At 62.0% G+C, this 55,803-nt stretch carries 55 protein-coding genes, 1 tRNA gene and 1 pseudogene (2 of these 57 cut by a window edge); 29 read left to right on the top strand and 28 right to left on the bottom strand.

All coding sequences use genetic code 11. The annotated features are described in order from the left end of the window. The 4 genes from HX898_RS09870 to HX898_RS09855 all read right to left on the bottom strand — a co-directional run. A protein-coding gene (locus HX898_RS09870; protein WP_180194556.1) for an adenylate/guanylate cyclase domain-containing protein crosses the window boundary here: on the bottom strand, window positions 1-943 show its 5' portion. Its footprint begins 929 nt before the window's first position; only the first 943 of its 1,872 coding nucleotides appear in the window; it begins with the start codon at window positions 941-943; its stop codon lies off the left edge, out of view. Window positions 944-1,417: 474 nt separating this feature from the next. Beyond that, window positions 1,418-1,494 (bottom strand) — tRNA-Arg (locus HX898_RS09865). Window positions 1,495-1,616: 122 nt separating this feature from the next. After that, window positions 1,617-3,137 carry a HAMP domain-containing sensor histidine kinase gene (locus tag HX898_RS09860; RefSeq protein WP_180194555.1) on the bottom strand — a complete coding sequence of 507 codons (1,521 nt, stop codon included), beginning with the start codon at window positions 3,135-3,137 and terminating at the stop codon, window positions 1,617-1,619. 218 nt (window positions 3,138-3,355) lie between these two features. After that, the gene (locus HX898_RS09855; protein ID WP_138332341.1) at window positions 3,356-5,353 is read right to left on the bottom strand and encodes a methyl-accepting chemotaxis protein; all 1,998 of its coding nucleotides are present in this window, start codon (window positions 5,351-5,353) and stop codon (window positions 3,356-3,358) included. A gap of 420 nt (window positions 5,354-5,773) precedes the next feature. On the opposite strand from HX898_RS09855, the gene rpmH reads away from it, so the two are divergent. The 8 genes from rpmH (at window position 5,774) to HX898_RS09815 (ending at window position 11,359) form a co-directional block, all read left to right on the top strand. Next, window positions 5,774-5,908: a 50S ribosomal protein L34 gene (gene rpmH, locus HX898_RS09850; protein WP_003545006.1), complete on the top strand. Its 135-nt coding sequence runs from the start codon at window positions 5,774-5,776 to the stop codon at window positions 5,906-5,908. A 20-nt stretch (window positions 5,909-5,928) separates the two neighbouring features. Next, complete coding sequence (rnpA, locus tag HX898_RS09845; RefSeq protein WP_029873867.1) at window positions 5,929-6,330, top strand: ribonuclease P protein component; 402 nt, start codon at window positions 5,929-5,931, stop codon at window positions 6,328-6,330. Next, window positions 6,330-8,123 carry a membrane protein insertase YidC gene (gene yidC / locus HX898_RS09840; RefSeq protein ID WP_138332339.1) on the top strand — a complete coding sequence of 598 codons (1,794 nt, stop codon included), beginning with the start codon at window positions 6,330-6,332 and terminating at the stop codon, window positions 8,121-8,123. The genes rnpA and yidC overlap by 1 nt, the downstream gene beginning before the upstream one ends. A 153-nt stretch (window positions 8,124-8,276) precedes the next feature. Further along, the gene (gene yihA / locus HX898_RS09835) at window positions 8,277-8,930 is read left to right on the top strand and encodes a ribosome biogenesis GTP-binding protein YihA/YsxC (protein ID WP_062939810.1); all 654 of its coding nucleotides are present in this window, start codon (window positions 8,277-8,279) and stop codon (window positions 8,928-8,930) included. A gap of 267 nt (window positions 8,931-9,197) precedes the next feature. Next, entirely contained in the window at window positions 9,198-9,407 is a 210-nt protein-coding gene (locus HX898_RS09830) for a cold-shock protein (protein ID WP_003545000.1), read from the top strand. A 132-nt stretch (window positions 9,408-9,539) separates the two neighbouring features. Beyond that, window positions 9,540-9,764: a hypothetical protein gene (locus HX898_RS09825; protein ID WP_024323875.1), complete on the top strand. Its 225-nt coding sequence runs from the start codon at window positions 9,540-9,542 to the stop codon at window positions 9,762-9,764. A gap of 121 nt (window positions 9,765-9,885) precedes the next feature. After that, window positions 9,886-10,161, top strand: a complete 276-nt coding sequence (locus tag HX898_RS09820) for a hypothetical protein (protein WP_003556110.1) — start codon at window positions 9,886-9,888, stop codon at window positions 10,159-10,161. A 121-nt stretch (window positions 10,162-10,282) separates the two neighbouring features. Next, window positions 10,283-11,359 carry a histidine kinase dimerization/phosphoacceptor domain -containing protein gene (locus HX898_RS09815; RefSeq protein WP_138388318.1) on the top strand — a complete coding sequence of 359 codons (1,077 nt, stop codon included), beginning with the start codon at window positions 10,283-10,285 and terminating at the stop codon, window positions 11,357-11,359. A gap of 272 nt (window positions 11,360-11,631) precedes the next feature. Here the strand turns inward: HX898_RS09815 and HX898_RS09810 are convergent, their stop codons facing one another. From HX898_RS09810 to HX898_RS09800, 3 genes are all read right to left on the bottom strand, one after another. Then, window positions 11,632-12,186, bottom strand: a complete 555-nt coding sequence (locus HX898_RS09810) for a fasciclin domain-containing protein (protein ID WP_171599809.1) — start codon at window positions 12,184-12,186, stop codon at window positions 11,632-11,634. 137 nt (window positions 12,187-12,323) lie between these two features. Further along, entirely contained in the window at window positions 12,324-13,043 is a 720-nt protein-coding gene (locus HX898_RS09805; protein WP_131719561.1) for an anti-sigma factor, read from the bottom strand. After that, complete coding sequence (locus HX898_RS09800) at window positions 13,040-13,579, bottom strand: sigma-70 family RNA polymerase sigma factor (protein ID WP_138332336.1); 540 nt, start codon at window positions 13,577-13,579, stop codon at window positions 13,040-13,042. The genes HX898_RS09805 and HX898_RS09800 overlap by 4 nt, the downstream gene beginning before the upstream one ends. Before the next feature lie 143 nt (window positions 13,580-13,722). Between HX898_RS09800 and argB the strand changes: the two genes are divergently transcribed. Together argB and HX898_RS09790 are read left to right on the top strand one after the other, a co-directional pair. Then, window positions 13,723-14,610, top strand: a complete 888-nt coding sequence (gene argB, locus HX898_RS09795) for an acetylglutamate kinase (protein WP_011650234.1) — start codon at window positions 13,723-13,725, stop codon at window positions 14,608-14,610. 69 nt (window positions 14,611-14,679) lie between these two features. Then, window positions 14,680-15,828: an alpha-hydroxy acid oxidase gene (locus HX898_RS09790; protein WP_130700798.1), complete on the top strand. Its 1,149-nt coding sequence runs from the start codon at window positions 14,680-14,682 to the stop codon at window positions 15,826-15,828. A gap of 170 nt (window positions 15,829-15,998) precedes the next feature. Here HX898_RS09790 and HX898_RS09785 read toward each other — a convergent pair whose 3' ends face one another. Together HX898_RS09785 and HX898_RS09780 are read right to left on the bottom strand one after the other, a co-directional pair. Next, a complete protein-coding gene (locus HX898_RS09785; protein WP_180194554.1) occupies window positions 15,999-16,769 on the bottom strand; it encodes an isocitrate lyase/phosphoenolpyruvate mutase family protein in 771 nt (256 codons plus the stop codon). Beyond that, window positions 16,766-17,839, bottom strand: coding sequence for a trifunctional transcriptional activator/DNA repair protein Ada/methylated-DNA--[protein]-cysteine S-methyltransferase (locus tag HX898_RS09780; RefSeq protein ID WP_180194553.1), 1,074 nt, complete (start codon window positions 17,837-17,839; stop codon window positions 16,766-16,768). The genes HX898_RS09785 and HX898_RS09780 overlap by 4 nt, the downstream gene beginning before the upstream one ends. A 102-nt stretch (window positions 17,840-17,941) precedes the next feature. Here HX898_RS09780 and HX898_RS09775 point away from each other — a divergent pair, with 102 nt between their 5' ends. Next, window positions 17,942-18,649, top strand: a complete 708-nt coding sequence (locus HX898_RS09775) for a pyrimidine 5'-nucleotidase (RefSeq protein ID WP_180194552.1) — start codon at window positions 17,942-17,944, stop codon at window positions 18,647-18,649. Between the two features lie 169 nt (window positions 18,650-18,818). After that, the gene (locus HX898_RS09770; RefSeq protein WP_180194551.1) at window positions 18,819-19,451 is read left to right on the top strand and encodes an EF-hand domain-containing protein; all 633 of its coding nucleotides are present in this window, start codon (window positions 18,819-18,821) and stop codon (window positions 19,449-19,451) included. A 74-nt stretch (window positions 19,452-19,525) separates the two neighbouring features. Here the strand turns inward: HX898_RS09770 and HX898_RS09765 are convergent, their stop codons facing one another. Beyond that, window positions 19,526-20,392: an LOG family protein gene (locus HX898_RS09765; RefSeq protein WP_062943830.1), complete on the bottom strand. Its 867-nt coding sequence runs from the start codon at window positions 20,390-20,392 to the stop codon at window positions 19,526-19,528. Window positions 20,393-20,585: 193 nt separating this feature from the next. Between HX898_RS09765 and dapD the strand changes: the two genes are divergently transcribed. The 3 genes from dapD to HX898_RS09750 all read left to right on the top strand — a co-directional run bounded on the left by dapD (window position 20,586) and on the right by HX898_RS09750 (window position 23,324). Continuing rightward, entirely contained in the window at window positions 20,586-21,446 is an 861-nt protein-coding gene (dapD, locus tag HX898_RS09760; RefSeq protein WP_003544968.1) for a 2,3,4,5-tetrahydropyridine-2,6-dicarboxylate N-succinyltransferase, read from the top strand. Between the two features lie 101 nt (window positions 21,447-21,547). Beyond that, entirely contained in the window at window positions 21,548-22,741 is a 1,194-nt protein-coding gene (gene dapE / locus HX898_RS09755; protein WP_180194550.1) for a succinyl-diaminopimelate desuccinylase, read from the top strand. After that, window positions 22,728-23,324, top strand: a complete 597-nt coding sequence (locus HX898_RS09750) for a hypothetical protein (protein ID WP_171599815.1) — start codon at window positions 22,728-22,730, stop codon at window positions 23,322-23,324. Before dapE ends, HX898_RS09750 begins: the two co-directional genes overlap by 14 nt. 6 nt (window positions 23,325-23,330) lie before the next feature. On the opposite strand, the gene truA is transcribed toward HX898_RS09750, so the two are convergent. The 6 genes from truA to HX898_RS09720 all read right to left on the bottom strand — a co-directional run bounded on the left by truA (window position 23,331) and on the right by HX898_RS09720 (window position 27,970). After that, on the bottom strand, window positions 23,331-24,149 hold the full coding sequence (gene truA, locus HX898_RS09745; protein ID WP_180194549.1) for a tRNA pseudouridine(38-40) synthase TruA: 819 nt from the start codon (window positions 24,147-24,149) through the stop codon (window positions 23,331-23,333). Then, window positions 24,149-25,084, bottom strand: a complete 936-nt coding sequence (gene fmt / locus HX898_RS09740; RefSeq protein ID WP_130742524.1) for a methionyl-tRNA formyltransferase — start codon at window positions 25,082-25,084, stop codon at window positions 24,149-24,151. The genes truA and fmt overlap by 1 nt, the downstream gene beginning before the upstream one ends. Before the next feature lie 20 nt (window positions 25,085-25,104). Beyond that, window positions 25,105-25,527, bottom strand: coding sequence for a type II toxin-antitoxin system VapC family toxin (locus HX898_RS09735; protein ID WP_180194548.1), 423 nt, complete (start codon window positions 25,525-25,527; stop codon window positions 25,105-25,107). After that, window positions 25,524-25,808: a hypothetical protein gene (locus HX898_RS09730; protein ID WP_062943809.1), complete on the bottom strand. Its 285-nt coding sequence runs from the start codon at window positions 25,806-25,808 to the stop codon at window positions 25,524-25,526. The genes HX898_RS09735 and HX898_RS09730 overlap by 4 nt, the downstream gene beginning before the upstream one ends. A gap of 64 nt (window positions 25,809-25,872) precedes the next feature. After that, a complete protein-coding gene (def, locus tag HX898_RS09725) occupies window positions 25,873-26,388 on the bottom strand; it encodes a peptide deformylase (protein ID WP_180194547.1) in 516 nt (171 codons plus the stop codon). Between the two features lie 97 nt (window positions 26,389-26,485). Continuing rightward, on the bottom strand, window positions 26,486-27,970 hold the full coding sequence (locus tag HX898_RS09720) for a globin-coupled sensor protein (RefSeq protein WP_180194546.1): 1,485 nt from the start codon (window positions 27,968-27,970) through the stop codon (window positions 26,486-26,488). A 206-nt stretch (window positions 27,971-28,176) separates the two neighbouring features. Here HX898_RS09720 and HX898_RS09715 point away from each other — a divergent pair, with 206 nt between their 5' ends. The 3 genes from HX898_RS09715 to HX898_RS09705 all read left to right on the top strand — a co-directional run bounded on the left by HX898_RS09715 (window position 28,177) and on the right by HX898_RS09705 (window position 32,988). Beyond that, entirely contained in the window at window positions 28,177-29,403 is a 1,227-nt protein-coding gene (locus HX898_RS09715; protein ID WP_138332321.1) for a DNA recombination protein RmuC, read from the top strand. A 104-nt stretch (window positions 29,404-29,507) separates the two neighbouring features. Beyond that, window positions 29,508-30,407 (top strand): ribokinase, encoded by a 900-nt coding sequence (locus HX898_RS09710; RefSeq protein WP_171599820.1) that lies wholly within the window; start codon window positions 29,508-29,510, stop codon window positions 30,405-30,407. 244 nt (window positions 30,408-30,651) lie between these two features. After that, window positions 30,652-32,988 carry a methyl-accepting chemotaxis protein gene (locus HX898_RS09705; protein ID WP_180194545.1) on the top strand — a complete coding sequence of 779 codons (2,337 nt, stop codon included), beginning with the start codon at window positions 30,652-30,654 and terminating at the stop codon, window positions 32,986-32,988. An 88-nt stretch (window positions 32,989-33,076) separates the two neighbouring features. Here HX898_RS09705 and ptsN read toward each other — a convergent pair whose 3' ends face one another. From ptsN to lptC, 7 genes are all read right to left on the bottom strand, one after another. Beyond that, the gene (ptsN, locus tag HX898_RS09700; protein WP_017995882.1) at window positions 33,077-33,541 is read right to left on the bottom strand and encodes a PTS IIA-like nitrogen regulatory protein PtsN; all 465 of its coding nucleotides are present in this window, start codon (window positions 33,539-33,541) and stop codon (window positions 33,077-33,079) included. 70 nt (window positions 33,542-33,611) lie between these two features. Further along, window positions 33,612-34,187 (bottom strand): ribosome-associated translation inhibitor RaiA, encoded by a 576-nt coding sequence (gene raiA, locus HX898_RS09695; protein WP_011650214.1) that lies wholly within the window; start codon window positions 34,185-34,187, stop codon window positions 33,612-33,614. Between the two features lie 292 nt (window positions 34,188-34,479). Then, on the bottom strand, window positions 34,480-35,403 hold the full coding sequence (locus HX898_RS09690; RefSeq protein ID WP_180194544.1) for an EamA family transporter: 924 nt from the start codon (window positions 35,401-35,403) through the stop codon (window positions 34,480-34,482). A 130-nt stretch (window positions 35,404-35,533) separates the two neighbouring features. Continuing rightward, the gene (gene rpoN, locus HX898_RS09685; RefSeq protein WP_138388334.1) at window positions 35,534-37,093 is read right to left on the bottom strand and encodes an RNA polymerase factor sigma-54; all 1,560 of its coding nucleotides are present in this window, start codon (window positions 37,091-37,093) and stop codon (window positions 35,534-35,536) included. Window positions 37,094-37,266: 173 nt separating this feature from the next. Then, the gene (gene lptB, locus HX898_RS09680) at window positions 37,267-38,043 is read right to left on the bottom strand and encodes an LPS export ABC transporter ATP-binding protein (protein ID WP_003556077.1); all 777 of its coding nucleotides are present in this window, start codon (window positions 38,041-38,043) and stop codon (window positions 37,267-37,269) included. A gap of 40 nt (window positions 38,044-38,083) precedes the next feature. Continuing rightward, a complete protein-coding gene (locus HX898_RS09675) occupies window positions 38,084-38,722 on the bottom strand; it encodes an LptA/OstA family protein (RefSeq protein ID WP_180194543.1) in 639 nt (212 codons plus the stop codon). 15 nt (window positions 38,723-38,737) lie between these two features. After that, window positions 38,738-39,403 carry an LPS export ABC transporter periplasmic protein LptC gene (gene lptC / locus HX898_RS09670; RefSeq protein WP_012755803.1) on the bottom strand — a complete coding sequence of 222 codons (666 nt, stop codon included), beginning with the start codon at window positions 39,401-39,403 and terminating at the stop codon, window positions 38,738-38,740. A 225-nt stretch (window positions 39,404-39,628) separates the two neighbouring features. Here lptC and sppA point away from each other — a divergent pair, with 225 nt between their 5' ends. The 3 genes from sppA (at window position 39,629) to HX898_RS09655 (ending at window position 41,402) form a co-directional block, all read left to right on the top strand. Next, entirely contained in the window at window positions 39,629-40,579 is a 951-nt protein-coding gene (gene sppA / locus HX898_RS09665) for a signal peptide peptidase SppA (RefSeq protein ID WP_003544935.1), read from the top strand. 29 nt (window positions 40,580-40,608) lie between these two features. Continuing rightward, window positions 40,609-40,908: an integration host factor subunit beta gene (locus tag HX898_RS09660; RefSeq protein ID WP_062943815.1), complete on the top strand. Its 300-nt coding sequence runs from the start codon at window positions 40,609-40,611 to the stop codon at window positions 40,906-40,908. A 161-nt stretch (window positions 40,909-41,069) separates the two neighbouring features. Next, window positions 41,070-41,402, top strand: coding sequence for a LapA family protein (locus HX898_RS09655; protein ID WP_180194542.1), 333 nt, complete (start codon window positions 41,070-41,072; stop codon window positions 41,400-41,402). Between the two features lie 38 nt (window positions 41,403-41,440). Here the strand turns inward: HX898_RS09655 and HX898_RS09650 are convergent, their stop codons facing one another. Together HX898_RS09650 and HX898_RS09645 are read right to left on the bottom strand one after the other, a co-directional pair. Further along, complete coding sequence (locus tag HX898_RS09650; RefSeq protein WP_180194541.1) at window positions 41,441-41,875, bottom strand: GNAT family N-acetyltransferase; 435 nt, start codon at window positions 41,873-41,875, stop codon at window positions 41,441-41,443. A 36-nt stretch (window positions 41,876-41,911) separates the two neighbouring features. After that, entirely contained in the window at window positions 41,912-42,367 is a 456-nt protein-coding gene (locus HX898_RS09645) for a carbon monoxide dehydrogenase subunit G (protein ID WP_180194540.1), read from the bottom strand. A gap of 114 nt (window positions 42,368-42,481) precedes the next feature. On the opposite strand from HX898_RS09645, the gene HX898_RS09640 reads away from it, so the two are divergent. From HX898_RS09640 to HX898_RS09610, 7 genes are all read left to right on the top strand, one after another. Beyond that, a complete protein-coding gene (locus tag HX898_RS09640) occupies window positions 42,482-43,072 on the top strand; it encodes an NUDIX hydrolase (RefSeq protein ID WP_180194539.1) in 591 nt (196 codons plus the stop codon). Window positions 43,073-43,257: 185 nt separating this feature from the next. Next, window positions 43,258-44,355, top strand: a complete 1,098-nt coding sequence (locus HX898_RS09635; protein WP_138388337.1) for a class I SAM-dependent methyltransferase — start codon at window positions 43,258-43,260, stop codon at window positions 44,353-44,355. Further along, window positions 44,352-45,212 (top strand): RNA methyltransferase, encoded by an 861-nt coding sequence (locus HX898_RS09630; protein WP_180194538.1) that lies wholly within the window; start codon window positions 44,352-44,354, stop codon window positions 45,210-45,212. The genes HX898_RS09635 and HX898_RS09630 overlap by 4 nt, the downstream gene beginning before the upstream one ends. Continuing rightward, window positions 45,209-45,712, top strand: coding sequence for a signal peptidase II (gene lspA, locus HX898_RS09625; RefSeq protein WP_138332308.1), 504 nt, complete (start codon window positions 45,209-45,211; stop codon window positions 45,710-45,712). The genes HX898_RS09630 and lspA overlap by 4 nt, the downstream gene beginning before the upstream one ends. A 55-nt stretch (window positions 45,713-45,767) precedes the next feature. Next, complete coding sequence (locus tag HX898_RS09620) at window positions 45,768-48,050, top strand: ATP-binding protein (protein WP_180194537.1); 2,283 nt, start codon at window positions 45,768-45,770, stop codon at window positions 48,048-48,050. Window positions 48,051-48,158: 108 nt separating this feature from the next. Next, on the top strand, window positions 48,159-49,037 hold the full coding sequence (locus tag HX898_RS09615; protein ID WP_017958720.1) for a GNAT family N-acetyltransferase: 879 nt from the start codon (window positions 48,159-48,161) through the stop codon (window positions 49,035-49,037). 183 nt (window positions 49,038-49,220) lie between these two features. Further along, window positions 49,221-49,853 (top strand): VOC family protein, encoded by a 633-nt coding sequence (locus HX898_RS09610; protein WP_171599827.1) that lies wholly within the window; start codon window positions 49,221-49,223, stop codon window positions 49,851-49,853. 31 nt (window positions 49,854-49,884) lie between these two features. Here the strand turns inward: HX898_RS09610 and HX898_RS09605 are convergent, their stop codons facing one another. From HX898_RS09605 to HX898_RS09595, 3 genes are all read right to left on the bottom strand, one after another. Next, window positions 49,885-50,274: a type II toxin-antitoxin system VapC family toxin gene (locus HX898_RS09605; protein ID WP_138332305.1), complete on the bottom strand. Its 390-nt coding sequence runs from the start codon at window positions 50,272-50,274 to the stop codon at window positions 49,885-49,887. Next, window positions 50,271-50,513, bottom strand: coding sequence for a type II toxin-antitoxin system prevent-host-death family antitoxin (locus tag HX898_RS09600; protein ID WP_062943825.1), 243 nt, complete (start codon window positions 50,511-50,513; stop codon window positions 50,271-50,273). The genes HX898_RS09605 and HX898_RS09600 overlap by 4 nt, the downstream gene beginning before the upstream one ends. A gap of 219 nt (window positions 50,514-50,732) precedes the next feature. Further along, on the bottom strand, window positions 50,733-53,015 hold the full coding sequence (locus HX898_RS09595; protein WP_180194536.1) for an NADP-dependent malic enzyme: 2,283 nt from the start codon (window positions 53,013-53,015) through the stop codon (window positions 50,733-50,735). A gap of 113 nt (window positions 53,016-53,128) precedes the next feature. Here HX898_RS09595 and mutS point away from each other — a divergent pair. Further along, window positions 53,129-55,803, top strand: a pseudogene (mutS, locus tag HX898_RS09590) (DNA mismatch repair protein MutS); it runs 57 nt beyond the window's last position.

The raw sequence follows: 55,803 nt of genomic DNA, 5'->3' as shown, positions 1-55,803 counted from the left end.
CATCAATGAGCTGCGCCGAAACGCGGAGCTGGTCGCCTTCCCGGCGCGCGCTGCCTTCAACCACGTAATCAACGCCAAGCTTTGCCGCGAGCTTACGCACATCCGTCTCCTGACTGCGCACGGCATAGGTGGAATCGCGGGCGATGACCTGAAGCTCGGGATTACGAGCGAGCGCCGTGGTCACGTCCTCGGTCAGTCCGTCCGCAAAGTAAGGCTGGTTGCCGCTGCCGCTCATGGTTGCGAACGGCATGACGGCAATCGAGGGCCTGGGGTCTGCACGGGCCTGGTCCAGAGAGAGTGCAGCCGGGATGCCGCTCACCATCGCTGCCAGCGGAAGAGGTGAAATCTGGGTGCCGATGAGAATGAGAGCGATGGCAGCAACGCCATAAGACCAGCGCGCCGCGCTGCAGCGCAGGACATGTGGCACCTGCCGCCAGATCGACCAGGAAGAGCCCACCCGCCTTACGCGGTACACTTCAAGCAGCTCGGGAATATTCTTGGCGCGCCTGCGGCCGACTCGGGCGAACAGATCGCCGCGGTTGCGCTCGGCGGCCATCACCACAGCGCCGCTGACGAATATCTGGCCGGGTTCGGTCATGGCCTCAAGCCGGGCCGCGACGTTCACCCCATCCCCATAGACATCACCATTATCCTCGATGACATCACCGAGGTTGATGCCGATACGCAGCTTGAAAGGCCCGTCGTCAAAACCTTGCTGGATGGCAAGTGCCGCATCAACGGCCGCGTTGACGCTCGGGAACATCGCAAGGAAGCCGTCACCCGTCGTTTTGAAGGTGGTTCCGCCATGGCCGGCGACAGTCGGGTCGATCAGATGGTCAAAAACGGTGCGCAGCTCTGCATAGGTGGAAGACTCGTCCTCGGCCATCAGCCGGCTATAGCCGACGATATCAGCGGCCATGATTGCCGCGAGCTTGCGTTGCATTTCAGTCTCCCAACGGAGTGGCTTGGCACACGGCCGTCACTGCTAACAATTGGTGTGCAGCGATCATTCAGACTAGTCCTGCAATTCGGGAAGCGGTAATCAATACAGCTCATAAATGCGTGAATATTGAGACGGTCCGTCAATTGGCGGTCCGCCGGCCTCTACTTCGTCTGGAGCCGTCCCGTCGCCTCACCGATGAGGGCGAGCGCGATCACGCGAAGGCCGCGCTGGAGCGAGCGTTCGCGGCGTTGCGTCCTGACACGCGCGGGACTGAGGAGAAGATCGACGCGTCGCCCGCCTCATGCGGAAGAAGGCAACGCAAGGGCCGATACCTTTCCGCCGCGCCTACCTTCGCTCCGTTATCGATCAGGTCGAAGTCGATGGAAACCGCATCTTCGGAAGGCGGGACGTTCTGGAACGTCTGGTGATGAGCGGAGAGGCTGCGGCTGGAGCGCCCAGTTTTGTATGGAAAAATGGCGCACCCGAAGAGATTCGAACTCCTGACCCCCAGATTCGTAGTCTGGTGCTCTATCCAGCTGAGCTACGGGTGCGTGCAAAATGCGGCGGTGCCGCTTGCGTGGCGATCCTCTAAAACGTCCGTCGGGACAATGCAAGGGCATTTCTGAAAAAATCGCGTCTTTGTCTGCCCGAAGCTACGCCTTACGAAACCCCGTCACTTTTCAATATGCGTCCGGCTGCGGTAATCCTCCAGCGAAACCGGGCGATCGGGGATCTCGATGCGGAACTGGGTGCCGACCGTCGGTTTTTCCACCAGCGCGATCGTGCCGCCATGGGCGAGCACCAGCTCGCGGGCGATGGTGAGGCCAAGGCCGGTGCCGCCGGAGCGGGCGGAACCGCGGAAGGCGGCAAAAAGGTTCTGGCGCGCCTTCAGCGGCATGCCGGGGCCGGTATCATCCACCGTGATGCTGACGACGCTGCCGACGCGCTGGGCGGAAACGGTGATGCGCCTCAGGGAGCCTGGGCCGCCCTCGCCCGGCGACGTCAGCGCCTGCAGCGCATTGCGGCAGAGATTGTGGATGACGCGGAAAAGCTGCTCGCCATCGGCATCGACCTTGAGATCGGCGCCGATCTGCTCGACGAATTCGATGCCGCTCTGCGGATCGATCGCCAATATGTCCTTGACCTCCTGGGTCAGTTCCAAAAGCAGGATATGGCGGCGGCGCGGCGCCGATTCGCTCGCCTTGCCGTAGGACAGCACCTCGGTGGTATAACCGACGGCGCGGTCGATGGTGCGCAGCAGTTTCGGGGCAAAGCTTTTCACCATCGGATCATCGACATCGACCAGCCGGTCCGACATCAGCTGCGCAGACGCCAGGATATTGCGCATGTCGTGATTGATCTTGGAGACGGCGAGGCCGAGAGCGGCCAGGTTCTTCTGCTGCTTCAGCGTCTTCTGCAGCTCCATCTGCATCGAGGTGAGATTGCGGCCGGCGACCGCCAGTTCGTCGCGGCCGCCATCGCCGATATAGATATGGGCCGGGTTGTCAGGATCGGAGGAGAATTGCTGCATGCTGCCGGTCAGCCGGCGGATCGGGCCGATGAGGATGCGGTTGATCGCAAAGAAGATCAGCGTCGCCGTGAACAGCGAGATCAGCACCGACAGCAAGAGGACGTTGCGGGAATAGACGAACATCGCCCTGCGCAGCGGCCTGTCCTTCATCACCACCTCGACGCCGGTGTTGGTTTCGCCGACGGGGCCATAGACGCGGATTATCCTGCTGCCGCCGAAGACCAGCGTATCGAGTGCGTCGCGTATCGCCGTTACCGGCGGCACGTCAGTGAGATCATAGGCTTCATCGACGGAGGCCGGCATGTCGGTCGTCGCCAGCAGCCGCGAGGTGCCGTCCTTGCGCAGCACGATCGCCTTGGTGCCGGTCGCCTCCAGCGTCTCCTTCTGCAGCGCGCGCGGCAGCTCGACCGGCTGCAGCCCATCGATGACGATGGCGGCGGCAGCGGCGGTGTTCAGCCTGTCCTGCAGCCAGCGCACGCGCATGCTGGCGACCGAGGGAAAGAAGATCAGGATTTCGGCCAGCATGATAAAGAAGACGGTGAGCCAGAGCAGCTTGCCGGAGAGGCCGCCGAACATACGGGCAGGCGGGCACGGCGCCCTTACGGCCTCGCCGGCCGCCGGGTTTTCCGCCGAAGGATTGTCGGCCTGGTCTCTCATCGGCATTCTCGTCTCGCCCGATCGGCAGCACCCAGGCCGCCCTTACCGTTGAGCTCTATATTAGACCAAGATGCTCCGCTTTCAAATCTTTGCGAGCAGCGTCATGTCGTCACAAAGAAACGCCGCCCGGAGGCGGCGTTAGAGTGGCGTGACTCGAGTCTTTTATTTTACGCAATTCCGGACAGAAAATCGCTTTCACACTTTTCCTGGAATTGCTCTGAGGATCAAAACTCTTCCCAGCTCTGCTCGGCTGCGGCCGCATTGCCGCCGAAGGCGCGGGCGACCTTGGCAATCGCCCGGCGGGCGGGCGAGGCAACCGGTCTTTGCGGCTCGTGGCGGACGAGCGCCACGGGTGCCGGCGCATCATCCGGCAGTTTGAAGCGGGCAATGAGGCGCACCAGTCCACCAGCTTCGGCCGACAGCCTATGCGTGGCGGCGGAGGTCTCTTCCACCATTGCCGCATTCTGCTGTGTCACCTGGTCCATCTGGTTGACGGCGGTATTGACTTCCTTGAGGCCGGTCGACTGTTCGGTCGCAGCCGTCGCGATCGAATGGATATGATCGTTGATGGCAATGACGCGGGTGCCGATTTCGGCCAGCGCCTCGCCGGTCGCCTGGACCAGCTTGACGCCAACCTGCACCTCGTTGCCCGATTTGGTGATCAGCGCCTTGATGTCCTTGGCAGCCGTTGCCGAACGCTGGGCGAGTTCGCGCACTTCCTGCGCGACCACCGCGAAGCCCTTTCCGGCATCGCCGGCGCGTGCCGCCTCGACGCCGGCATTCAGCGCCAAGAGGTTGGTCTGGAAGGCGATCTCATCGATGACGTTGATGATCTGGCTGATTTCGCGCGAGGCCTGCTCGATCCGGCCCATGGCCTCGACGGCATTGCCCACGACGACACCGGAGCGGCCGGCATTCTCCTTGGCTTCGGACACCATGATGGTGGCTTCATGCGCCCGCTCGGTGGAATTCTGGACGACGGCGGTGATCTCGTCGAGTGCTGCCGAGGTCTCTTCGAGGGCGGCTGCCTGCTGCTCGGTGCGCTTCGACAGGTCGTCGCTGGCATTGCGCAGCTCGGCGGTGTTGCCGTTCATCGCTTCCGTCGTCTCGCGCACTTCGCGCATCGTCGCCTGCAGGGTGACAAAGGTATTGTTGACGTTCTGCTGCAGCTCGGCGAAGGCGCCCTGGAAGTTGCCGCTCATCGTCTGGGTGAGGTCGCCTTCGGCAAGGCTTGCGATGACGCGGCGGGTCTCACCGATGCCGGCATCGACGCTCGACAGCAGCATGTTGATGTTGCCGGCGAACTGATTGAGGTTATCGTCCTCGTAGTCCTTGCTGATGCGGTGGCCGAAATCGCCGGCTGCTGCCGCTGCCACGACGACAGACATGCTCGACTGCAGGTCGTCGCTCTTGGCGCGCATCGCCGCCTCCTGGGCGTTCAGGCGCTTGACGGCAAGGCCGTTCGCCTTGAAGACCGCTACCGCTGCGGCCATCTCGCCGATTTCATCCGGACGGCCGGCAAAGGGGACCTCGGCGTCGAAATTGCCGTCGGCAACTTCCTTGATCGCATGGGTGACGCGCTTGATCGGGCGGCTGAGATGGCTGGTGCCGATATAGAAGCCCATGCCGACGCCGACCGCGATGCCGATGCCGGTGATGCTGAGCACAAGCATCAGCACCCAGGAGCGGAAGCTCTCGATCTCGGCGTTGACGGTCTCCAGCGCTGCCTTGTCGATGGCGACGACGGCATCGATTTCCGCCTGGAACGCCTTGCGGTTGGCGCGGTTGGCGTCATTGTTGCCTTGTTGGCCGGCGGCTTCGGGGCCGACTTCCGTGCCGAGGCGGGCCGTTTCCGTGCGGAAGGTGCGGAATTCCGCGGCGCGCGCGACAAGCTTGGCAAAATCGTCCTTTTCATCCTCGGGAACGAGCGGCGCCCAGCCCGAGATGACCTTGTCGATCTCGTCGAGGCCGGCCAGCAAGCCCTTGGCGAAGTTCGGCGTATCCTTGATCGTTTTGGCGGCATAGATACCGCGCGATTCCATGACCACGGCGGTGACGAAACGATTGAGGCGTTCGCCGGCATAGGCGCGGCTGGCGGCCTGCTCGTAAGCCGTCAGGTTGCGACTGTATTCGTGCATGGCGGACAATGCCGTCGCACCGATCAGAAGTGCGACCGCGCCCATCACGCAAACCAGCAGATTAATTTTGCCCCGGATCTTCAATGCAATGCTCCTAGCTACGCCACTGCCTGGAAAGCAAATTCCCAGTCGATACGTTGAATATCGGCGAAATTTATTAAAGTTAGATTTCTAATATTTACGATTATGGCTTCGGAATTGATCCATGCCGAATACGGTCGGGCGGCGTAAACGCCTGAAAACCGGGGCGATCGATCTGCCGCGGCGCAAAATTACAACCACTCAGGGCAGGCCTCATTTCTTAACACCAGAGTGCGAAATTACTTTCGGGACCGGCAGCGCAGAGCGAAATTATCCGGCATAATTGACTTTTACAGGCTTCATCCTTATAAGCCCGCGCACGTTCGGTCACTCAAGCCTTTCATGGCCCCGCCCGTTCGAAAAACAACGCTCCTTGCATTATGCAAATTCAAGAAGGGCCGCACTCCGCGGTGTTTAAAATAAATGAAGCGTACCTACCAACCATCCAAGCTTGTTCGCAAGCGTCGCCACGGTTTCCGTGCCCGCATGTCCACGAAGGGTGGCCGCAAGGTCATCGCAGCCCGCCGCGCGCAGGGCCGCAATCGTCTGTCGGCGTAAGCCGGGTTGCCCGGTAAGAGATGGCGGGCGAATTGACGATCAGTGAGAAGAAACACACTGTCGGGCGGCTGAAGAGCCGCCCGCAGTTTCTTGCCGCGCGCGAGGGCGAAAAACGCCGGGGCGGCTTCTTCCTTCTCGAAGTCCTCGACCGGAAGGAACCCGACAGCCAGGCACGCGTCGGTTTTACAGTCACCAAAAAACATGGCAACGCGGTCGAACGGAACCGTATGCGCCGCCGCCTGAAAGAGGCGGTGCGGCTTCATGCGGGGTTTGCAATGCAGCCCGGACACGACTATGTGGTTGTCGCGCGCAGGGACGTGCTTGACGCGTCCTTCCAGGAATTGGCCGCGGAACTGAAATCCCGCGTGGAAACCAGGCCGAAACACCGGCGCTCCGGAGACGGACGCCCCAGGAACGTATGATGGAAAACAACCGCAATTATTTCATTGCGATCGCTCTCTCGGTGCTGATCGTCCTCGGCTGGCAGTTTCTCTATATGAACCCGCGCATCGAGGCCCAGCGCAAGGCGCAGGAAGCTCAGAAGGCGCAGCAGCAGACCGAGCAGGTGCAGCAGCCCGCAGCAGGCGGTCAGGCACCGGCCCAGACGAGCGGCGCTGCCCCTTCCGGCCAGGCGGCTGCGACGGCGACGCTCGAGCAGGCGTTGGCAAAGACCCCGCGCGTCGTCATCGATACGCCGGCACTTTCCGGCTCGATCAACCTTGCCGGCGCCCGTCTCGACGATCTGAAGCTCAAGGGCTATCACGAGACCGTCGACGACTCGAGCCCGATCATCACGCTGTTCAGCCCGGCGGAAACCAAGGACGGCTATTTCACCGAACTCGGCTATATCGGCAGCGACGCGACGGGCAGCGTTCCGGGTCCCTCGACGCTCTGGACCGCACCTGAGGGCGCCAAGCTCACCGAAAAGACGCCGGTGACGCTTTCCTATACCAATGACAAGGGCCTGACCTTCACCCGCACCATTTCCGTCGACGAACGCTACATGTTCACCGTCGCCGACAAGATCGAAAACACAGGCCAGGCGCCCGCTGCGCTGTCTTCCTACGGCCGCGTGACGCGCTACAACAAGCCGACGACGCCGTCCGTCTACGTCCTTCATGAAGGCTTCATCGGCGTGATCGGCGATGACGGCCTGATCGAAACCAAATATAGCGCCGTCGAGAAGGAAGCCGTGGCACCGGCGAAATCCACCGGCGGCTGGCTTGGCATCACCGACAAATATTGGGCGGCGACAATCGTTCCGCCGCAGAGTGCCGCCTATGAGGCGCATTTCTCCTATTTCGCCGATGGCCAGCCGCGCTATCAGGCCGACTACAAGGACGATGCCTTCACCGTTGCGCCGGGCCAATCGATCGAGCTGAAGAACCTCGTCTTCGCCGGCGCCAAGGAAGTGCCTGTTATCGACGGTTATGAGGCCAGCTATTCGATCCCGAAGTTCGACCGGCTGATCGACTGGGGCTGGTTCTATTTCATCACCAAGCCGATGTTCAAGCTGATGGACTTCTTCTTCCGCTACTTCGGCAATTTCGGCGTGGCGATCCTGTGCACCACCATCGTCGTCAAGGCTCTGTTCTTCCCGCTCGCCAGCAAGCAGTACGCTTCGATGGCGAACATGAAGCGCATGCAGCCGAAGATGGAGGAACTGAAGGCGAAATTCGCCGACGACCGCATGGGGCTGCAGCAGGCAACGATGCAGCTCTACAAGGAAGAAAAGATCAACCCGATCGCCGGCTGCTGGCCGGTGGCGCTTCAGATCCCGATCTTCTTCTCGCTCTACAAGGTGATCTACATCACCATCGAAATGCGGCACGCACCCTTCTTCGGCTGGATCAAGGACCTTTCGGCGCCCGATCCGACGACAATCGTCAATCTGTTCGGCCTGCTGCCTTTCGAGGGGCCGACGCTGCTGCACCTCGGCGTCTGGCCGCTGATCATGGGCGTCACCATGTTCGTGCAGATGCGCATGAACCCGACGCCGCCCGATCCGACGCAGGCGATGATCTTCAACTGGATGCCGCTGGTGTTCATGTTCATGCTGGCAAGCTTCCCGGCCGGCCTGGTCATCTACTGGGCCTGGAACAACACGCTCTCGGTGGCGCAGCAGGGGCTGATCATGAAGCGCCACGGCGTCAAGGTCGAACTCTTCGACAATCTGAAGGGTCTGTTCCGACGAAAAGAAGCGCCGTCGAAATGACGCTTGCCAAGCCCCGCTCCGGCGGGGCTTTTCATTTCCGGGTGGCGGACGAAGGACACAAGGCATGCCGCGCAGGCGCCTGAAAAGCTTGACATCCGCCCGCAAAACCATGAAGCCCGGTAAAAGACCCAACCCAGAGATTGCAGAGCCCGCATGCCCGAAACCGAAAAGCCGCTCTTCGGCCACCCATGGATCTTCATCCGCGGCGTGCCGTCCCTGAACTTCCTGCCGCCGGAAGGGCCGCTGGAAGTGGCCTTTGCCGGTCGCTCTAATGTCGGTAAATCCTCGCTGATCAATGCGCTGGTCGGCCAGAAGGGCCTGGCGCGCACCTCGAACACGCCGGGACGCACGCAGGAACTCAATTATTTCGTGCCGGACGGTTATTCCGGCGAAGGCCAAGACCTGCCGCCGACGGCGATCGTCGACATGCCGGGTTATGGTTATGCGCAGGCACCGAAGGAGCAGGTCGACAAGTGGACCAAGCTCGTCTTCGATTATCTGCGCGGCCGCGCGACGCTGAAGCGCGTCTATGTGCTGATCGACAGCCGCCACGGCATCAAGAAGAACGACGACGATGTGCTTGATCTGCTCGACAAGGCCGCCGTCTCCTACCAGATCGTGCTGACCAAGACCGACAAGATCAAGGCGGCTGGCGTGCCGAAGCTCATTGCCGAAACGGCGGAAAAGATCCGCAAGCGCCCGGCCGCCTATCCCGGCGTGCTGTCCACCTCGTCCGAAAAGGGCGACGGGCTGGACGAACTGCGCCAGGCGATCGCCGAAACCGTCGGCATCGCCCGCTGGAAGTAGAGGGCGTAAGCGGCCCGGACGCGGCGACCTGTCTGGTGTAAAGGCCTCCGCAACACCTCAAAGTTGAATATGTTTCCAATTGAAAACTAAAGGTTGACGATGCAAGCTCGATGAGCTAGACAGCGATCATCGAATTTTGCTTGCTGGCTTGGTTATCGCGCGATTGGCACCGCGCTCTGAACGAACTTCCTTTCAAAAATCGCTATCACCATCCGCATCGCCTTGGCGTTGCGGTTCTTCAATATTGCTATGAAAGGGTTCATCATCATGGCCACTGGCACCGTTAAATGGTTCAATTCCACCAAAGGCTTCGGCTTCATTCAGCCTGATAATGGCGGCGACGACGCCTTCGTTCACATCTCCGCCGTCGAGCGCGCCGGAATGCGCGAACTCGTCGAAGGCCAGAAGATCGGCTTCGACCTCGAGCGTGACAACAAGTCGGGCAAGATGTCCGCTTGCAATCTCCAGAACGCTTAAATCGGTATCGCTTCCCTTTGACCACGGATGTACTGGCACTGCCGGAAGCACGTTATCCATCCAAGGCCAGGCAATTTGCCTGGCCTTTTTTGTTTTCGCTCGCGCGTCGAGCCCATCCGTATCGGAGCCAACATGACAGAGACATACAGCAAATCTCGACAGCGGGCGGAGATTGCCTTCGGCAACGTCCAGACCCAGTTCTTCGCGAAGAACCAGGCGGCCGAAGAGCTCGAATCCGACGCCCAATCGCAACAGGCAAAGACGTTGCGGCTTCGGGAGGCCCGGCTTGCCAGGGAACAGAGTGACCGGGTGTCGGCAACCTCTGCCCTCGTTGCGAAACGCGCCAGGGCCCGCTGAGATCACAACCCGATCGCCAAGCCTCGAGATTTAAAACGCGTCTGAATCGACGGGCTTGCAGATCGCTCGCTGCAGCATGGGCGAAGGCGTGCTGACATTCACTCGCATCAAGGAAGCATCAATGGCAGAGACTCCGCAGGAACTTCAGTCGATCAATACTGCCTGGCAGATCGCCATTCAGGAAATTCTGCGCATGGTGATCAGAGACATGTATCACGGCGGCGGCGAGGCTTCGTTCAAGACGCATATCAAGCGTATCGAAGAAGCGGCCGTCGACAGTATTTACACGGATTTGCGGCTGCGCGGGACTGATGAATGGACGGAAGTGCTGGTCAAGGAAAGGGCGAGCAATTTCGTTACGACCCTGCTGACGTCATTTACCTATGACCGGGCTTAAATCACCCTGTGGCAGGAAATCGATGGACGTGCCGCCGATCAACGCTTGCGTCCCAGCAGTTTTTAAAGCAACCCTAGTTCTCCTGCTGTGCGGGAAAAGCCGCGTCCAAGAGTAATATTTGATGACCGATAGCAAAGACCAGCCGATTTCGCCGGAAGGCGTCGGCAACTTGCCCCATCTTGCCGAAGCCCTTGATGACGACCGGTTTCGACACTTTCTCGATCATGTGCCATTCGCGGTGGCTGTCTCAGAACTCGGTGGCGACGAGCCGCTGGTTTATGTCAATCTCGAATTCGAACGGCTGACGGCGCTTGAGGCAACCGAGGTCCAGGGAAAACCCTGGCCGGAAATTAAATTGAACTCCACCGCCGTCTCCGGAGAGGTGCCGCTCACAGCCGCGGTGACCTCTGCGGAAGAGTATGTTGGTGCCTTCTCGCTCGCCGCCGAACCCGAGAGCACCGTCATTATCGATGTTTGGTCGAATACGATCGTCGACGATGATGACACCCCACTCTTCCGATTGGTGGCCTTTGCTGCCCGCAATGAGGCGACGGCCGCTGAGAGCTTCAGCGAACTGCTGACGGAGAAAGATGTCCTTCTGCGGGAACTACAGCATCGCGTGAAGAACAATCTTCAGATGATCACGGCGCTCATCCGAATGGAGGCGCGCAATGCTCAACAGAATGAGGAAAGCGAAAGGTTTGCACGGCTTGCCGGGCGGATTGAAGCCTTGGCCCTGCTCTATCGCTCGCTGTCAGACGAAGAGAAAGGCGCCACAGTCGATCTTGGTACCTATGTCAGCCAGATTGCCGCCTCGGTGATGGCGGCCCATGCCGTGGAAGGGATCCGGCTGGACATGAAGGTCGATACCTGGCCGGTTTCGGTCGATGTCGCCATGCCGGCCGGCCTCGTCATCAACGAACTCCTCACCAATACGCTGAAGCATGCCTTCTTGGGGCGCGATGGCGGCGAAATCACGCTCCGCTGTGTCGTCAGCGATACCGGGTGCAGGATCACCGTTGCTGATAACGGGGTCGGTCTTCCCCAGGATGTGACCTGGCCGCAGCCGGGAAAGCTGAGCGCGATGATCGTACAGTCGCTGAAACAGAATGCCCGCGCCGAGGTTGAAGTAAGCTCATCCCCTGACACCGGCATGAGTGTTTCCCTCGTCTTCCCGAGAGCTGAAGTGGCCCAATAGAGCGCCGCGCGTCTTTTCAGACGCGCTAGGGACGCTCTATCACTTTGAATCTGCGCGTAATCCTTTCCGAAAATCGATTCCGATTTTCGGGGTTATGCGCTAGCCACCTCATCAATTGTGTTTGGGGCGCCCTTAGAGCGGTTCAGCTTTTTATGGAAGCGCAGAACCGCTCTAACCTTTTGTTTTTGCGCAATTCCGGACGGAAAACCGCTCTGCACTTTTCCTGGAATTGCTCTAGGAGCGCCCCAATGCATCTGCCGATACGAGCGGGCCTACATCTTCGGCAGCAGCACCTTGTCGACGACGTGGATGACGCCGTTCGACTGTTTGACGTCGGCGATCGTCACATGGGAAACGCCGCCGTTTTCATCGGTCAAGGTGATCTTGCCCATGTTTTCCTTGGCTTTCAGCACGCAGCCGCCGACGGTCTTGATGTCGTGCTCGCCTCCGTCATCCTTGATCATCTTGGCGACGGTCTTGGCCATCGCATCGGCGGCAACGACGTGGCAGGTCAGAACCTTGGTCAGCGTTGCCTTGTTTTCCGGCTTCAGCAGTGTATCGACGGTGCCCTTCGGCAGGGCGGCGAAAGCTTCGTTGGTCGGCGCAAAGACGGTGAAGGGGCCTTTGCCCTCGAGCGTGCTGACCAGGCCGGCTGCCTTGACGGCTGCGACCAGCGTCGTGTGATCCTTGGAGTTCACGGCGTTCTCGATGATGTTCTTGCTATCGAACATCGCCGCACCGCCGACCGTCGGGTTTTTCGCGGCGGCAAAGGCGACAGCGGACATGGCGGCGGCGAGCGCGAAGCCGCGCAATACGGACTTGATCATGATTTTCTCCTCACCGGATACAGTCCGCCGGCTTTATGCCTGAGCGTCGTCCGGACATTTCGAACTACGGAGGGCCGCGCCGAAGAGTTTCAGACAGGAGAAATGATTTATGACCGACACGATCATGACCGGTGCGATTAGGGTCGGCGCAGGGGGCCGCTTGCGATCACCGGACCGGTTGCCTGGCCGGTCGGCGAACCGCCGAAGGGTTCGAGACTGACGGCAAGCGTTGCGCCATCGGCTATCATGCTGCGCAGTTCGGCGGGAATGACAAGTTCACCGCTTTCGCCCGGCTGGAAGACGCCGAGCGATCTCGTCATGCCGCTGCCCGGGACCAGCCAAAGTTCCAGCGACTTCTCCTCCGGCTTGCCGGCGGCGACCGGCACGATCTTCAGCCGGCCGCTCTGAAGCTCGTAGGAGGCAAGAAGATTGATGGTGCTGTTCTGGCCCGAAAGCGAGGCCACCAGGGGTGCAGGCCCCTGCGGCTCCGGCACCACGCCGGAGGCGAAGATGACGGCGCTGACGGCGACGACGATGCAGGCAAAGCTCAGCGAGCGCCAGAAAACGGCTGAATTCCAGAGCCCCTGCGAAAAGGATGGGGGCTTTTGGCCATCGCCGAACAGCCGCGCCTCGATCTGCTTGAAGGTTTCCCGGTTCGGAGCAACGCCTTCATACTCGTCGTTGAAGGAAGAGAGGTTGGTTTCCCAGCGGCTGACGATCGCAGCGAAGGGGCGGTCGTGGCGCATGCGCTCTTCCACCACCCGGCGATCCTGCAACGACAGGACGCCAAGCACATATTCGCCGGCGAGAACCTCGTCGCGGGAGCGGTCTCCCTTGCTTTTGTCGGGCGATGTCATCGTTCCATGCACTCTCTCAGTTTCAAGAGGCTGCGTCTGAGCCAGGTCCGCATCGTGTTCAGCGGGACACCAAACTGATCGGCCAGTTCCTGATAGCTCAGCCCTTCGACATAAGCCCGTTTCACCGCGACCGCACGATCAGCTTCCAACTCTTCCATGCAGGTGTCAATCCGCCTTCCTTCATCCTTGGTCACCGTCTGCATTTCCGGGTCGGGTCCGGCATCGGCAAGATCGTAGACCGTGTCCAATTCGTCGGCGACGGGCTTGCGCGCCCGCAGCGCATCGATCGACCGATTGCGGGCGATCGCCGCCAGCCATGCCGAGGACGAACCCGAGGCGACGGAGAAGCTGCGAGCGCGTTGCCAGATGCTGATATAGACTTCCTGCAGAGCTTCTTCGGCTTCCGTGCGATCCTTCAAGATACGCAGGCAGATCGAAAAAAGTTTCGGTGCGGTCTGATTGTAGAGGGCCACGAAAGCCCTGCGATCGCCGAGTGCGACGCGGCCGATCAAGTCTGCGATCTCATCGCCTTGCATGCCGTTCCTCATCTCAAGCTTGCGTGCGCCAGACGGTAACGGCGTCCGGCTCCGCGACAGATACGAAAAACTATTGCCCTCTGGATTATTCCCTCTGTCAGAAACTTGCGATAAAAGGCCGCGAACAATTCTGCGGGGTTCCCATGAACGAAACCGAAAGCGAAATGCAGGCACGGCTTCTGGCCAAGGCACTGCCCTTCATGCAGCGTTACGAGAACAAGACGATTGTCGTGAAATATGGCGGCCACGCCATGGGCAATCCCGAGCTCGGCAAGGCCTTTGCCAGCGACATCGCGCTGTTGAAGCAATCGGGCGTCAACCCGATCGTCGTTCATGGCGGCGGCCCGCAAATCGGCGCCATGCTGAGCAAGATGGGCATCGAATCGAAATTCGAGGGCGGCCTTCGCGTCACCGACCAGAAAACGGTCGAGATCGTCGAGATGGTGCTCGCCGGCTCGATCAACAAGGAAATCGTCGCGCTCATCAACCAGACCGGCGAATGGGCGATCGGCCTTTGCGGCAAGGACGGCAACATGGTCTTCGCCGAAAAGGCGCGCAAGACCGTGAAGGATCCGGATTCGAACATCGAGCGCGTGCTCGATCTCGGTTTCGTCGGCGAAGTGGTCGAGGTCGACCGGACGCTGCTCGATCTGCTCGCCCGCTCCGAGATGATCCCGGTCATCGCCCCCGTCGCGCCTGGCCGTGACGGCGCCACCTACAATATCAACGCCGATACCTTTGCCGGCGCCATTGCCGGCGCGCTGAACGCCACTCGACTGCTGTTCCTGACCGATGTGCCCGGCGTGCTCGACAAGAACGGCCAGCTCATCAAGGAGCTTTCGGTCGCCGAAGCACATGCGCTGATCGCCGATGGCACGATCTCGGGCGGCATGATCCCCAAGGTCGAGACCTGCATCGATGCGATCAAGGCCGGCGTGCAGGGCGTCGTTATCCTGAACGGCAAGACCGCCCATTCCGTGCTGCTCGAGATCTTCACCGAGCACGGCGTCGGAACGCTGATCGTTCCCTGAACCAGGCTGCGCCCTTCACTTGCGAAGAGCGGATCTTCCTGACGCGGAAACAGGGTATCGAGGAAACAAATGCGCCTGACAGACTGCTATAATTTTCACGATTTCCGGCGCATGGCTAAACGGCGTCTTCCCGGACCGATATTCGACTATATCGACGGCGGTGCCGATGACGAGGTGACGTACCGGCGCAATACCGCGGCCTTCGAGGCCTGCGATCTGGTGCCCGACGTTTTGCGCGGTGTGGCCGATGTCGACATGTCGGTGACCGTCATGGGCCAGAAGCTCGCAATGCCGGTCTATTGCTCACCGACGGCGCTGCAGCGGCTTTTTCACCACCAGGGAGAGCGGGCGGTCGCGGCGGCGGCGGCAAAACATGGGACGATGTTCGGCGTCTCCTCGCTCGGCACGATCAGCCTGGAGGAAGCGAGACAGATCAGCAATGGGCCGCAGGTCTATCAGTTCTATTTCCACAAGGACCGCGGCCTCAACCGCGAGATGATGGCGCGAGCGAAAAATGCCGGCGTGCAGGCGATGATGCTGACGGTCGACAGCATCACCGGCGGCAACCGCGAGCGCGACAAACGCACCGGCTTTGCCATTCCCTTCAAGCTCAATCTTGCCGGCATGACCCAGTTCGCGATCAAGCCTTCCTGGGCGATCGACTGGCTGACGCACGAGCGCTTCCGGCTGCCGCAGCTCGAAAACCACGTCAAGATGGATGGCGGCACGCTGTCGATCAGCCGATACTTCACCGAGATGCTGGACCCCTCGATGTCCTGGGACGACGTGGCGGAGATGGTGCGCGAATGGGGCGGGCCATTCTGCCTGAAGGGCATCATGTCGGTCGAGGACGCCAAGCGCGCGGCCGAGATCGGCTGCAGCGGCATCGTGCTTTCCAATCACGGCGGGCGCCAGCTCGACGGCTCGCGCAGCGCATTCGACCAGTTGGCCGAGATCGTCGACGCCGTGGGCGACCGGATCGACGTGATGATGGATGGCGGCGTGCAGCGGGGAACGCATGTTCTTAAAGCATTGTCGCTGGGGGCGAAGGCCGTGGGGCTCGGGCGCTACTATCTCTTCCCGCTTGCCGCTGCCGGACAGCCCGGCGTCGAACGGGCGCTGGAGACGATGCGCACCGAGATCGAGCGCGGCATGAAGCTGATGGGCTGCACCTCGGTCAGCCAGCTCAGCCGGCGGAATCTGCGCTTCCGTTCCTGAGCGGAACGGGATTTCATTCCGGGCCGCAGCTTTCGCACTAAAGCGCGTCGCGATCTTTCGGATTCGCTCGTCGCGCTTTAGCTCTTTGTTTTTACGCATGCCGTTGTCGCAAAACCGCTGCACACTTTTGCGCGACATGCTTTAGATCTGCGGCCCTCGGGCATTCGACGTCAGAGCGGGCTATAAATCGCCGCCGCCTCCTGTTTCAACTTTTCCATCATTGATCGGTAAGGCCCCGGACCATAGCTGACACGGCCGACGCCGAGCTTTGCCAACGCCTTCACATCAGGAGCGCCCGTCCGCATCATGATGTTGACGGGCAGTGGCGATGCCGCGCAGATCTTCTCGATCAAGGCGGGATCGATCAGGCCCGGCACGAAGAAGCCGCTGCCGCCGGCGGCCGCATAGGCCCTGCCGCGCTCGATCGCCTCGTCCACCAGCCCCGCATGTTTGGAAAGATCACTCTCGGCCAGAAAAAGATCGGTGCGGGCGTTGATGAAGAAGGGAATGCCCTTGCCTTCCGCCATGGCGCGAATGGCGCGGATGCGGGCCGCCTGCCTCTCGGCCGGATAAAGCCCGCCACCGCCGACCACCTGATCCTCGAAATTGATGCCGATCGCGCCGGCCTCCACCAGTTTCGCCACATTGGCCGCAGCCCCCTCAGGCTCGGCCGAATAGGCGCCTTCGAAATCGACCGAGAGCGGCAGGTCGATGACCGAGGTGATGGATTTCGCGGTCTCGACCAGCACCGACATCGGCAGCTTCTCGCCGTCGGCATAACCATGGGCAGCGGCGACCGACCAGCTTCCCGTCGCAAGCGCCTTGGCGCCGGCATCGGCAACCGCCTTCGCTGTCCCGGCGTCCCAAATATTGTAAAGAACAACCGGGTCGCCCTTGCGGTGCAATGCGCCGAATGCCTTGGCCTTTTCACTCTGGTTCATGCTGTCTCCTCCATCTTTGCTTGCGTGCTGGTCTTCTCTTCATGCCGCAGCAGCCATTGCTTGCGCCAGAGCCCGCCGCCATAGCCGGTCAGCGAACCATCCGCGCCGAGAATGCGATGGCAAGGCACGATGATGGCAAGCTGGTTGGCGCCATTGGCGCGGCCGACGGCCCGCACGACTTCCGGCCTTTCCATTTCCCTTGCGAGATCGCCATAGGCGCGCGTCTGGCCGACAGGAATCTCCATGAGCTTTGCCCAGACATGTTTTTCGAAGGGTGTGCCGCCGAGCGCCAACGGCGTCTTGAAGACGGCGAGCCGCCCTTCGAAATAATCCCGGATCTCCGCCGCGATCTGATCGATCGCCGGCGTGCGGCCGATCGCGACCGACGAGCGGACACGCCTCTGCAGTGCCTCAAGTTCGGTCGGCAGCGCCTTACGGTCGTGGAATTCGAGAAGATGCAGATGCGTCTGGTCGGCAACGGCCACCATCGGCCCGAGCGGCGTCTCGAACCAGTCGGCAAAGAGCAGTTCGCGGTTCTGCGACAGTGACGGCGCCTTGCCGACCAGCCGCTGGAAAGCCGTCCGGAAACCACTTGGGGAGTCATATCCCGCATCGAGCTGCGCATCGATGACGCGCGCGCCGTCGGCCAGCTGCCGGGCCGCCTCGCCCAGCCTGATATAGCGGACGATATCGTGGAAGGTCATACCGAGCCCGCGTTTGAAGGCGCGGCGCACGGTCGAAGGATCGTGGCCGCGGCGCACAAGCTCATCCTCGGTCCAGCGCAGCTGCGGCTCGCGGTCCAATACGGCAAGCAGTTCGTCGACGATCGGCTCCCTGCCAGGCTGCTCCAGCGGCCTGCAGCGTTGGCACGGGCGGAAGCCGGAATGCATGCAGGCGGCGATCGTATCGAAAAAGAGCGTATTTTCCCGCTTCGGCTTACGCGCCGGGCAGGTCAGACGGCAGAAGATGCCGGTTGTCTTGACGCAGACATAGGCCTGGCCCTCATAATCGGCACTGCGCGCGATCAGGGCATCATAGAGCGTATCATCATCGGGGCGTTCGAAAAGCATGACCGCTTTCTAGCATCCCGTGCCTGCGTCGTCCGCCGAAAATCGGGCGTCTATTCTTTCTTGTCGATTTCCTTGGCGGATAAGCCGTGCCATAAGACCGCCATGACCAAGATCGACCGCACGCCTGATAAAGCCGATTTCGAGCACGTCACAGACTGGGTCTTCGACCTCGACAACACGCTCTATCCGCATCATGTCAATCTCTTCGCGCAGATCGACAAGAACATGACCGCCTATGTCGCGGCACTCTTGCAGATGGAGCGGGAAGAGGCGCGCAAGCTGCAGAAGCAATATTACCTCGACCATGGCACGACGCTGCAGGGCCTGATGATCCATCACGGCATCGACCCGAACGACTTTCTCGAAAAGGCGCATGCGATCGACTACACGGCGCTGACGCCGCAGCCGGAACTCGGCGAGGCGATCAAGGCGCTGCCGGGGCGCAAGTTCATCTTCACCAATGGCAGCGTCAAGCATGCCGAAATGACGGCGGAGGCGCTCGGCATTCTCGAACATTTCGACGACATCTTCGATATCGTCGCGGCCGACTACGTGCCGAAGCCGGCGCAGGCGACCTACGACAAGTTCACGGCGCTGAAGCGCGTCGAAACCACCAAGGCGGCCATGTTCGAGGATCTGCCGCGCAATCTGACGGTGCCGAAGGCGCTCGGGATGCAGACCGTGCTGCTCGTGCCGCGCAATCTGGAAGAGACAGTGGTCGAATGGTGGGAAAAGACCAGCGGCGAAGAGGATCATATCGATTTCGTCACCGACGACCTCGCCGCTTTTCTCGGCAAGATTACCGGCTGACAGCCAGTCTTTATTTGATGCATGTCGTTTCCCAAAACCGCCGCACACTTTTGGGCGACATGCATTAGATTACGAAGTTTTCACTTAGCTTACCGATGTTTAACTGGGTCTTCCGGGGCTGCGGCCATATCTTCTTTCGTGAGGGGACACCTTACGAAAGGCAAACACGATGTACCGCAACAAGCTGATACTGGCAGCGCTTTCCTCCACCCTCATTTTCGGCGCAGCCGCCGGAGCAGTTTTTGCCGCACCGGGTGATGGGCCGCGCCAGCATGCCGGCATGGGCCGCCCGGGTCCAGGCTCCGCTGCCTTCCGCGAAATCACCTATGTCCGCATGCTCAAGCAATTCGATACGAACAAGGATGGACAGATCTCCAAGGACGAGGCGACCGCCGGCCTCGACAAGATCTTCGCCGCGATCGATACCAACAAGGATGGCTCGCTGACCCCGGGCGAAATCCGTGAGTACCGGAAAACGCAGATGCAGGCGATGCGAGATCAGCGCAAGCAGGAGGCCGGCGAAAACAAGGATGCGAATGCCGCAGCCGCGACGCCAGACAATAACGACCAGGGACGGCCGCCGCGCGAAGGTCACGATGGTCGTGACGGACATCGCTGGATGCGCCATGGCGGCAACATCATGCGTGCCTCGCTGATGATGCAGCGGATCGATACCGATCAGAACGGCCAGATTTCCAAACAGGAAGCCACAGCCGCCTTCGACAAGCTGTTTGCGCGGATGGACCGCAACAAGGATGGCGTCATCTCGATCGATGACATGCCGGACCGGCCGTTGCTCTAGAACAGGATGGCGACTTCCCCTGCCTTTCCCCGCCTCGGCGGGGAGAGGCTCTGCGGCCTATTCCTCCGAAGCGCCTATTCGCGGTGTTCGTAGAAATTCTGGACGATCTTCCATGCCTCTTCTGCCGTATCGACGAAGCTGATCAGCTTGACGTCGTCGGGCGCGATCGTCCCGAATTCCGCCAATGCGTCGAAATTGATGATGCTCCGCCAGAACGCCTCCCCGAAGAGGATCAGCGGCAGGCGCTCCATGCGGCCGGTCTGGATCAGCGTCAGGCATTCGAAGAATTCGTCGAGCGTGCCGAAGCCGCCCGGGAAGACCGCGATCGCCTTGGCGCGCACCATGAAATGCATCTTGCGGATGGCGAAATAGTGGAAGTTGAAGCTGAGCTCCGGCGTCACGTAGGCGTTCGGCGCCTGCTCGTGCGGCAGCACGATGTTGAGGCCGATCGAAGGGGCGCCCTCGTCGGCTGCGCCGCGATTGCCGGCCTCCATCACGCCGGGGCCGCCGCCGGTAACGATGACATATTCGTGGAAATTGAAGGTAGCCGAATATTTCGAGCAGAGCCGGGCGAATTTTCGCGCCTCGTCATAATAGACGGAAGCGGCCTCCAGGTTGACGCGCTGGATGTCGTTGCGGGCTGCCCAGGCGCTCTGGCCGGGGGCGGGAATGCGGGCGCCGCCGAACATGACGACGGTCGACTTGATGCCGCGTTCGGTCAGCATCATCTCCGGCTTCATCAGTTCCAGCTGCAGGCGGATCGGCCGCAGCTCCTCACGGCAGAGGAAATCCTCGTCGACATAGGCAAGGCGATAGGCAGGCGACATCGTCTGCGGCGTTTTCGGCACGGCTTCGGCGCGCTGCCTGTCGGTCGAGCTGCTCTTCAGCGGGTCCCATACGCCATCCTTGCGCCGCGAACCGCCGTTTCGTCCCTTCGCCATGTCGAAATGCCTTTCAGTATTGCCGGCCACGAAGCCGGATATGTCGCTATAACGCCTTGAATCCAGATATGATCTTGTCGGAAAAATCATTCCGTTCTACGGCTTCATGCTGTAGAGCAGGATACATCCCTGCCAACCGCATTCCGGAGACCCCGCCGTCTCCACGATAAAGATCGAAGTTTAAGGAATTCTCATGAGCGCCACCGACCTCGCATCCCTCGAAAAGATCATCGAAGCCGCCTTCGACAATCGCGACAATGTGAACACGTCGACGAAGGGCGAGGTTCGCGATGCGGTCGAAGCAGCGCTCGATCTGCTCGATGCCGGCAAGGCCCGTGTCGCCGAACGCTCCGCCGACGGCGCCTGGTCGGTCAATCAGTGGCTGAAGAAGGCCGTGCTCTTGTCCTTCCGCCTCAACGACATGGACGTGGTGAAGGGCGGCTCGGGCAACTCGACCTGGTGGGACAAGGTTCCTTCGAAGTTCGAAAACTGGGGCGAGAACCACTTCCGCGCCGCCGGCTTCCGCGCCGTGCCGAACTGCGTCGTGCGCCGCTCGGCTTACATCGCCCCGAACGCCATCCTGATGCCTTCCTTCGTCAATCTCGGCGCCTATGTCGGTGAAGGCACCATGGTCGATACCTGGGCAACGGTCGGCTCCTGCGCGCAGATCGGCAAACATGTGCATCTCTCCGGCGGCGTCGGCATTGGCGGCGTGTTGGAGCCGATGCAGGCGGGCCCGACGATCATCGAGGACAATTGCTTCATCGGCGCCCGTTCCGAGGTGGTCGAAGGCTGCATCATCCGCGAAGGCTCGGTGCTCGGCATGGGCGTCTTTATCGGCAAGTCGACCAAGATCGTCGACCGCGCCACCGGCGAGGTGACCTACGGCGAAGTGCCGCCCTATTCCGTCGTCGTCGCCGGCTCGATGCCGTCGGGCAATGCGACGATGGGCAACGGCCAGCCGGCGCCGCATCTCTACTGCGCCGTCATCGTCAAGCGCGTCGATGAAAAGACCCGCTCGAAGACCGGCATCAACGAGCTGCTCAGAGATTGATGACACCGGGACGTTGATCCGGTAAACAGACGGCGTCTTTTTACGCGAGGCGGCCCCGCCTTGCCATGTCTTTGCCATTCCCGCCGGATAGTTCGACCGCCATGACCGCTACCGACCCCGTCGCCAATCTTCAGACGCTGATTCGCTGCCCGTCCGTGACGCCCGCCGAAGGCGGCGCACTGTCGGCGCTGGAGGCGATGCTTGCGCCGCTCGGCTTTTCTGTCGACAGGGTGAAGGCGAGCGAAGCCGGAACACCCGACATCGAAAACCTCTATGCCCGCCTCGGCAAGGATGGCCCGCATCTGATGTTTGCCGGCCATACCGATGTCGTGCCGGTCGGCGACGAAGCCGCCTGGACGCATCCGCCGTTTGAGGCCCAGATTTCGAAGGGCGAGCTTTTCGGCCGCGGCGCCGTCGACATGAAGGGCGGCATCGCCTGTTTCGTCGCCGCCGTCGCCCGCCATATCGAGAAAAACGGGCCACCGGCCGGCTCGATCTCCTTCCTCATCACCGGCGACGAAGAAGGTCCGGCGATCAACGGTACGATCAAGCTGCTGCAATGGGCGGCCGAGCGCGGCGAGCGCTGGGATGCCTGCCTTGTCGGAGAGCCGACCAATCCGGACAGGCTCGGCGACATGATCAAGATCGGCCGGCGCGGCTCGCTGTCGGGTAAAATCACCGTTCACGGCGTGCAGGGCCATGCCGCCTATCCGCATCTTGCCGACAATCCGGTGCGCGGCATGCTGCAGCTGACCCAGGCGCTGATGGACCCGCCGTTTGACGGCGGCACCGACGATTTCCAGCCGTCGAACCTCGAAGTGACCACGGTCGATGTCGGCAATCCGGCGACCAACGTCATTCCGGCCAAGGCATCGGCAAGCTTCAACATCCGCTTCAACGACAGCTGGACGGTCGAAACGCTGCGTGCCGAAATCCTGCGCCGTCTCGATGCCGCCGCCCGGGATGGCGCCTTGCGGCCGGGCCGCCAACCGGTGGCCTATGATATCGTCTGGGCCGATCGGCCGAGCCATGTCTTCCTGACGCGCAACAATGCGCTGATCGCCTCGCTGTCTTCAGCCGTCGAAAGCATTTCCGGCCAGTCGCCGCGGCTTTCGACCACCGGCGGCACATCGGATGCGCGCTTCATCAAGGATTATTGCCCGGTCGTCGAGTTCGGCCTCGTCGGCCAAACGATGCACATGGTCGACGAGCGCGTCGCTGTCGCCGATCTGGAGACGCTGACGGCAATCTACGAAACCTTCATCGCCCGCTGGATCGCCAATGCCGGGCTTTAGGGAAGTTCAATATTACCTGGCCGGCCTCTGGCTGCTGATCCGGCTGGATCCGCGCGGCTTCCGCTACCTTGATATGTCCGAGCGCGGCGTCAACCGTTCGTTCTGGGCGATGCTCTGGTGCCTGCCGCCGATGGGTATTTCCTGGCTCTGGTGGCGACAGGCCTTCCTGCGGGCGATGCCGCCGGAAGCCGATGTCGATTTTCCCTTCTATATCAGGCTCGGCCTCGTCGAGGTCGCCAACTGGTTCGTGCCGCTGGTCTTTGCCGGGTTGCTGCTGCTTGCCGTCCGCATGGGCGAGCGTTTCGCCCCGGTCGTCGTCAGCGTCAACTGGCTCGGCGTGCCGCTTTCCTATATCAACGGGCTGCTGCTGGCGCTGGTGTTCTTCCTGCCCGGCTCCGTCGGCCTCGTCTCGCTGCTGCTGCTCGCCTTCATGCTGGCGCAGGTCTTCGTGCTGGCGCGCATTCTCCGGATGATCTGCCACGGTCATGCGCTGATGGTCGGGGCGCTGACACTGGTGCTGCTCGTGCCATCGATGATCCTTTCGGAATATCTGCAGCACTTCCTCGGCATCTATCCCGTCTGAGTAAACTTACGAGGGATCGTCAGCATCCCCGTCATTGGCATCGGTATCGGTAACCGGCCTTCGGCGGTCGGGGATCACGTCGGGATAATCCACCTGCATGAAATAGAGTCCGTCCGGCGGCGCCACCGGGCCGCAGGCCTTGCGGTCGCGCGCCTTAAGCGTCGCCTCGACATCATCAGGCGTCCATTTGCCTTCGCCGGCGAGCTTCAGCGTGCCGGCGAAGGAACGGATCTGGTTGTGGAGAAAACTCTGCGCCGTGGCGCGGATCTCGATCAGCTCGCCATTGCGCGTCACATCCAGCCGGTCGAGGGTACGCACCGGACTGTTTGCCTGGCAATGGGCGGCGCGGAAGGTGGAGAAATCGTGCTTGCCGACCAGCCTCTGGGCGGCAGCATGCATGACCTCGTGGTCGAGCACCTTCGGCACCCACCAGGCCTTGCCGGCTTCGAGCGCCAGCGGCGCCCGGCGGCTGACGATGCGATAGAGGTAATGGCGCCGCAGCGCCGAAAAACGCGCATCGAAGAACTCGGCAGCCACCCCGACGTCGAGAATGGAGACGCGCTCGCCGGCAAGCCTCAGATGCGCGTTCAACGCATTCTGCAGCTGGTAGGGCGACCACTCCTTCGAAAGATCGGCATGGATCACCTGCCCCATGGCGTGGACGCCGGAATCGGTACGGCCGGCGCCGCGCACCAAGACCGTCTCACCGGTCAGCGAAAGCACCGCCGCCTCGATCGCGCCCTGCACCGAGTGGCCATTTTCCTGCCGCTGCCAGCCGACATAGGGGCCGCCGTCATATTCGACGATCATGCGGAAACGCGGCATCAGGAAAGCCTCGTGCCCGCCGCAAGCGGCGTGCCCCTGAGGAAATCGGCGGCCGCCAGCGGCTTGCCGCCGGCCTTCTGCAGCCTGGTCAGCCGCACCGCGCCCGAGCCGCAGGCGACCACGAGATCATCGGTCAGCAATTGCCCGGCAGCACCCTGCCCCTCAGCCAGTTCGGACGCCAGCACCTTCACCCGCTCCGGCTTGCCGCCGATCTCAAGCTCGAACCAGGCACCCGGAAACGGCGCCAGGCCGCGGATGTGATTGTGCACGTCGCTGGCATCCCTGGAAAAATCGATGCGCGTCTCGGCCTTGTCGATCTTGGCGGCATAGAGCACGCCGTCTTCCGGCTGCGGCGTCAGCGGCAGGTCGTTCATTTCGAGTTTCACCATGGCCTCCGCCATCGCCTTGGCGCCGACCAGCATCAGCCGGTCGTGCAGTTCGCCAGCCGTCATGTTCGGGCCGATCTCGACCTCGCGGGTGAGTGCCACGGCGCCGGTATCCAGACCCTTGTCCATCTTCATCACCATCATGCCGGTCTTTGCGTCGCCGGCCATGATCGCCCGCTGGATCGGTGCCGCACCCCGCCAGCGCGGCAGCAGCGAGGCATGACCGTTGTAGCAGCCATCCCTGGTGCCGTTCAAAATCGCTTCCGGCAGCAACAGTCCGTAGGCAACGACGACGCCGACATCGGCATTCAGGCCACGAAACCTTTCACGCTCCTCGGGGTCCTTGAAATTGACCGGGGTGAAGACCGGCAGGCCGAGCAGTTCGGCCGCCTGATGCACCGGCGATTTCTGCAGATCGAGGCCGCGCCGCCCTCCCGGCCGTGGCGGCTGCGTATAGACCGCTACGATCCTGTGGCCGGCATCGACGAGCAGGCGCAGGGTCGGAACCGAGAACTCCGGGGTTCCCATGAAGATGATGCGAAGAGACATTTTATCTCGCCAATTGAGGATCAACCGTCTTCAAACGGGTTTACGAGCTTGAGATCAAGCCCTTCGAAATCTCTGGTGTTGCGGGTCGCAAGCGTCGCGCCGTTTGCAAGGCAGATGGCGGCAATCATGGCATCCTGGACCGAAATCGGCCGCCCCATGTTTTCGCGTTTCGCCCGCAAGCGACCGGTTGCCATGGCCGTTTCCAAATCCCAGCCGGCGATACGATCGCGAAACTGGCCTTTCACCAAATTCTCGATCGCGCGAAAGAAGCGGTCCGATCCTGTCTTCAAGAAAACCCTTTCGGCTCCGTAAATCTGCTCCATCAAGCCAACCGTGCAAAGCCAGATTCTCGCGCCATCCTGCCGCAACATCCAGGCCTTCACCTTTTCATTCGGCACTGGCCTGGCGAACTCGGAAATCACATTCGTATCGAGAACGATCATTCGAAATCCTCGAACGGCCGGCCGAAATCCTTTTTCCGCGCGGCCTCGATTTCGTCCATGATTGCAGCAAATTCATCGTCGACTGCGTTTTCGCTGACGAAAGCGGCGCGTATTGCTTCATACGCCGACAGAGTCTCGGGCTTTGCCTCGGTTTTTCTTTTCAGCGCTTCCCGCAAAAGCTCCTTGGCCTCGTCGGAAAGGCTGTTTCCGCTCCGCTGCGCCGATTCCGCAATGTCTCGCTTCATTGCGTCGGAAATATTTCTGATCAGAAAATCACCCATACGGCGCCTCCATCATGATATCAGTGATATCATAGTGCGTCGCCGGTGAATTTTCAACGTAGCGTCAGAGCGCCTTGGACTTCGCCGCCTTGGTGAATTTCTTGATCACCATCTCCCGCTTCAGCCGCGAGATGTAATCGATGAACAGCACGCCGTTCAGGTGGTCGATCTCGTGCTGCAGGCAGGTGGCGAGCAGGCCGTCGGCTTCCACGGTCTGTTCCTTGCCGTTGCGGTCGAGATATTTGACCGAGACGACAGCCGGGCGCTCGACCTCAGCATAATAATCCGGAATCGAAAGACAGCCTTCCTCATAGACGGAACGCTCGTCGGACGATCTGACGATCTCAGGATTGATGAAGACCTGCGGCTGCTTTTCCTCGCCCTCGCGGGCGATGTCGATGACGAGCACACGGCGCGGCACGCCGATCTGGATGGCGGCAAGGCCGATGCCTGGCGCGTCGTACATGGTTTCCAGCATATCGTCGGCAAGACGCTGCAGGTCGGAATCCACCCGCTCGATCGGCTTGGACAGCTGGCGGAGAACGGGATCGGGAAGAATGATGAGTGGCTTGATGGTCATGGCGTTCCCATAACCCATCTTTTCCGACTATGGAATTATCCGGCAGGCGGGGAATACGCTTTTTTGCATCCCCGCCTGGAATTTCGCCATATTCGCCTCACGCCGCCCGGCGGGCACTGGTGGCGGAACGGCCTTCCGGCCGGGCGCGGAAACGCCGCAGCAGCTCGATCAGGGTCTCCACCTCGTCCTTCAGGCGGCGGGTTTCTGCTGAAGAGTGCTCGACCATGTCCGAATTCTGCTGGGTGATCGCACCCATGTTGCGGACGGCGAGGCTGACCTCGTTGACGCCGGTCGCCTGATCGCGGGCAGCGGCGGCGATATCGGCGACGAAACGGTTGATGATGTCGATGCGGCTGATCATGTCGTTCAGCGCTTCGCCGGTGCTGGAGACGATGCCGACGCCCTGATTGACCTGCGTCGAGCTCTGCGAAATCAGGTTCTTGATCTCCTTGGCCGCTTCCGCGGTGCGTTGCGCAAGCTGGCGGACTTCCTGGGCGACGACGGCAAAACCCTTACCGGCATCACCGGCACGCGCCGCCTCGACGCCCGCGTTCAGCGCCAAGAGGTTGGTCTGGAAGGCGATCTCATCGATGACGCCGATGATCTTGGAGATCCCGGTCGAGGATTTCTCGATGCCGGCCATCGCCGAGACGGCGCTGGTGACGAGTTCGCCGGAGTTCTTCGCCTTCTCTTGCGTCTCGCGCACGGCATCCGACGCCTTCTCGGCGTTGGCGGCCGTCTGGCCGACGCTGACGGACAGCTGCTGCAGCGCGGCCGAGCTCTCCTCGACGCCTGCCGCCTGCTGCGCGGTGCGCAGCGCCAGATCGTTGGTCGCGTTGGAAATGACGTCGGCACCGTTCTTGATATGGCCAGAAGTCTCGCGCACGGATGCGAAGGACTGGCTTAGCGCCCTGACGGCGCGGTTGTAGTCCTCCGCCATCTGCCGGAAATTGCCCGGCAGGTCGGACGGCAGGGTGGCTTCGAGATCGCCGTTCGACAGCGCTTCCAGACCACGGCGCAGTTGCTCCAGCGCAATCGCCTGATCGGATTCGGCCTCAGCGCGCTGCTCTTCCAAGGCGCGGCCCTTTGCTTCGAGCGTCTCGAGATAGACCGAGATGGAATAATCCATGTCGAGCATGCCTGATTTGACGACCGCCGACAGCTTCTCGGCCAGCAGCTTGCCCTCTCGGCGCGCGAAGATCGAAGGCCACTGCTTTTCCATGATGCCCTTGACGAGTTCGGACATGACGATGGCGTAACCGCCGATAGACCAGCGCGGTTCCAGCCCCATGCGCTCATGCATGCGGCCGACCGCGGTCACGTCGTCGACATAGCGCTCGTCGAACGTGCCACCAGTAAGATTGGTCCAATGATCCTGCTGACGCTTCTTGGCATGGCCCAGTTGGGACTTGTCGGCGACAGCGGGGGTCTTGGCGATCTTGGCGTAGAATTTGTCGAGGGCGCCGCCGATCAGCTCCGATATGACCGGGCGCAGATCCCGCATCGACTTGCGCGCCGCTTCATCCAGTTCGATGAAATCGAGGCGCTGCCTGAGGGCACTGTCGGTCTGCTGGGCGGTCATGGAGATCTCTGTACTTGGCGCGACGCGCGCGGGAAGGAATTTCTGCGCCGCAGGTTTTGGCCAATATGGTTGAGCAATCGTTAAATCGGACGGCGATTTCTTCTCCCCGAGCGAGGAAGAGCGATCGCTTGAAAGGATATTGAGGGCGGCTCATTCCGTTCACGTTTTGATCTATATATCGCCACTTCTTCTGTTATGCTTGCGCCATGACCATCCATTCCGAATCGCTTGCCCTTGCCCTTGCCTCGATCAGCCCGGCCATGCTGGCGCTTGTCGGCGGCGTTCTCGCCGCCCTCGCCCTGCTGGTGATCGTGCTTCTCCTGCGCGGCGCCAGCCTTCGCCGCGAGCAGGCGGAGGAAGCGAGCTTTCGCGCTGAGGAAAACGAAGCGCGCATGGCCGAGCTTTTGAAGATCCAGGCGGAGATGCAGGGCCGCATCGCGGCGATGACCGAGGTCTTCGGCGCGCGGCAGAGCGAACTCAACCAGACGATCAGCCAACGCCTCGACGGCATGTCGCAGCGCGTCAGCTCGACGATCACCGAGCAGACCAAATCGACGCATGAGAACCTGCAACGGCTGCAGGAGCGGCTGGCGGTCATCGATGCCGCGCAGAACAATATCCAGACGCTTGCCAAGGATGTCGTCGGGCTGCAGGCTATTCTGTCCAACAAGCAGACGCGCGGCGCCTTCGGCCAGTCCAGGATGGAAACGATCGTCGCCGACGGTCTGCCGATGGGCGCCTACGCCTTCCAGCAGACGCTGTCCAACGGTTCGCGGCCGGACTGCACGATCCGCATGCCGAACGGCGCGCCGCCGCTGGTGATCGACGCAAAATTTCCGCTCGAAGCCTGGAACGCGATCCGCGACGCCGGCAGCCCCGAGGCCGGCAAGATCGCCGGCCAGCAGTTCCGCCGCGACATGGAGGTCCATATAAGGGACATTTCCGAGAAATATCTGATCCAGGGGGAAACCCAGGATACGGCCTTTCTCTTCGTGCCGTCCGAATCGATCTTCGCCGAGATCCACGAGCACTTCGAGCCGGTGGTGCAGAAGGCGCACCGCGCGCGCATCGTCATCGTCTCGCCGTCGCTGCTGATGCTGTCGATCCAGGTCATCCAGGCCGTGCTCAAGGACCAGCGCATGCGGGCGCAGGCGCATCTGATCCAGGGCGAAGTGGCGATCCTGATGGATGATCTCAGCCGCCTCGACGAGCGGGTGCGCAAACTGCAGGGTCATTTCGCCATGGCGCAGAAGGATATCGACATGGTGGTCACGTCAGCCGACAAGCTCGCTAAGCGCGGCGCCAAGATCGAAGCGCTGGAATTCGAGGCAGGCGGCGGCGACACTAAACCCGCCCGCGACAACGAAGCCGCGGCCAAATCGGTGGAGAGCCGCACCGGTCTTCTGAAGCTCCGGGTGGTTGACGAGGACTGACCGCTTCGGGCAGTGTCTCGTCCGCGTGAAGCAGTAGGAGCATGATGTCGTCCGAAAACCGATCACACTTTTCGGAATCATGCTCCAGAAGACGGGACACATTCATGATCACAGTTTTCGGGTCCATCAACATGGATCTCATCGCCACGACCGAGCGCCTGCCGAAGCCCGGCGAGACGGTGGCCGGCAACGGCTTTGCCACGGCCGCCGGCGGCAAGGGCGCCAACCAGGCGCTGGCGGCCCGTCGCGCCGGCCGCTACGTGCATATGGCCGGCGCCGTCGGCAAGGATGCTTTCGCTGAGGAGGCGCTGGCCCTGCTCGATGATGCAGGTACCGACCTTTCTCTGATCAAACATGTCGACGGTCCCACCGGAACGGCGCTGATCCTTGTCGGCGGCGACGGAGAAAACATGATTGCCGTCGTTCCCGGCGCCAATGGCCAGGTCACACCTGCCGATGCCGAGACGGCAATCGGCCGCATGAACGAAGGCGATATCCTGATGCTGCAGCTCGAAGTGCCGGCTGCGGCCGTCGAAGGCGCGCTGTCGGCGGCCCGCGCCAAGGGCGTCACCAGCATCCTCAACCTCGCGCCGCTGATCCCCGATGCGCCGCGTCTCGGCCGGCTCGCCGATATCGTCATCGCCAACGAGACCGAGTTCGAGCGGCTCGCCGGGCAGGAGGGGATGGACGCGCAGGCGCGCGAGGCAGCCCTTGTGCATCTGCATGCGGAGACGGGCCAGACGCTGATCGTGACGCTCGGCGCCGACGGGGTCATCGCCATTCGTGACGGGGCGATTTCAAGGGCGCAGGGCCTCAAGATCGAACCTGTCGATACGGTCGGCGCCGGAGACACTTTCTGCGGCTATTTCGCTGCCAGCCTCGACGACGGCCTCGATTTTGTCTCGGCGCTGCGCCGTGCGGCGGTTGCCGGTTCGCTCGCCTGCCTCAAGGCCGGGGCGCAACCGTCGATCCCTTTGAGCGAGGAAGTCGCAGACAGGATATAAGGGCGTCTCTTTGCGAAATGGCCGCCGGAACGCCCTGTAATTCAGGGCGTTCCGGCGATTTTCCTGGCCCCGATCGATAGAGTTTTCATTCAAATTTAAGAGATCTCCGGCGATGTTCCTCATGGCCGCCGGCGCCTCGCACTTTCTGGAATCCGGCCGTCCAAGCGGCTGCTCCATGATGGGGCAAAGCCTTTGCTCCTGCGCCGGAGAATGCCCGTTCGGCGCATCCTTGCCCGAGGACCCCATGTTCATTTTTCGCATGAAATCGCTTGCCGCGAAACTCATCGTCATCACCGGCATCGCCATCGCGCTTGTTCTCATCGTTTCGAACTTTTTCCTCATCGGCCAGACCCGGGATCGCGTCCAGACGCTGACGATGGATCAGGCCAACCTCGAGGCAAAGTCGATCGCCAATGAAATCGCCGCCAATGTCGGCGAACTCGCCAGCGCCGCACGCACCATGTCGGGCGTCATCGGCCGCGGCCATGAAGGCAAGTCGCTCGATCGCAAGGGCATGATCAACGTGCTGAAGGCCAATCTCGAGCAGAATGCCTTCGCCTTCGGCAGCTGGTTCTGCGAGCAGCTCGGCGCGCTTGACGGCAAGAGCACCGAGATCGCCAACAACAATGACGAAGGCACCAACAAGAACGGCGCCTTCACGCCTTACTGGTCGAAGACCAAGGACGGCGGCATCCAATATTCGACCTTCGACAATGATTACAGCGCCGCATGGTGGAAGCTCGCCGCCGACAGCGGCAAGGGCGCGATCACCACGCCCTATATGGCCGAAGGAACCGACGTGCCGACGCTGCTGACCTCGATTGCCTATCCGGTCATGTCTGGTGGTAAGATGATCGGCGTCGGTGGCGTCGATATTTCGCTGAAGTCGTTGACCGATAAGCTGCAGGCACTGCATCCTTTCGGTTCGGGCCGCGTCACGCTGCTGTCGCAGGCCGGCAACTGGATCGTCGCGCCGATCCCCGAGCTGATGACCAAGGAATATGACGGCGAGGGCGCCGATATCGTCAAGTCGGCGCTGTCGAGCAAACAGCCCGGCCTCGTCAGGAACCTCACTTATGACGGCCTCGATCCCTTCGATCGCGTCGTCTATCCATTCCCGGTCCCCGGCGTCAACGCCACCTGGGTCGTGCTCGTCGACGTGCCGCACACGGCGATCAACGCGCCGGTGCGAGACCAGACCTATATGATGATCATCAACGGGCTGATCGTGCTTGGCGCCGTCATGCTGGCGCTCTATTTCGCCATCCGCTCTTTCGTGCAGCGGCCGCTCGGCGGGCTGGTCGCCAGCGTCAAGGCGCTGAGCGACGGCCAATATGGCGAACCGGTCGCCGCCCAGGACCGCAGCGACGAAGTCGGTTCGGTCGCCAAGGCGCTGGAAGGCTTCCGCTTCACCCTCGCCGACAGCCGCCGCCTCGAAGACGAGGCCGCCGACCAGCGGCAGGCGCACGAGACCGAGCGCAGCCGCTCGGAATCGGAACGCCAGGAATCGGTGTCGCTGCAGCGCCATATCGTCTCGATCGTCGGCGCCGGCCTTTCCGAACTTTCGCAGGGCAATCTCACCCACCGCATCACCGACGAGTTCCCCGGCGAATACGGCAAGCTGAAGCAGGATTTCAACGCCGCGCTCGCGAGCCTCGAAGAGACCATCAACACGATGAACCTCAGCGTCGCCAATATCGGCTCAGGCACCGGTGAAATCAGCAACAGCGCTTCCGACCTCGCCAAGCGCACCGAGCAGCAGGCTGCCAGCCTGGAAGAGACGGCGGCCGCGCTCAACGAACTCACCGCGCAGGTCGATTCCAGCGCCGAGAATGCGCGCACGGCGGCCGACAACGTCAACCTCGCCTGCCAGGACGCCGAAAAGTCCGGCGAAGTGGTGCAGAAGGCGATCGCCTCGATGCAAGGGATCGAACAGTCCTCGACGGAGGTTTCGCGGATCATCGGCGTCATCGACGAGATCGCCTTCCAGACCAACCTGCTCGCCCTGAACGCCGGTGTCGAGGCGGCGCGCGCCGGGGAAGCCGGCAAGGGTTTTGCAGTCGTCGCCCAGGAGGTGCGTGAACTCGCACAGCGTTCTGCCAATGCCGCCAAGGAGATCAAGACGCTGATCAACAGCTCGGCCGTCCAGGTCAAGGAGGGCGTCGATCTCGTCGGGCGCGCCGGCGGCACGCTGCACAAGATCGCCGAGCAGGTGATGGGCATCAACGACCTCATCCGGCAGATCTCGGCATCGGCCAGCGAACAGGCTGTCGGCTTGAAGGAAATCAACCAGGCCATGAACCAGATGGACCAGGTGACACAGCAGAATGCAGCCATGGTAGAGGAAGCGACCGCTGCCAGCGTCGCGCTCAACGACGAGGCACAAACGCTGAAGGCGCTGGCCACGCGCTTCAACGTCTCGGGTTCGGGCGCCGCGGCCCTTGCCTCCGTCGCGCAAAAGATGCGGGCACCGGCGACTTCAGCCCTTTCGCATCGTGCGGCCGCCCCGGCGGTCCGCCGCGCGGCTGTCCCGTCGCGCGGATCCGCTGCCGTGGCGCAGGACAGCTGGGAAGAGTTCTGATCGTTCAGCCCTTCATAATGCAAAAGGCGCCTGGGAAACCCGGCGCCTTTTCACATTCGAGAATTAATGCGTTATCGCGCGACGCGCGTCAGGCAGCGTTCGACGTCTGCTCTTCGTTGAGGAAGGCGTAGATCGCCGAGGCGGAATCGGTGGCGCGCAGCTTGGCGACCAGATCGTGATCGCGCAGCACGCGGGCGATACGCGACAGGGCCTTCAGATGATCAGCGCCCGCGCCCTCCGGCGCAAGCAGCAGGAACACGAGATCGACAGGCTGGTCGTCCAGCGCCTCGAAATCGACCGGCTGCTCCAGCCGGGCGAAGATGCCGACGATCGAATGGATGTTTCCCAGCTTGCCGTGAGGAATGGCGATGCCGTTGCCGACTCCGGTCGAGCCCAGGCGTTCGCGCTGCAGGATGACGTCGAAGATCTCCCGTTCGGAAAGCCCGGTGATCCTGGAGGCTCTTGCAGCCAATTCCTGAAGCAACTGTTTCTTGGAATTTACTCTGAGGGCGGGAATGATCGCATCCTGATGGAGCAAATCTGCCAATGCCATTTCTTTTTCCTTCTGTCGCCGGGATCAAATGCAAGGAGCGGCGGCAATACCGCCGCTCACCACCCTGATCTCAGCCTTTGATACTGGCTGAATCGATCCAGCCAATATTTCCGTCGTGCCGACGGTAAACGATGTTCAGATGTTCCTTGCCGGGGCTGCGGAACAGGAGAAGCGGCTCGTCGGTCATGTCGAGCGCCATCACTGCGGTGGCGACCGACATGGTCTTCAGCTGCTTCGTGCTTTCAGCGACGATCGCGGGAGCGAAATCGTCGGCGATTTCATCATCGTGATCAGGAACGGAATCCATGACCGTGTAGGAGACCTCTGCAAAACCATTCAGATGGCTTCCGGCGTGATGGTCCTTCAGCTTGCGCTTGTATCGCCGCAGCCGCTTTTCGATCCGCTGGGAAGCCGCGTCGAAAGCCAATTGCGGGTCGGTCGCCTCGCCGGCTGCATGCAGCACCACCCCGCTGTCGAGATGCAGCTTGCAATCCGCCGAGTAACGAGAACTCGCCTTTTCCACGGTCACCTGGCCGGAATATCCCCCGTCGAAGTATTTCGTGATGGCCATACCAATTTGGTCCTCGATCTTTTGACGGAACGATTCACCAATTTCCATATGTTTCCCGGATACACGCACACTCATGGAGTTTCCCTTCTTATGGTCGTTTGCGGGTATCAGTTTACGCCAAGCCTCAGGTTCATCCAAGCACTTCGCACAATCTCAAGCAAGATCGGCTTAGGCCTGCGGGTCCTTGGTGCCCTTCTGATGCTGGGGATAACTCCAGACGCCGTTCGCGGCATCGATTGCGGCGGGCTTCTAGCCAGAGCGTGCCGAAAAGTCAATAGGGCGCCGAATCACCCTCGGCGGCACGCGGTCTACGTGTGGCGGATACCTTGTCGGGCAAGGCATGTCGCCGATCGCCACCCCATCCACTTTACGCGTTTCGCGCTTGCGTTGCGCGCCCTCTTGCAGGGATCGTCATGGCAGCGACACCTGATATGACGCAGACGAGTCCAATCCAGGCCGTCGGGCTCAGCCTTTCGCCGATGAAGACGATGCCGATCGCAACGCCGATCGGCACTCTCAGATAGGCCTGCGCGGTGGTTCCGACCGAACCCAGCGTCTGGACGAGACGGAAATAGATCACAAAGGCAAGCGCCGTCGAAAAGGCGGAGAGGGCCAGCAGCGCCAGCAACGATGCCGCCGAAGGATCGATTTCCCACGGTCGATCGACGACGAGGCTCGTTGGCAAGAGAATGACCGCGCCTGAGATCAACGAGCCGGCCGCCGGCACTGCGGGATCGAGCCCCTTGAAATTCTTGCTGAAAATCGCGGCACCTGCATAACAGATGGTCGCCAGGATGATGGCAAGCTGCGCCATCAGGTTTTCACCGAGACCGCCGAGCGCTTCGACGCCGATGACGAGGCAGATGCCGGCAAGCCCGGCCATGACGCCGAAAAGCCTTCGCAGCGTCACCTGCTCATGGCGGGTGATCAGCACGGCCAGCAGGAAGGTGAAGATCGGCGTTGCCGAATTCAGGATTACCGCCAATCCGGCATCGACGGACTGTTCCGCCCAGGCGATCAGCGTGAAGGGGACGACGCTGTTCAGGCAGGCCTGAACGAAAAACCGCCGCCAGGTGGCACGATCGCGCGGCAGACGGACACGCCGATGATGCAGGACGGCCAGCAGAATGCCGCCTGCAATCAGCGTGCGGGCGGCGATCAACGTTATCGGCGGGATCGTCTCGACGCCGATCTTGATAAAGCTATAGGAGGAGCCCCAAAGGGTCGCCAGCACCAGCAGCAGGAAAAGCTCCCTGGCAAGGTTGGAATTTTGCGGCGTCATGGTCGGCATTTCGATCTTCGTTGAAGACAATTCAAAGGGTTGCAGCGCCGTTGCGCGTCTGAAAAGACGCTTGGGCGCTGGAGAGGAATAGCGGGATTTGCGGGCCGGATGCTTCGATTGAGGTCGAAGCATTGCTGCGTCAGAAGCCCGCGACCTTGGCGAGCGCCCGCTTCTCGCGGCGGCGTTGGACCGAAGAGGCGATGTTCATTGCCTCCCTGTATTTCGCAACGGTGCGGCGGGCGAGATCGACGCCGCCCTTCTTCAGCATGTCGACGATATCGTCATCGGAAAGCACCGCCTCCGGGCTCTCCTGCAGGATCAGTGCACGGATCTTGTGCCGCACGGCCTCGGCCGAATGACTGTCGCCGCCGGCGACGGCGCTGATCGAGACGGTGAAGAAATATTTGAGTTCGAAGAGGCCCCGCGGCGTCAGCATATATTTGTTCGACGTGACGCGGCTGACGGTGGATTCATGCATCTTGATCGCCTCGGCGACCGTTTTCAGGTTCAGCGGGCGCAGGTGATCGACGCCGTGCAGCAGGAAGGCGTCCTGCTGGCGGACGATTTCGCTTGCCACCTTCATGATGGTTTTTGCCCGCTGGTCGAGGCTGCGGGTCAGCCAGTTGGCGCTCTGCAGGCAATCGGAGAGGAAGGCGTGGTCCTCGCCGTTCTTCGTCACACGGGAAAAATAGGACTGGTTGACCAGTACGCGCGGCAGCGTATCCGGATTGAGTTCGACCAGCCAGCCGCCGTCCGAGGCGGGCCTGACGACTACATCCGGCGTGATCGCTTCGGAAACACCCGCTTCGAAGCCGCTGCCGGGCTTGGGATTGAGCTGACGGATCTCGCCGAGCATGTCGAGAAGATCTTCCTCATCGACGCCGCAGAGCCGCTTCAGCGTGGCAAAATCACGCCGGGCCAGCAGTTCGAGGTTTTCGACCAGAGCCTGCATGGCGGGGTCGTATCGGTCCTTCTGCCTGAGCTGGATCGCCAGGCATTCGGAGAGGCTGCGGGCGAAAACACCTGGCGGATCAAGGCTCTGGAGGGTGGCGAGCACGCGCTCGGCCTGTGCGAGGCTCGTGCCCAGCCTCTCGCCAGCCTCGACGATATCGGCCTGCAGATAACCGCAGTCGTCCAGCTGGTCGACGAAATTCTGCGCGATCAGCCGGTCGGCCATGTCAGGTAGGACGAAGGGGATCTGCTGGGCGAGATGATCGCGCAGCGACACCTGGCCGGCGACGAAATCGTCGAGATCGTAGTCGGCGCCCTCGCCGCTGCCCGGCATCGACTTCCACTGGCTGACGAGTTCCGGCGCATCGAGGCGCTGCGGGGCGCCATCGTCAGGAAAGACATTGGTGTAATTGGCGTCGAGTTCGTCGTTCAGCCGGCTGGTGCTGGCGCTGCCGCCATTGTCATACCAGTCGCTGGAGAGCGCCTCGGCGCGGTTGTCATAGCCATCGTCGGAGCCGGCATCCTCGGGCTGATGAGCATATTCTCCATCTTCGGCATCGCCGCGTTCGCCGCCCGCCTCACCGTCATTCGACGGAAATTCGAGCAGCGGGTTCTTCTCCACTTCCAGGGCGATGAACTGGTTGAGTTCGAAATGAGTCATCTGCAGCAACTGGATGGATTGCATCAGTTGCGGTGTCATCACCAGGGACTGGGTCTGGCGCAGGAAAAGATTGGCGGACAGTGCCATGACGGACGCGAAACTCCCCTCGATTCCTCCGGGAAACCGCGTCCGATCAAGGCTTCAGGCCACGGAAATCCAAGTTGGCCCAAAAATTGCTTTTTTATTGTATTTGGTCAAGCGGAAGTATGACGGCACGGTGAATTTCTGCCGATCCGGCCTAAAATCATCCGGATCCGGCGTCAGAGGCTGAAATTGTCGCCGAGGTAGAGCCGGCGCACTTCCGGATTGTTGACGATGTCGTTCGCCCGGCCATGGGTCAGCACCTCACCGGCATGGATGATGTAGGCGCGGTCGATAAGGCCCAGCGTCTCGCGCACATTGTGGTCGGTGATGAGAACGCCGATGCCGCGTGCCGTCAGGTGGTGAACGAGATTCTGGATGTCGGCGACCGAGATCGGGTCGACGCCGGCGAAGGGTTCGTCGAGCAGCATGAAGGTCGGGTCGGTCGCAAGCGCACGCGCGATTTCGAGGCGGCGGCGCTCGCCGCCGGACAGGGCGACGGCGGCACTCTTGCGCAGCTTCTGGATATGGAATTCCTCCAGCAGCTCGTTCAGCTTCTGCTCGCGCTCGGCCTTGTCCTTCACATGCACTTCGAGGACGGCGCGGATATTCTCTTCCACCGTCAACCCACGGAAGATCGAGGCTTCCTGCGGCAGGTAACCGACGCCGAGGCGCGAGCGGCGGTACATCGGCATGGTCGTGACGTCGTTGCCGTCGATCTCGATCGTACCTTCATCGACCGGCACGAGGCCGGTGATCATGTAAAAACAGGTGGTCTTGCCGGCGCCGTTCGGGCCGAGCAGGCCGACGGCCTCGCCACGGCGCACCACCAGCGAGACGCCGTTGACGACGCGCCGCGTCGCATAGGTCTTCGTCAGACCGCGAGCGATCAGCGTTCCCTGATAGCGGCTCTTGTCGGCGGCGCCCGCAGCTTGTGGCCCGGGCTTGCCGAACATGGTGGATAGCGATGTTAATTTCACGTGGGAGGCCGGCTTCTCAGTTCTGCTTCTGCTGCGGTGTATTCGGCTTCGACTTCGGATCGAGCTGAATCTGGACACGCCCGCCGCAGCTTTCAAGCTCCGCCTGGCCGGTCTGCATGTGAACCGTCAGCTTGCAGCCGGTAAAAACGTTCGGCCCGTCCGACAGAATAACTTTATTCCCCTCATCCGCGGTGAGGATGAATGTCTGTGAGGCCATGTCGAAATTGCCATCATCGGCGGTCGCCGTCTGCGTGCCCGAGGTCAAAAAGACCTTGTCCGTCACCAGGATCTTGTCGATATCGGCACTTCCCGATGCAAGCGAGGCCGACTGCTCCGGCTGTGCTGCGGGCTGCGCGCCGTCAGCGGCCGGCTTTGCCGCCTTGTCCTTGTAATAGACGGTCATCTTGCCGGACTGCATCGTCGTCGTCCCCTGGACGACCTTGACGTTGCCGGTGAAGAGCGCGGTGTGTTCCTGGTCGTGGATCTCCAGCTTGTCGCTTTCGATCTGGATCGGCTGGTCGTTGGACAGCTTCATGCCCGGCATCGTGGCCGTCGCCTGCGCGCCGGCGCCCGTGGCCGTCAGAATAAGGGCAAATGCACCGGCAATGAATGCCATGCCTGTCTTGCAAGTGGAAATGCGACAATCTTTTGTCATGGATGACCCGGCTGGTTAAGTGCCCTGTTTGTGGATGGTGGATGGATCGACATTCATGCGAACATTCCCCTCGAATGTGATCACCCGCCCCTTATCGGTTATCTGAAGCGTCTTCGCAACAATGGAGGCATTGTCCTTGGTGATGGTGACGGGGTCGTCGCTGCGCATGTTTCCGCCCTTGATGTCGAGCTGCGCGGACTGGAAATTCGCATTGAGGCCGCTGCTCAGCACCAGGGTGAAGGGGGCCGTCATATGCAGGTTGTCGGTGGCGCGGTTGTAATCGGCAGTCGAGGCGACGACGCGGGCGATCAGGCCGTCATTCATCGGCACGGCGGCCTTGATGGTCTCGAGGGTGATGAGATCGGGATTGCGGATATCCTGCAGCGCCCTTTCGGCCAGCATCGAATAATTGATGCCGTCGGAATTGCGTCCCGAGATCGCCGGCTTTTCCATCACGACCTTGCCATTCTCGATCTTGGCGCCTTCCATCTTGATGTTCTCGGGCAGATAGATGCTGACCAACGCCACCGCGGTAAGGCTCGCTGCGACGATGAGGGCCGCCACCGGCAGCAATATCTTCAACCGCCGCACGCGGGCAGAATGGAACAACGCATCGCCATAGGCATTCTTGCCGGACCCTGAATAGGCGGCATGTCCGTTGTTCTTCAGGGTATCGAGCATAGGCCTCGTCCATGTGCGGTGATCGCCGCGCCTTCATAACAAAGCCGGCCGCCAATCACAGTTCGTTTCGCATTATTACATTGGCTTGCCAATATGGAATTTTTTCTGCAACAAGCAACAAAACGGAAAAACATTGAAAAGTGGCATTCGTACGGGCCGCTGCCACCCTATTTCACCGGATCGATCGGCGGCATGCCGAGGCCGGTGCCAGCGCTGGAGGTTTCTATGGACAGTTCGATCATCGCGGATCGCCGGCGACTGCGCCGCAAGCTGGGCTTCTGGCGCCTCATCGCGGTGGCCCTCATCGTGGCACTTGGTTTCGCCTTCTACCGCTTCGCCCTCGGCGATGCCGGGACGCAGCGCCCGCATATCGCCCATGTGACGATATCCGGGCTGATCGTCGATGACGACGAGCTTCTCGAGCGGTTGAAGAAGGTCGAAACCAGCGACCAGGTGAAGGCAGCGGTGATTTCGATCTCCTCGCCCGGCGGCACGACCTATGGCGGCGAAAAAGTCTTCAAGGCGATCCGTGCGATATCTGCCAAGAAGCCTGTCGTCTCCGACGTGCGCACGCTTGCCGCCTCCGCCGGCTACATGATCGCCACCGCCGGCGATACGATCATTGCCGGCGACAGCTCGATCACCGGCTCGATCGGCGTCATCTTCCAGTATCCGCAGATCCAGCCGCTGCTCGACAAGATCGGCGTCTCGCTGCAGGAAATCAAGTCCTCGCCGCTGAAGGCCGAGCCCTCGCCCTTCCACGAGGCGAGCGAGGAAGCCAAGGCGATGATCCGCAACATGGTGGTCGACAGCTATAACTGGTTCGTCGATCTGGTCGCCGACCGGCGCAAGCTGCCGCGCGACGAGGTGCTGAAACTCGCCGACGGCACGATCTATACCGGCCGCCAGGCGCTGAAGGTGAAACTCGTCGATGCGATCGGCGGCGAGGCCGAGATCCGCGCCTATCTGACATCGCGCGGCGTCGACAGCGATCTGCCGATGGTGGACTGGGACAAGAAGAGCAATACGCCCTTTCTGCTCGCTGGGGCTGTTTCTCGGTTGATTACGATCTTCGGTTATGATGATCTCATGAAAACCCAGGATATCAATGGAATCCTGCCCCCAAAGTTGCTTCTTGACGGGCTGCTTTCAGTTTGGCAGGTTGGCCACGATTGATAAGAAATCAATAATTTAAGGGGGCGAAAGTGATCAAGTCCGAATTGGTGCAGATCGTTGCGGCACGCAACCCGCATCTCTATCATCGCGACGTCGAAAATATCGTCAACGCGGTTCTCGACGAGATCACGGATGCACTGGCTGCGGGTAACCGAGTCGAATTGCGCGGCTTTGGCGCCTTTTCGGTCAAGAACCGCCCTTCGCGCTCCGGCCGCAACCCGCGGACCGGCGATACCGTCTTCGTCGAGGAGAAGTGGGTTCCCTTCTTCAAGACCGGCAAGGAGCTGCGCGAGCGGCTTAATCCCGGCCAGTCCGACGAAGAGGATTGAGCCGTCGCCGCCTGCGGCGAAACCGCACTTGAACTCGAGGGCCGTTTTCCTATTCTGGTAACTCATCGTGCTTTGCGTGTCCCATCAAGGACACATAGCGCTGCAAGCATGAAACGCGCCCTTCAAAAAGACCGGTGCAATCTGCCGCGTGGAGACCTCAAATGGCCAAGAAGATCGTCAACCTGTTGATTTTGCTGCCGCTCGGCGTCATCCTCATCGTCTTCTGCGTCGCCAACCGGCAGAGCGTCACGCTCGCCTTCAATCCGTTCCGGCCAGAAGACCAGGTGCTTGCGGTTTCCGCGCCCTTCTTCGTCTTCCTGGTCGTCGCGCTGATCGTGGGCATGCTGATCGGGGCGGCCGCCACCTGGTTCAGCCAGGGCAAACACCGCAAGCGCGCCCGCACCGAGGCGAAGGAAGCCATCCGCTGGCAAAGCGAGGCCGACCGCCACAAGAACCGCGCAGAAGAAATCGCCGGGCAGCTGCCGGCGCGGTAAAACTGGTCAATATTCGATTGGCTCGGATTCGGCGGCCGTCAAGCCGGAAAAAAGCTCAGTTCCTCATAATCGCCCTCCGGCGAGGCGCCGTTGCCGGTCACGTGGAAACCGTGGGCGAGGTAGAACGCCTTTGCCCTCCGGTTCTTCACCAGGCATTTCAGCCGATACCGGTGTTGCGGCCATTCCGGCAGGGCGTGCAGCAGCGCCGTGCCTGCACCCTGACCCTGGAATTCCGGTTTTAGGTAGAGCATGTGGATGAAATCGTCCTCCGGCCAAAGCGACAGGAAGCCGGCGACGCTGCCGCTTTCATGCGCGCAGACGACGACCGTCTCGCCATTGGTATGGGCGGCGAAATCCTCGTGATGGAATTTGCCCGGATCGACCCAGACGAATGTTTCGCGGCGCACGGAAAGGTAAATCTCCGCAAGCACTTCCTGATCTTCCGCCCGCGGCGGCCTGATGGTCCACGTCATGACGTCGATTTAAACACCCCCCGGCCCTCGCCAAGCCTAACCGGCCGCCATCCTCGCGACGACGGCGGCATTGAAATCCGAAAAGAACCCTTCGGCGAGCTTCTGCGAGGTCGAATCGAGCAGGCGGGCGCCGAGCTGGGCGAGCCTGCCGCCGAGTTCGGCCTTCGACCGGTAGTGCAGGATCGTCTCGGCGCCTCTTTCCTCAAGCACGATGTCGGCGCTGCCCCTGGCGAAGCCGGCAAGACCGCCCTTGCCTTCGGCCGATAGCGTATAGCTCTCCGGTGCGTCGACATTGGAAAGCGTCAGCAGCCCATGGAAGGTGGCAGACAGCAGGCTGAACTTGACCTTGATCGTCGCCTCGAAGACATCAGGCGACAGCCGCTCGATGCTCTGGCAGCCCGGAATGCAGCCGCGCATGATCTCGGGATCGTTGAGTGCTGCCCAGACGATATCCCGCGGCGCGGCGATGCGTTCTTCGCCGGTGAAATCCATTCGATGGCCCCATCTTCGATTCGCTCATCTTATCCCAGCGGGAAAGCGCTTTGCCAAGGCGGCACGGAATGTTATCTGCCGGGTTCCGATCTGACACACATAGGGGATGGGCCGATGAACGACGAACTGAAGCCCTGGAGCGTGACGGCAAGCCGCATCACCTATGAGGATCGCTGGATCCGGGTGCGGAGCGACGATTGCATCACCGCCGATGGAACCGTCGTCGCGCCCTTCCATGTGCTCGACTATCCCGACTGGATCAACGTCATCCCCGTGATGCCTGACGGGCGCGTGCTGCTGACACGGGAATATCGGCACGGCCGCGGCGAGATCGTGCTCGGTCTGGTCGCCGGCAGCCTCGAACCCGGCGACAGCAAGACCGGCGATGCGGCGATGGCGGCGGCCCAGCGCGAACTCCGGGAAGAGACCGGCTATGAAGCCTCGAGCTTCGTCAAGCTGCTCACCTCCTATCCGAATGCCGCCAGTCAGAGCAATATGGTGACGAGCTGGCTGGCGCTTGGCCTGAACCGGGCCGGCGAACCGTCTTTCGACCCCGGCGAGAAGGTCGAGCTGCTGTTTGCGGATCTTGCTGCCATCCTCGGCGAGCTGCAGTCCGGCGCCGTCATCATGCAGTCTATGCATGTGGCAGCCCTCTATGCGGCGGAAAGCTGGCTTCGCACACAGGCCTCCGAGGGCTTGAAATAGGCGCCGCGCCGGGAAAGCCCTCCCCTTGCCCGGGCTTGGCCGGCAGCGCAGTTGATCCGCCCCGCTTTTCTGCGCTACTGCATATTCAAAGTGCCGCAGTGTGCTTTGCGCGTTTCAAAAGACGCGTGGGCCTGCAGCCGACGCAAAGCCGATAAGACACCCCGACAGAGACGCGGAAGAGCACGTTGAAACAGAGAGAAGGCCGGCCGGGCCAGAAGAAAACATCAGGTCCTTCCGGTGAAAGCCGCAGGGACGATCGGGCAGGCCGGCCGCCGAAGCCGGTCGCGCGGCCCGCGGCAACCCGTGAGGCAGTGCGCGAGGCTGCCGTGCCTGCCGCCGTCGTGCGTCCTCTGATGACACGCAGCGGCGAGCGTCCGACCGAGCGCGTGCCCGTCATCCTCGAATCGCTCGGGGCCGGTGACTTCCATCTGATCGACAGCGGCAACGGCGAAAAGCTCGAGCAATACGGCCCTTATCGCATCATCCGCCCGGAAGCCCAGGCGCTGTGGCGGCCTTCTCTGCCCGCCCATATCTGGGAAAAGGTCGATGCTGCCTTCACCGGCGACACCGACGAGGAAGGCACCGGCCGCTGGCGTTTCCCGAAGGAGGCGCTCGGCGAGACCTGGCCGCTCAACCTGCTCGGCGTCGATTTCCTCGGCCGCTTCACCTCCTTCCGCCATGTCGGCGTCTTCCCCGAACAGATCGTCCACTGGAGCTGGATGAAGGATCAGGTCGAAAAGGCCGGCCGGCCGCTGAAGGTGCTGAACCTCTTCGGTTATACCGGCGTCGCCTCGCTGGTTGCCGCCGCAGCCGGCGCCGAGGTCACCCATGTCGACGCCTCGAAGAAGGCGATTGGCTGGGCGCGGGAAAACCAGGCGCTCGGGCGCATGGAGAAGCTGCCGATCCGCTGGATCTGCGAGGATGCGATGAAATTCATCCTGCGCGAGGAACGCCGCGGCAGCCAGTACGATATCATCCTTACAGATCCGCCGAAATTCGGCCGCGGCCCCAATGGCGAAGTCTGGCATCTTTTCGAGCATCTGCCGTTGATGCTCGATGTCTGCCGCGAGATCCTGTCGCCGAAGGCAGTGGGCCTGGTGCTGACGGCCTATTCGATCCGCGCCAGCTTCTATTCGATTCACGAATTGATGCGCGAGACGATGCGGGGCGCCGGCGGTGTGGTCGAATCCGGCGAGCTGGTGATTCGCGAAGCCGGCACCGACGGCAAGACGCAGGGCCGCGCGCTTTCCACCTCCCTCTTTTCCCGCTGGGTGCCGAAATGAGCAAGGACTTCCACGATCAGGGACCGCGCAGGGTCGGACAGGTGAAGGAAGTCACTTCACTCGCCAATCCGATCATCAAGGACATCAAGGCGCTGACGAACAAGAAGTCGCGCGAGGAAAGCGGTACTTTCCTGGCCGAAGGACTGAAGCTCGTCATCGACGCGATCGAACTCGGCTGGGCAATCCGCACGCTGGTCTATGCCAAGGCTGCCAAGGGCAAGCCGCTGGTCGAGCAGATGGCGGCAAGGACCGTCGCCTCGGGTGGGCTGGTGCTCGAGGTCAGCGAAAAGGTGATCGCCTCGATCACCCGCCGCGACAATCCGCAGATGGTCGTCGGCATCTTCGAGCAGCGCTGGACGCCGCTCAAGAGTATCCGACTGAGCGAGGGCGAGACATGGGTGGCGCTCGACCGGGTGCGCGACCCCGGCAATCTCGGCACCATCATCCGCACGGCCGATGCAGCCGGGGCTTCCGGCATCATTCTTCTCGGAGAAACGACCGATCCCTTCTCTCTCGAAACGGTGCGGGCCACCATGGGCTCGGTCTTTGCCGTTCCGGTCGCGCGCGCGACGCCTGAGGAATTCATCGCCTGGCGGAAATCGGCCGGCGTTTCCGTCGTCGCGACACATCTTGCCGGGGCGGTCGATTACCGGACGATCGACTACCGGAAAAAGCCCGTCGTGCTGTTGATGGGCAACGAACAATCCGGCCTGCCGGAGCAGCTCACCAGGGAGGCCGACGCGCTTGCCCGTATTCCGCAGCAGGGCCGCGCCGATTCACTGAACCTCGCCGTCGCCACCGCCGTCATGCTTTTCGAGGCACGCCGCCATCTCCTCTCACTTGCCGAGGGCAAATGACCGAACAGACGCATGCACGCCCGGCGCTGTTTTCGCGGCCGGCACCGATCCTCTTCTTCATCGTCGTCGCCGTTCTCATCGACCAGGTCGTCAAGATCGCCGTCGATCACTACCTGCCGCTGCAGGAGGTTGTGCCGGTCATTCCGATGCTGGCGCTCTACCGCACCTACAATCTCGGCGTCGCCTTTTCGATGCTATCAGGCATGGACGGCTGGTTCATCGTCGGCATGCGGCTCGTCATCGTCGCCTTCGTCATCTGGCTGTGGTACCGCACGGCGAAGGATCGCTGGATCGCCCATCTCGGTTATGCGTTGATCATCGCCGGCGCGATCGGCAATCTCGTCGACCGCTTCGCCTATGGGCATGTGATCGATTACATTCTTTTCTACACCGAGAGCTGGTCCTTCGCGGTCTTCAATCTCGCCGACAGTTTCATCACTATCGGGGCCGGCTGCGTCATTCTCGACGAGCTGCTGTTGCCGAAAAAGGCCGGCCGCTAAAATCTTATCGAAATCCTGAAGGCATTCGGAACGGGCCTCATGTTAGCTAGATAGCATGCAGAACCTGGGACAGTTGCAGGAAAGATTGTCCGCCGCCTTCGGTGGACCCCCCGCCAAGCCGCTTGAGAAGCGGATGGAGGCCTTTTCCTCACGGCCCAATGCAGCCGCACCCCGGGGCGCCGATGACCGCCAGGGCGGGCCTGCACCGACACGGCGCCTGCTGTTCTACTGGCTGGGCGGCGCCGGCCTTCTTGCCGCAACGATCCTGATGCTGCTTGCTCATGCCGGCGATCCGCTGCTGCTTTCGGGTGGTCTCGTCGTTCTTGGCCTTGCCGTCATCGCCAGTTATGCCCTGCTGATGGTTCGCTCGCGCAGGGCCGGGCAGCGTCCCGGTCTACCCATGCCGGATTGGAACGCCGGCGCAAAGCTGTTCGCCGACGTGCACGACGTGCTCGGCGACATCACGGTCAGCCGCACCATGGACCGGCGCATCATTTCCGCCAACGACACTTTTCGCCGCCTGACCGGACGGTTGCGTCCGGAAGGACGCAGCTGCGAGGAGATCGGGCTTGCTTTCCGCCCCGGTCCGATACCGCATTGCTACGATGTCGAGATTTCGACGCCGGAGGGCCAGCGCATCTTCCTCTGGCGCGATGTCGTCACCCGCGACCCGGCGAACGGCCGTCTGCTGCTGCAGAGCGTTGCCCGCGACGTGACCGATGAGCGGCTGATCGCGCAGGGCCGCGAGGAGGCCCGCCAGAAGGCCGAATATAACAGCGCCGCCAAATCGAGGTTGCTTGCCACCGTCAGCCACGAGGTGCGCACGCCGCTTTCCGGCATCCTCGGCATGACGCATCTGATCGCCGAGACACGGCTGACGCAGGAACAGCAGAACTATCTTGCGAGCATCCGCCAGTCCGGTCATGCATTGACGCAGCTCGTCGAGGATCTGCTCGATTTCTCCACCATCGAGGTCGGCCGCTTCGCGCTGCACCCGCGCTCGGAATCGCTGCGCAAGCTTCTCGAAAGCGTCGTCGAGATGCTCGCCCATCGGGCGCATGAAAAGGGTATCGAGATCGGCGCCACCGTGTCATCCGACGTGCCCGAAAATATGAGCTTCGACCCGGCGCGGCTGCGCCAGGTTCTGTTCAACGTTATCGGCAACGCCGTGAAGTTCACCCAGGTCGGCGGCGTCTTCATCCGCGTGTCGCTCGACGGCGACGACCTCTCGATCACCGTGACCGACAGCGGTCCCGGCATGACGGCGGAGGAGCAGGCGCGCGTCTTCGGCGAGTTCGAGCAGGGCGGGAGCGTTGCCGACAAGAGCAGCGGGACCGGGCTCGGCCTTGCCATCTCCGCCCGCATCATGCGCGAATTCAACGGCGCGCTGACGGTTGCCAGCGAAAAGGGCAGAGGCAGCGAATTCACCATCCGCTTCCCTGTCGATATCGCCAGCGAGCGCCCAGACCGGCGAAACACGCTGCTTGCCGGCAACAGCGTCGTGCTGCTGGCGCCGGCAGGTGCGGCGCGCACTGCCATCGCCGAAACGATCACTGCGCTCGGCGGCCTCTGCCATCTCGTCGGCGACGGCGAGACGGCGCGGGCAACACTGCTCGAGCTGGCAAAGGGCGGACGGCGGCCGACCGACATCATCATCGACCATCGCATGTCGGCGGAATTTTCTGCCCATCTTGCCGATCGCACCGAAATCGCCGCACTTGGCCTGCGCAAGGTGCTGCTCGTCAATCCGGAAGAGCGCAGCGCCCATCCGCTCGACCTCTTCGATGCCTGGCTGATCCGGCCGCTGCGCGAACAGTCGCTGATCGACGTGCTGCGCGGGCGCATGCGCGGCATGGAGAAACGCGACGCGCTGAACGACAACCAGCCGGGCTTCGGCCTTTCGGTGGCTGAGACGCTGGTTGCCGCCAGCGGGCTCAGCATCCTGCTCGGCGAAGACGATCCGATCAATGCCATGCTGGTGCGTGTCGTTCTGGAAAAGGGCGGACATAAGGTGCGCCATGTCGAGGATTTCGAGACCCTGCTCGACTACGCGCTCTGCGAGGCGAATGATCGGCCCGATATCATCATCAGCGACCTCTCGATGCCCGGCGGCAACGGCATCGACATGCTGGGACGCCTGCGCGGCCACGAGCGGCGGCTCGATCTCGCCTCGATGCCGGTGATCGTGCTGACTGCCGACAAGAGCGACGAATCGCGCCGCCAAGTCTTGCTCAACGGCGCCAACCGCGTCATGATAAAGCCGGTCGATCCGGTGCGGCTGCTGACCGAAGTTCAGGCGGTCGCCGCCCTCTCGGCCCGGCGGGCAGAGGCACGGTGAGCGCCTCAGAAACCGGCACGCTTCTTGCGCCTGGAAATTCAAAATGTCACTTTCCTGTCGTAGAGAAGTGTTTTATGGCGTCGATAAGCCGGCAACGGGAGAATCGTCATGTCCGCCATCGACATCCTGAATCGTGACACCACGGCGGAGGCTGCACGGCCCTCGACGGCTGCCGTGCAGAAGGACGGCGATATCCTCGGCCGCATCGGCAATCTGGAGACCCGCCTTGCCCGCACGGCACGCGAGATCGATGCCGCCCAGGCCGTGCGCTACCGCGTCTTCGTCGACGAAATGAAGGCGCAGCTGCCGCTGGACGCCATGCGCCGGCAGCGCGATGTCGACGCCTATGACGCCGTCTGCGATCATCTTCTCGTTCTCGACCGCTCGATCGAGGGCGACCCGGAAGACCAGATCGTCGGCACCTATCGTCTGCTGCGTCAGGATGTCGCTATCGCCAATGGCGGTTTTTACTCGGCTTCCGAATTCGAAATCGAGGGCCTCATCGCCAAACATCCGGACAAGCGTTTCATGGAGCTCGGCCGCTCCTGCGTGCTGCCGGAATACCGCACCAAGCGCACCGTCGAGCTCTTGTGGCAGGGCAACTGGGCCTACGCGCTGAAGCACGGCGTCAGCGCCATGTTCGGCTGCGCCTCTTTCCCTGGCGTCTACCTCGAAAGCCACGCGCTGGCGCTGTCCTTCCTCTACCACAATGTGCTGGCGAAGAACGAATGGGCCGTCGGCGCCCTGCCGCATCTGGCCCGCAACATGGACCTGATGCCGGTCGAAGCCATCAACCCGAAGCGGGCGCTGATGGCCCTGCCGCCGCTGATCAAGGGCTATCTGCGCCTCGGTGCGATGGTCGGCTCCCACGCGGTCGTCGATCATGCCTTCAACACGACCGACGTGCTGATCGTGCTGCCGATCTCCAGCATTTCGGACCGTTATCTGAATTATTACGGCGCCGACGCCGGCCGCTTCGCGAGCTAAACGCCGAGGATCGTCGGCAATTCAAAGTGTTGCAGCGTCCTTTTGCGCGTCTGAAAAAACGCGCGGCGCTGTAAGGCTTGACGATCCCCCGCCATCCCTTCATCCTGACATCGCGTTTTCCGTGGGGCGCATCGGCATTGTGCCGGCTGGGCTATGCCCGCCCACACATCTCAACCATGCGCCATGTCGAATTTCGAAAACCTCCGCAAGAGAGCCAAGCTCTATAAACGTTGGCATCAGAACAGGTATCATCCTGTCGCCGCCGAAATCCGGCGGTGGCTCCCCCGTTACAGCGGCCTGAACGATCGGCAGATTCTCGACTGCGCGTTCAAGCTCGCCGATGCGCAGGAGCTCGTTGCGGCAAAGGAAGGTTTCGAAAGCTGGACGGCGCTGAAACAGGGACTGACCTTGATGAACACGCCTCAACAATCGAAAGCTTCGACACCGACATTCATCGACGCGCAACCGCAACTCTTCGTCCGGGATATCGGCAGCTCCTGCGATTTCTATATCGGCAAGCTCGGCTTTGAGCTTGCCTTCACCTATGGCGAGCCCGCCTTCTATGCTCAGGTCTTCCGGGGTGCGGCGCGGCTCAATCTTCGCTCAGTCGACATGCCTTTTCTCCATCCGGATTTCCGGCTTCATGAGGAAGACGCGCTTTCGGCGACCATCACGCTTGACGACGCCAAAGCACTGTTCCTGGAATATGCGAGAGCTGAAGTTCCGCTCCATCAGGGCTTGAGAATCGAGCCATGGGGTGCCCAGACCTTCATTGTTCGCGACCTCGACGGCAACCTGATCGCCTTCGCCAGCTAGCGCCGCGCCTTCCGGCCGGACTGGACGGGCGCTAACGGAAGAGCCGGATCGAACCGGGATAGAGCGCGACGGTCTCATCCGTCGTCAGCAGTTGGATGCCTTCGACGATCGACTGTGCGACGAGGATCCGATCGAAGGGGTCGGCGTGGATCGCCGGCAACCGATCCACCGCCAGCGTATGCATGACGGTGATCGGCAATTCGCTATAATCGTTGTCGATGAGGGCACGGTAGAAGAGCGGCGGATCGAGATTGAAATCGTCGCGGCCGACGGCGTGCTTGGCGCTGAGTTCGCCAAAGCTTGCGGGACTGAAGAACAGCTGGTTGAGCGGATCGGCGACCAGCTCCCTTGCCACGGCCGGCAGTTTCGGCGAATCCTCCGCAAGCCAGATCAGCAGCAGCGTGTCGAGAAGGAGCTTCATCGCGGCTCTGAAAACCTTGCGACGTCCTGCAGATCCATGCTGTCGAAATCATCCGGCACGGAGATCCGCCCCTTCAGGAAACCGACACGCCGGATCTGCTGCGCACCGCCGGCATCGAGCGGCACCACCTTGACCAGCGGCTTGCCGGCCTTGGCGATCACGAAGACCTCACCGTTCGCCGCGTTTTCGACGAGCCGCGACAGATGAGTCTTTGCCTCATGGATGTTGATGATTCGCATCTCGCTTCGGCATCCATAAACTTAGTTCAATCAACTTAGTTTATGGATGCCGATTTCGCAAGAAACAATAAGGACGCTGAATCACTTCATTATCAGCAGTTTAGCCTAAACCGCCGCTTATGAGAAGCCGGGTAAGGATAATCCACAAAAACCGGTGCCCGGCCGACGCACGGTCGGCCGGGCACAAAATGCCGTTTCAAAATGTCGCCCCGGAGGAGTTTACGAACCGCCGTAGGCGGCGATCGCCGCCATGTTGACGATGTCGCTGTCCTTGGCGCCCATCGAAGTGATCTGCACCGGCTTGTCGAGGCCGACGAGGATCGGGCCGATCACCGTGGAGCCGCCGAGTTCCTGCAGCATCTTGGTCGAGATCGAGGCCGAGTGGAAAGCCGGCATGACGAGGACGTTGGCCGGCCCGGAGAGGCGGCAGAAGGGATATTGCTCCATCACCTTGCGGTTCAGAGCGACGTCGGCGGCCATCTCGCCGTCATATTCGAAATCGACGCGGCGCTTGTCGAGGATCTTTACCGCCTCGCGCACCCGCTCGGAGCGTTCGCCCGAAGGATGGCCGAAGGTGGAATAGGCCAGCATGGCGACACGCGGCGGATAACCCATGCGCCGCGCGAGACCGGCAGCTTCCTCAGCGATATCGGCAAGTTGCTCGGCCGTCGGCATGTCGTGCACCGCGGTATCGGCAACGAAGACCGTGCGGCCGCGGCAGAGCGCCAGCGACACGCCGATGACGCGGTGGCCTGGCTTCTCGTCGATGCAGCGGCGCACATCTTCGAGCGCCGTCGAATAGTTTCGGGTGATGCCCGTCACCATGCCGTCGGCGTCGCCGAGCGCCACCATGGTGGCGGCGAAGTGGTTGCGGTCGTTATGGATCAGCCGCTGGGCGTCGCGGTGGAGATAACCGTGCCGCTGCAGCCGGGCATAGAGATAGTCGATATAGGCCTCGACCCGGGTCGAAAGCCGGGCATTGACGATTTCGAGGCCCGGCCGGTTGAGATCGATGCCGGCACGTTCCGCCGTCGCCCGGATCAGGTCCTCGCGGCCGAGCAGGATGGCGGTGCCGAGCTGCTGGTTGGCGTAGGACATCGCCGCACGCAGGACCTGTTCTTCCTCGGCCTCGGCAAAGACGATGCGCTTCGGACGGCGGCGGACGCGCTCGTAAAGGCTGGCGAGCGTCGAGGCGATCGGATCGCGGCGCGCCGAAAGCTCGCGGGCATAACCGGCCATGTCGGTGATGACCTTGCGGGCGACGCCGCTTTCGATCGCGGCTTGCGCGACCGCGACCGGGATCGCCGAGATCAGCCTGGGATCGAAGGGAACGGGGATGATGTATTGCGAGCCGAAACGCGGCCGGTTGCCCTGATAGGCGGCAACCACGTCATCCGGCACGTCCTCGCGGGCAAGGTTTGCCAGCGCCTTGACGGCGGCAATCTTCATCGCGTCGTTGATTGTGGAGGCTCGCACATCGAGAGCGCCGCGGAAGATATAGGGAAAGCCGAGGACGTTGTTGACCTGGTTCGGATAGTCCGAGCGACCGGTCGCCATAATGGCGTCGTCGCGGATGCGGGCCACCTCTTCCGGCGTGATCTCGGGATCGGGATTGGCCATGGCGAAGATGATCGGCCGCTCCGCCATCGAGCGGATCATCTTGGCCGAAAACGCGCCCTGCTGCGACAGGCCAAAAACGACGTCCGCGCCTTTCATCGCCTCTTCCAGCGTTCGCGTGTCGGTCTTTGCCGCATGCGCCGATTTCCACTGGTTCATGCCCTCGGTGCGGCCCTGGTAGATGACGCCCTTGGTATCGCAGAGGATGACGTTCTCAGGCGCAAAACCCATCGCCTTGATGAGTTCGACGCAGGCGATCGCCGCAGCACCCGCGCCGTTGCAGACGAGCTTCGTCGTCTTCAGGTCGCGGCCGGTCAGCTCCAGCGCGTTGATCAGGCCGGCGGCGGCGATGATCGCCGTTCCATGCTGGTCGTCATGGAACACCGGAATGTCCATCAGCTCGCGCAACCGGCTTTCGATGACGAAACAATCCGGCGCCTTGATGTCCTCGAGGTTGATGCCGCCGAAGGAAGGACCGAGGAAGCGCACGCAATTGATGAACTCGTCGACATTTTCCGTATCGATCTCGAGGTCGATGGAATCGACATCGGCAAAGCGCTTGAATAGCACCGCCTTGCCTTCCATGACGGGCTTGGACGCCAGCGCGCCGAGATTGCCGAGGCCGAGGATCGCCGTGCCGTTGGAAATGACGGCAACCATATTGCCGCGCGCCGTATAATCATAGGCCGTCTGCGGATCGGCGGCGATCGCCTTGACGGGCACGGCAACACCCGGCGAATAGGCAAGCGAGAGGTCGCGTTGCGTCGCCATCGGCTTGGTCGGGTTGATTTCCAGCTTGCCGGGCCGGCCCATTGCGTGAAAATCGAGCGCCTCCTGGTCGGTAACCGAGGTCACCGGCCGGTCCTTCTTATCGATATCGGGCATAAATCCTCCAACGTCCTGTGGGCGACGCTTTGCTCTTCCTCAAATGCTGTTGTCATCTATAGCGGCGCGCGGATAGGGTTGGCACCTGTTTTTTTGGGAAAAACTCCACCTCCGTGAACGCACGAATAGACACAGGGAATGAAGCCTTTTCGGCTGCCGAGCTCGCCACGGCGGAAAGCCGTGCCTCGGCGACGCCGATGATGGAGCAATTTATCGAGATCAAGGCGAACAATCCGGGTTCGCTTCTGTTCTATCGCATGGGCGATTTCTACGAGCTGTTCTTCGAGGATGCGCTGGAAGCCTCACGCGCGCTCGGCATCACGCTGACCAAGCGCGGCCAGCATATGGGCCAGGATATCCCGATGTGCGGCGTTCCGGTGCATGCGGCCGACGATTATCTGCAGAAGTTGATTTCACTCGGCTTCCGCGTTGCCGTCTGCGAGCAGATCGAAGATCCGGCCGAAGCGAAGAAACGCGGCGCGAAATCCGTCGTCAAGCGTGACGTCGTCCGCCTCGTCACTCCAGGCACGATCACCGAGGAAAAGCTGCTTTCGCCCTCGGAATCCAACTATCTGATGGCGCTGACCCGCATTCGCGCCAGCGGCGAGGCCTTGCTGGCGCTTGCCTGGATCGATATTTCCACCGGCGTCTTCCGGCTTGCCGAGACCGAAGCCTCGCGGCTGCTTGCCGATATCCTGCGCATCGATCCGCGCGAGCTTATCCTGCCCGACACGATCTTCCACGATCCCGAACTCAAACCGGTCTTCGACGTGCTCGGCCGCACTGCCGTGCCGCAGCCTTCCGTGCTCTTCGACAGCGCCAGCGCCGAAGGCCGGATCGCCCGGTATTTCGGCGTCGCGACGCTCGACGGCTTCGGCACCTTCTCACGCGCCGAGCTGGCGGGGGGGGGCGGCCCCCCGCCGTCGCCTATGTCGAGAAGACGCAGATTGCCGAGCGGCCGCCGCTTGGAAAGCCGGAACGGGAAAGTGCAGCCTCGACGCTGTTCATCGATCCCGCCACCCGCGCCAATCTCGAACTTGCCCGCACGCTTTCCGGCGATCGCAATGGTTCGCTCTTGAAGGCGATCGACCGCACCGTCACCGGCGGCGGCGCCAGGCTCCTTGCCGAGCGGCTGATGTCGCCGCTGACCGACCCCGCCCGCATCAATGCGCGGCTCGATTCGATCGGCTTCCTGATCGACGAACCCCTGCTCTGCGGCAATCTGCGCGACACGCTGAAACATGTGCCCGACATGCCGCGCGCCCTGTCGCGCCTGGCGCTCGACCGCGGCGGCCCGCGCGATCTCTGGGCGATTCGCCAGGGCCTTGAAGCGGCCGGCGGAGTTGCGGCCATGCTCAGCAAGGCGATGCTGCCCGAAGAGCTCGGCCAGGCGCTGTCAGGGCTGCAGGCCCTTCCCGCGGCCCTGGAAAAGCTGCTTGCCGACACGCTTGCCGACGAATTGCCGCTGTTGAAACGCGATGGCGGCTTCCTGCGCGACGGCGCCAACGCCGAGCTCGACGAGGTCCGGGCACTGCGCGACCAGTCGCGTCGCGTCATCGCCGGCCTGCAATTGCAATATGCCGAGGAGACCGGCATCCGGTCGCTGAAGATCAAGCACAATAACGTCCTCGGTTATTTCATCGAAGTGACCGCCGGCAATGCCTCGCCGATGACGGAGACCGCGGACGCGAAGGCCCGCTTCATCCACCGCCAGACGATGGCGAACGCCATGCGCTTCACCACGACCGAACTTGCCGACCTCGAAAGCCGCATCGCCAATGCCGCCGACCAGGCGCTGACCATCGAACTCGAAGCCTTCGACAGGATGACGGCCGCCGTCGTTGCGCAAGCCGAGGCGATCAAGTCGGGCGCCCGGGCGCTCGCGGTCATCGACGTCGCCGCAGGCCTGGCGCTTCTCGCCGAGGAGCAGGCCTATTGCCGCCCGCAGGTCGACGGTTCGAAGATGTTTGCCATCGAGGGCGGACGCCATCCGGTCGTCGAGCAGGCGCTGCGGCGGCAGGCGGGCGGCCCCTTCGTCGCCAATCATTGCGATCTCTCGCCGAGGACCGGCGACCGGGACGGCGCGATCTGGCTGCTGACCGGCCCGAACATGGGCGGCAAGTCGACCTTCCTGCGCCAGAACGCGCTGATATCAATCCTGGCGCAGATGGGCTCCTTCGTGCCGGCGACATCGGCCCATATCGGCATCGTCGACCGGCTTTTCTCGCGCGTGGGCGCCTCAGACGACCTGGCGCGCGGGCGCTCGACCTTCATGGTCGAGATGGTGGAAACGGCGGCGATCCTCAACCAGGCAAGCGACCGTTCCCTCGTCATCCTCGACGAGATCGGTCGCGGCACCGCCACGTTCGACGGTCTATCGATCGCCTGGGCCGCCGTCGAGCACCTGCATGAGGCCAATCGCTGCCGCGGCCTCTTCGCCACGCATTTCCACGAGCTGACCGTGCTTTCGGAAAAGCTTGGCCGGCTGTCGAACGCGACGATGCGCGTCAAGGAATGGGACGGCGACGTCATTTTCCTGCACGAGGTCGGGCCGGGTGCGGCGGACCGCTCCTACGGCATCCAGGTCGCGCGCCTTGCCGGGCTTCCGGCCTCGGTCGTGGCGCGCGCCCGCGACGTGCTCACCCGCCTGGAAGATGCCGACCGCAAGAACCCGGCGAGCCAGCTGATCGACGACCTGCCGCTTTTCCAGGTGGCGGTGCGCCGCGAGGAAACCGCCCGCGGGGCCTCCAAGGTCGAGGAGGCGCTGAAGGCGATGAGCCTTGACGAC

The organism is Rhizobium sp. WYCCWR 11128 (assembly GCF_013416305.1).
Lineage (GTDB): Bacteria > Pseudomonadota > Alphaproteobacteria > Rhizobiales > Rhizobiaceae > Rhizobium > Rhizobium indicum.
The sequence above is the reverse complement of the archived record's forward strand: the minus strand, read 5'-3'. Positions and strand labels throughout refer to the sequence as shown.

Coding starts and splice junctions, on each gene's coding strand:
- HX898_RS09860 (WP_180194555.1), bottom strand. CDS start 3,137: ATGCCGATGAGAGACCAGGCCGACAATCCTTCGGCGGAAAACCCGGCG.
- rpmH (WP_003545006.1), top strand. CDS start 5,774: ATGAAGCGTACCTACCAACCATCCAAGCTTGTTCGCAAGCGTCGCCAC.
- rnpA (WP_029873867.1), top strand. CDS start 5,929: ATGGCGGGCGAATTGACGATCAGTGAGAAGAAACACACTGTCGGGCGG.
- yidC (WP_138332339.1), top strand. CDS start 6,330: ATGGAAAACAACCGCAATTATTTCATTGCGATCGCTCTCTCGGTGCTG.
- yihA (WP_062939810.1), top strand. CDS start 8,277: ATGCCCGAAACCGAAAAGCCGCTCTTCGGCCACCCATGGATCTTCATC.
- HX898_RS09830 (WP_003545000.1), top strand. CDS start 9,198: ATGGCCACTGGCACCGTTAAATGGTTCAATTCCACCAAAGGCTTCGGC.
- HX898_RS09825 (WP_024323875.1), top strand. CDS start 9,540: ATGACAGAGACATACAGCAAATCTCGACAGCGGGCGGAGATTGCCTTC.
- HX898_RS09820 (WP_003556110.1), top strand. CDS start 9,886: ATGGCAGAGACTCCGCAGGAACTTCAGTCGATCAATACTGCCTGGCAG.
- HX898_RS09815 (WP_138388318.1), top strand. CDS start 10,283: ATGACCGATAGCAAAGACCAGCCGATTTCGCCGGAAGGCGTCGGCAAC.
- HX898_RS09810 (WP_171599809.1), bottom strand. CDS start 12,186: ATGATCAAGTCCGTATTGCGCGGCTTCGCGCTCGCCGCCGCCATGTCC.
- HX898_RS09805 (WP_131719561.1), bottom strand. CDS start 13,043: ATGACATCGCCCGACAAAAGCAAGGGAGACCGCTCCCGCGACGAGGTT.
- HX898_RS09800 (WP_138332336.1), bottom strand. CDS start 13,579: ATGCAAGGCGATGAGATCGCAGACTTGATCGGCCGCGTCGCACTCGGC.
- argB (WP_011650234.1), top strand. CDS start 13,723: ATGAACGAAACCGAAAGCGAAATGCAGGCACGGCTTCTGGCCAAGGCA.
- HX898_RS09790 (WP_130700798.1), top strand. CDS start 14,680: ATGCGCCTGACAGACTGCTATAATTTTCACGATTTCCGGCGCATGGCT.
- HX898_RS09785 (WP_180194554.1), bottom strand. CDS start 16,769: ATGAACCAGAGTGAAAAGGCCAAGGCATTCGGCGCATTGCACCGCAAG.
- HX898_RS09780 (WP_180194553.1), bottom strand. CDS start 17,839: ATGCTTTTCGAACGCCCCGATGATGATACGCTCTATGATGCCCTGATC.
- HX898_RS09775 (WP_180194552.1), top strand. CDS start 17,942: ATGACCAAGATCGACCGCACGCCTGATAAAGCCGATTTCGAGCACGTC.
- HX898_RS09770 (WP_180194551.1), top strand. CDS start 18,819: ATGTACCGCAACAAGCTGATACTGGCAGCGCTTTCCTCCACCCTCATT.
- HX898_RS09765 (WP_062943830.1), bottom strand. CDS start 20,392: ATGGCGAAGGGACGAAACGGCGGTTCGCGGCGCAAGGATGGCGTATGG.
- dapD (WP_003544968.1), top strand. CDS start 20,586: ATGAGCGCCACCGACCTCGCATCCCTCGAAAAGATCATCGAAGCCGCC.
- dapE (WP_180194550.1), top strand. CDS start 21,548: ATGACCGCTACCGACCCCGTCGCCAATCTTCAGACGCTGATTCGCTGC.
- HX898_RS09750 (WP_171599815.1), top strand. CDS start 22,728: ATGCCGGGCTTTAGGGAAGTTCAATATTACCTGGCCGGCCTCTGGCTG.
- truA (WP_180194549.1), bottom strand. CDS start 24,149: ATGCCGCGTTTCCGCATGATCGTCGAATATGACGGCGGCCCCTATGTC.
- fmt (WP_130742524.1), bottom strand. CDS start 25,084: ATGTCTCTTCGCATCATCTTCATGGGAACCCCGGAGTTCTCGGTTCCG.
- HX898_RS09735 (WP_180194548.1), bottom strand. CDS start 25,527: ATGATCGTTCTCGATACGAATGTGATTTCCGAGTTCGCCAGGCCAGTG.
- HX898_RS09730 (WP_062943809.1), bottom strand. CDS start 25,808: ATGGGTGATTTTCTGATCAGAAATATTTCCGACGCAATGAAGCGAGAC.
- def (WP_180194547.1), bottom strand. CDS start 26,388: ATGACCATCAAGCCACTCATCATTCTTCCCGATCCCGTTCTCCGCCAG.
- HX898_RS09720 (WP_180194546.1), bottom strand. CDS start 27,970: ATGACCGCCCAGCAGACCGACAGTGCCCTCAGGCAGCGCCTCGATTTC.
- HX898_RS09715 (WP_138332321.1), top strand. CDS start 28,177: ATGACCATCCATTCCGAATCGCTTGCCCTTGCCCTTGCCTCGATCAGC.
- HX898_RS09710 (WP_171599820.1), top strand. CDS start 29,508: ATGATCACAGTTTTCGGGTCCATCAACATGGATCTCATCGCCACGACC.
- HX898_RS09705 (WP_180194545.1), top strand. CDS start 30,652: ATGTTCATTTTTCGCATGAAATCGCTTGCCGCGAAACTCATCGTCATC.
- ptsN (WP_017995882.1), bottom strand. CDS start 33,541: ATGGCATTGGCAGATTTGCTCCATCAGGATGCGATCATTCCCGCCCTC.
- raiA (WP_011650214.1), bottom strand. CDS start 34,187: ATGAGTGTGCGTGTATCCGGGAAACATATGGAAATTGGTGAATCGTTC.
- HX898_RS09690 (WP_180194544.1), bottom strand. CDS start 35,403: ATGCCGACCATGACGCCGCAAAATTCCAACCTTGCCAGGGAGCTTTTC.
- rpoN (WP_138388334.1), bottom strand. CDS start 37,093: ATGGCACTGTCCGCCAATCTTTTCCTGCGCCAGACCCAGTCCCTGGTG.
- lptB (WP_003556077.1), bottom strand. CDS start 38,043: ATGTTCGGCAAGCCCGGGCCACAAGCTGCGGGCGCCGCCGACAAGAGC.
- HX898_RS09675 (WP_180194543.1), bottom strand. CDS start 38,722: ATGACAAAAGATTGTCGCATTTCCACTTGCAAGACAGGCATGGCATTC.
- lptC (WP_012755803.1), bottom strand. CDS start 39,403: ATGCTCGATACCCTGAAGAACAACGGACATGCCGCCTATTCAGGGTCC.
- sppA (WP_003544935.1), top strand. CDS start 39,629: ATGGACAGTTCGATCATCGCGGATCGCCGGCGACTGCGCCGCAAGCTG.
- HX898_RS09655 (WP_180194542.1), top strand. CDS start 41,070: ATGGCCAAGAAGATCGTCAACCTGTTGATTTTGCTGCCGCTCGGCGTC.
- HX898_RS09650 (WP_180194541.1), bottom strand. CDS start 41,875: ATGACGTGGACCATCAGGCCGCCGCGGGCGGAAGATCAGGAAGTGCTT.
- HX898_RS09645 (WP_180194540.1), bottom strand. CDS start 42,367: ATGGATTTCACCGGCGAAGAACGCATCGCCGCGCCGCGGGATATCGTC.
- HX898_RS09640 (WP_180194539.1), top strand. CDS start 42,482: ATGAACGACGAACTGAAGCCCTGGAGCGTGACGGCAAGCCGCATCACC.
- HX898_RS09630 (WP_180194538.1), top strand. CDS start 44,352: ATGAGCAAGGACTTCCACGATCAGGGACCGCGCAGGGTCGGACAGGTG.
- lspA (WP_138332308.1), top strand. CDS start 45,209: ATGACCGAACAGACGCATGCACGCCCGGCGCTGTTTTCGCGGCCGGCA.
- HX898_RS09620 (WP_180194537.1), top strand. CDS start 45,768: ATGCAGAACCTGGGACAGTTGCAGGAAAGATTGTCCGCCGCCTTCGGT.
- HX898_RS09615 (WP_017958720.1), top strand. CDS start 48,159: ATGTCCGCCATCGACATCCTGAATCGTGACACCACGGCGGAGGCTGCA.
- HX898_RS09610 (WP_171599827.1), top strand. CDS start 49,221: ATGTCGAATTTCGAAAACCTCCGCAAGAGAGCCAAGCTCTATAAACGT.
- HX898_RS09605 (WP_138332305.1), bottom strand. CDS start 50,274: ATGAAGCTCCTTCTCGACACGCTGCTGCTGATCTGGCTTGCGGAGGAT.
- HX898_RS09600 (WP_062943825.1), bottom strand. CDS start 50,513: ATGCGAATCATCAACATCCATGAGGCAAAGACTCATCTGTCGCGGCTC.
- HX898_RS09595 (WP_180194536.1), bottom strand. CDS start 53,015: ATGCCCGATATCGATAAGAAGGACCGGCCGGTGACCTCGGTTACCGAC.